Source organism: Streptomyces sp. NPDC007157 (genome assembly GCF_040634235.1).
GTDB lineage: Bacteria > Actinomycetota > Actinomycetes > Streptomycetales > Streptomycetaceae > Streptomyces.
This window is the reverse complement of the sequence record NZ_JBEYFE010000013.1, coordinates 1-55966: the sequence shown is the minus strand read 5'-3', so window position 1 is coordinate 55966 and position 55966 is coordinate 1. Positions and strand designations below refer to the sequence as shown.

The 55966-nt window shown below is 67.8% G+C and carries 57 protein-coding genes, 1 tRNA gene and 1 pseudogene; 7 read left to right on the top strand and 52 right to left on the bottom strand.

Translation table 11 applies throughout. The features are described 5' to 3' along the window. Positions 1-48: 48 nt before the first annotated feature. From rpsK to ABZ642_RS23590, 32 genes are all read right to left on the bottom strand, one after another. Positions 49-453 (bottom strand): 30S ribosomal protein S11, encoded by a 405-nt coding sequence (gene rpsK / locus ABZ642_RS23745; protein ID WP_003956432.1) that lies wholly within the window; start codon positions 451-453, stop codon positions 49-51. 70 nt (positions 454-523) lie between these two features. After that, a complete protein-coding gene (rpsM, locus tag ABZ642_RS23740; protein WP_360487433.1) occupies positions 524-904 on the bottom strand; it encodes a 30S ribosomal protein S13 in 381 nt (126 codons plus the stop codon). 208 nt (positions 905-1112) lie between these two features. Next, the gene (gene rpmJ, locus ABZ642_RS23735; protein ID WP_003998809.1) at positions 1113-1226 is read right to left on the bottom strand and encodes a 50S ribosomal protein L36; all 114 of its coding nucleotides are present in this window, start codon (positions 1224-1226) and stop codon (positions 1113-1115) included. 61 nt (positions 1227-1287) lie between these two features. Continuing rightward, entirely contained in the window at positions 1288-1509 is a 222-nt protein-coding gene (gene infA / locus ABZ642_RS23730; protein ID WP_003948620.1) for a translation initiation factor IF-1, read from the bottom strand. A gap of 204 nt (positions 1510-1713) precedes the next feature. Beyond that, a complete protein-coding gene (locus tag ABZ642_RS23725; RefSeq protein WP_360487430.1) occupies positions 1714-2100 on the bottom strand; it encodes a hypothetical protein in 387 nt (128 codons plus the stop codon). Positions 2101-2238: 138 nt separating this feature from the next. Then, a complete protein-coding gene (gene map / locus ABZ642_RS23720; protein ID WP_360487427.1) occupies positions 2239-3075 on the bottom strand; it encodes a type I methionyl aminopeptidase in 837 nt (278 codons plus the stop codon). A gap of 105 nt (positions 3076-3180) precedes the next feature. After that, a complete protein-coding gene (locus tag ABZ642_RS23715) occupies positions 3181-3846 on the bottom strand; it encodes an adenylate kinase (protein WP_360487424.1) in 666 nt (221 codons plus the stop codon). Further along, positions 3846-5162 (bottom strand): preprotein translocase subunit SecY, encoded by a 1317-nt coding sequence (gene secY / locus ABZ642_RS23710; protein WP_360487421.1) that lies wholly within the window; start codon positions 5160-5162, stop codon positions 3846-3848. Before secY ends, ABZ642_RS23715 begins: the two co-directional genes overlap by 1 nt. A gap of 188 nt (positions 5163-5350) precedes the next feature. Continuing rightward, complete coding sequence (gene rplO, locus ABZ642_RS23705; protein ID WP_007443991.1) at positions 5351-5806, bottom strand: 50S ribosomal protein L15; 456 nt, start codon at positions 5804-5806, stop codon at positions 5351-5353. Between the two features lie 2 nt (positions 5807-5808). After that, positions 5809-5991, bottom strand: a complete 183-nt coding sequence (rpmD, locus tag ABZ642_RS23700) for a 50S ribosomal protein L30 (RefSeq protein ID WP_006376032.1) — start codon at positions 5989-5991, stop codon at positions 5809-5811. Further along, positions 5991-6596 (bottom strand): 30S ribosomal protein S5, encoded by a 606-nt coding sequence (rpsE, locus tag ABZ642_RS23695; protein WP_016645168.1) that lies wholly within the window; start codon positions 6594-6596, stop codon positions 5991-5993. Before rpsE ends, rpmD begins: the two co-directional genes overlap by 1 nt. A 36-nt stretch (positions 6597-6632) precedes the next feature. Continuing rightward, positions 6633-7016: a 50S ribosomal protein L18 gene (rplR, locus tag ABZ642_RS23690; RefSeq protein WP_089099426.1), complete on the bottom strand. Its 384-nt coding sequence runs from the start codon at positions 7014-7016 to the stop codon at positions 6633-6635. A gap of 3 nt (positions 7017-7019) precedes the next feature. After that, the gene (gene rplF / locus ABZ642_RS23685; RefSeq protein WP_360487416.1) at positions 7020-7559 is read right to left on the bottom strand and encodes a 50S ribosomal protein L6; all 540 of its coding nucleotides are present in this window, start codon (positions 7557-7559) and stop codon (positions 7020-7022) included. A 24-nt stretch (positions 7560-7583) separates the two neighbouring features. Continuing rightward, positions 7584-7982: a 30S ribosomal protein S8 gene (rpsH, locus tag ABZ642_RS23680; RefSeq protein WP_089099428.1), complete on the bottom strand. Its 399-nt coding sequence runs from the start codon at positions 7980-7982 to the stop codon at positions 7584-7586. Between the two features lie 213 nt (positions 7983-8195). Then, entirely contained in the window at positions 8196-8381 is a 186-nt protein-coding gene (locus ABZ642_RS23675; protein ID WP_003948630.1) for a type Z 30S ribosomal protein S14, read from the bottom strand. A gap of 5 nt (positions 8382-8386) precedes the next feature. Further along, positions 8387-8944: a 50S ribosomal protein L5 gene (gene rplE / locus ABZ642_RS23670; protein WP_093499638.1), complete on the bottom strand. Its 558-nt coding sequence runs from the start codon at positions 8942-8944 to the stop codon at positions 8387-8389. Next, entirely contained in the window at positions 8944-9267 is a 324-nt protein-coding gene (gene rplX / locus ABZ642_RS23665) for a 50S ribosomal protein L24 (RefSeq protein ID WP_030967306.1), read from the bottom strand. Before rplX ends, rplE begins: the two co-directional genes overlap by 1 nt. A 2-nt stretch (positions 9268-9269) precedes the next feature. Further along, positions 9270-9638 (bottom strand): 50S ribosomal protein L14, encoded by a 369-nt coding sequence (rplN, locus tag ABZ642_RS23660; protein ID WP_003992364.1) that lies wholly within the window; start codon positions 9636-9638, stop codon positions 9270-9272. Between the two features lie 100 nt (positions 9639-9738). Next, positions 9739-10026, bottom strand: coding sequence for a 30S ribosomal protein S17 (gene rpsQ / locus ABZ642_RS23655; RefSeq protein ID WP_189268843.1), 288 nt, complete (start codon positions 10024-10026; stop codon positions 9739-9741). After that, a complete protein-coding gene (gene rpmC, locus ABZ642_RS23650; protein WP_010036720.1) occupies positions 10026-10250 on the bottom strand; it encodes a 50S ribosomal protein L29 in 225 nt (74 codons plus the stop codon). The genes rpsQ and rpmC overlap by 1 nt, the downstream gene beginning before the upstream one ends. After that, positions 10250-10669: a 50S ribosomal protein L16 gene (rplP, locus tag ABZ642_RS23645; protein ID WP_030788270.1), complete on the bottom strand. Its 420-nt coding sequence runs from the start codon at positions 10667-10669 to the stop codon at positions 10250-10252. The genes rpmC and rplP overlap by 1 nt, the downstream gene beginning before the upstream one ends. Positions 10670-10674: 5 nt before the next feature. Beyond that, on the bottom strand, positions 10675-11502 hold the full coding sequence (rpsC, locus tag ABZ642_RS23640; RefSeq protein WP_217549193.1) for a 30S ribosomal protein S3: 828 nt from the start codon (positions 11500-11502) through the stop codon (positions 10675-10677). Continuing rightward, entirely contained in the window at positions 11502-11849 is a 348-nt protein-coding gene (rplV, locus tag ABZ642_RS23635) for a 50S ribosomal protein L22 (RefSeq protein WP_003974262.1), read from the bottom strand. Before rplV ends, rpsC begins: the two co-directional genes overlap by 1 nt. A 44-nt stretch (positions 11850-11893) precedes the next feature. After that, positions 11894-12175 carry a 30S ribosomal protein S19 gene (gene rpsS, locus ABZ642_RS23630; protein WP_360487409.1) on the bottom strand — a complete coding sequence of 94 codons (282 nt, stop codon included), beginning with the start codon at positions 12173-12175 and terminating at the stop codon, positions 11894-11896. A 12-nt stretch (positions 12176-12187) separates the two neighbouring features. Then, positions 12188-13024: a 50S ribosomal protein L2 gene (gene rplB, locus ABZ642_RS23625; protein WP_189268841.1), complete on the bottom strand. Its 837-nt coding sequence runs from the start codon at positions 13022-13024 to the stop codon at positions 12188-12190. Between the two features lie 38 nt (positions 13025-13062). Beyond that, entirely contained in the window at positions 13063-13482 is a 420-nt protein-coding gene (gene rplW / locus ABZ642_RS23620) for a 50S ribosomal protein L23 (protein ID WP_360487405.1), read from the bottom strand. Continuing rightward, a complete protein-coding gene (gene rplD, locus ABZ642_RS23615) occupies positions 13482-14138 on the bottom strand; it encodes a 50S ribosomal protein L4 (RefSeq protein WP_351693717.1) in 657 nt (218 codons plus the stop codon). Before rplD ends, rplW begins: the two co-directional genes overlap by 1 nt. Positions 14139-14146: 8 nt before the next feature. Beyond that, the gene (gene rplC, locus ABZ642_RS23610; RefSeq protein WP_352223084.1) at positions 14147-14791 is read right to left on the bottom strand and encodes a 50S ribosomal protein L3; all 645 of its coding nucleotides are present in this window, start codon (positions 14789-14791) and stop codon (positions 14147-14149) included. 17 nt (positions 14792-14808) lie between these two features. Further along, complete coding sequence (rpsJ, locus tag ABZ642_RS23605) at positions 14809-15117, bottom strand: 30S ribosomal protein S10 (RefSeq protein WP_003948644.1); 309 nt, start codon at positions 15115-15117, stop codon at positions 14809-14811. A 557-nt stretch (positions 15118-15674) separates the two neighbouring features. Then, entirely contained in the window at positions 15675-16265 is a 591-nt protein-coding gene (locus ABZ642_RS23600; RefSeq protein WP_360487401.1) for a hypothetical protein, read from the bottom strand. Positions 16266-16273: 8 nt separating this feature from the next. Beyond that, positions 16274-20857: a DUF6531 domain-containing protein gene (locus ABZ642_RS23595; protein ID WP_360487398.1), complete on the bottom strand. Its 4584-nt coding sequence runs from the start codon at positions 20855-20857 to the stop codon at positions 16274-16276. A gap of 198 nt (positions 20858-21055) precedes the next feature. Continuing rightward, positions 21056-21703 carry a hypothetical protein gene (locus tag ABZ642_RS23590; protein WP_360487395.1) on the bottom strand — a complete coding sequence of 216 codons (648 nt, stop codon included), beginning with the start codon at positions 21701-21703 and terminating at the stop codon, positions 21056-21058. A gap of 78 nt (positions 21704-21781) precedes the next feature. Between ABZ642_RS23590 and ABZ642_RS23585 the strand changes: the two genes are divergently transcribed. After that, positions 21782-22126 carry a hypothetical protein gene (locus tag ABZ642_RS23585; protein WP_360487392.1) on the top strand — a complete coding sequence of 115 codons (345 nt, stop codon included), beginning with the start codon at positions 21782-21784 and terminating at the stop codon, positions 22124-22126. A 33-nt stretch (positions 22127-22159) separates the two neighbouring features. On the opposite strand, the gene ABZ642_RS23580 is transcribed toward ABZ642_RS23585, so the two are convergent. The 3 genes from ABZ642_RS23580 to ABZ642_RS23570 all read right to left on the bottom strand — a co-directional run bounded on the left by ABZ642_RS23580 (position 22160) and on the right by ABZ642_RS23570 (position 24380). Continuing rightward, positions 22160-22627: a hypothetical protein gene (locus ABZ642_RS23580; protein ID WP_360487999.1), complete on the bottom strand. Its 468-nt coding sequence runs from the start codon at positions 22625-22627 to the stop codon at positions 22160-22162. A gap of 656 nt (positions 22628-23283) precedes the next feature. Further along, positions 23284-23508 carry a DUF397 domain-containing protein gene (locus ABZ642_RS23575; protein ID WP_360487389.1) on the bottom strand — a complete coding sequence of 75 codons (225 nt, stop codon included), beginning with the start codon at positions 23506-23508 and terminating at the stop codon, positions 23284-23286. Beyond that, on the bottom strand, positions 23505-24380 hold the full coding sequence (locus tag ABZ642_RS23570; protein ID WP_360487386.1) for a helix-turn-helix transcriptional regulator: 876 nt from the start codon (positions 24378-24380) through the stop codon (positions 23505-23507). The genes ABZ642_RS23575 and ABZ642_RS23570 overlap by 4 nt, the downstream gene beginning before the upstream one ends. A gap of 143 nt (positions 24381-24523) precedes the next feature. Between ABZ642_RS23570 and ABZ642_RS23565 the strand changes: the two genes are divergently transcribed. From ABZ642_RS23565 to ABZ642_RS23555, 3 genes are all read left to right on the top strand, one after another. Continuing rightward, positions 24524-25060 (top strand): hypothetical protein, encoded by a 537-nt coding sequence (locus ABZ642_RS23565; protein ID WP_360487383.1) that lies wholly within the window; start codon positions 24524-24526, stop codon positions 25058-25060. A gap of 147 nt (positions 25061-25207) precedes the next feature. Then, positions 25208-26050, top strand: coding sequence for an FkbM family methyltransferase (locus ABZ642_RS23560; RefSeq protein WP_360487380.1), 843 nt, complete (start codon positions 25208-25210; stop codon positions 26048-26050). Between the two features lie 274 nt (positions 26051-26324). Beyond that, the gene (locus ABZ642_RS23555) at positions 26325-27596 is read left to right on the top strand and encodes a S41 family peptidase (RefSeq protein WP_360487996.1); all 1272 of its coding nucleotides are present in this window, start codon (positions 26325-26327) and stop codon (positions 27594-27596) included. Between the two features lie 93 nt (positions 27597-27689). On the opposite strand, the pseudogene ABZ642_RS23550 reads toward ABZ642_RS23555, so the two are convergent. The 5 genes and pseudogenes from ABZ642_RS23550 to rpsL all read right to left on the bottom strand — a co-directional run bounded on the left by ABZ642_RS23550 (position 27690) and on the right by rpsL (position 35289). Then, positions 27690-30703, bottom strand: a pseudogene (locus tag ABZ642_RS23550) (glycosyl hydrolase 115 family protein). Positions 30704-30928: 225 nt separating this feature from the next. After that, complete coding sequence (tuf, locus tag ABZ642_RS23545; RefSeq protein ID WP_351693772.1) at positions 30929-32122, bottom strand: elongation factor Tu; 1194 nt, start codon at positions 32120-32122, stop codon at positions 30929-30931. 156 nt (positions 32123-32278) lie between these two features. Beyond that, entirely contained in the window at positions 32279-34405 is a 2127-nt protein-coding gene (fusA, locus tag ABZ642_RS23540; protein ID WP_360487377.1) for an elongation factor G, read from the bottom strand. Between the two features lie 39 nt (positions 34406-34444). Next, on the bottom strand, positions 34445-34915 hold the full coding sequence (gene rpsG / locus ABZ642_RS23535) for a 30S ribosomal protein S7 (RefSeq protein ID WP_007384059.1): 471 nt from the start codon (positions 34913-34915) through the stop codon (positions 34445-34447). Positions 34916-34917: 2 nt separating this feature from the next. Then, a complete protein-coding gene (gene rpsL / locus ABZ642_RS23530; RefSeq protein ID WP_003948652.1) occupies positions 34918-35289 on the bottom strand; it encodes a 30S ribosomal protein S12 in 372 nt (123 codons plus the stop codon). A 504-nt stretch (positions 35290-35793) separates the two neighbouring features. On the opposite strand from rpsL, the gene ABZ642_RS23525 reads away from it, so the two are divergent. After that, positions 35794-37056, top strand: coding sequence for a hypothetical protein (locus tag ABZ642_RS23525; RefSeq protein WP_360487373.1), 1263 nt, complete (start codon positions 35794-35796; stop codon positions 37054-37056). Between the two features lie 511 nt (positions 37057-37567). On the opposite strand, the gene ABZ642_RS23520 is transcribed toward ABZ642_RS23525, so the two are convergent. The 10 genes from ABZ642_RS23520 to ABZ642_RS23475 form a co-directional block, all read right to left on the bottom strand. Then, positions 37568-41467, bottom strand: coding sequence for a DNA-directed RNA polymerase subunit beta' (locus ABZ642_RS23520; protein ID WP_360487370.1), 3900 nt, complete (start codon positions 41465-41467; stop codon positions 37568-37570). A 102-nt stretch (positions 41468-41569) separates the two neighbouring features. Continuing rightward, positions 41570-45055, bottom strand: coding sequence for a DNA-directed RNA polymerase subunit beta (rpoB, locus tag ABZ642_RS23515; protein WP_360487367.1), 3486 nt, complete (start codon positions 45053-45055; stop codon positions 41570-41572). Between the two features lie 556 nt (positions 45056-45611). Then, positions 45612-45995 (bottom strand): 50S ribosomal protein L7/L12, encoded by a 384-nt coding sequence (rplL, locus tag ABZ642_RS23510; RefSeq protein WP_093499670.1) that lies wholly within the window; start codon positions 45993-45995, stop codon positions 45612-45614. Positions 45996-46117: 122 nt separating this feature from the next. Next, positions 46118-46648 carry a 50S ribosomal protein L10 gene (rplJ, locus tag ABZ642_RS23505; RefSeq protein WP_360487364.1) on the bottom strand — a complete coding sequence of 177 codons (531 nt, stop codon included), beginning with the start codon at positions 46646-46648 and terminating at the stop codon, positions 46118-46120. A 294-nt stretch (positions 46649-46942) separates the two neighbouring features. Then, positions 46943-47803: a hypothetical protein gene (locus tag ABZ642_RS23500; protein WP_360487361.1), complete on the bottom strand. Its 861-nt coding sequence runs from the start codon at positions 47801-47803 to the stop codon at positions 46943-46945. A gap of 341 nt (positions 47804-48144) precedes the next feature. After that, a complete protein-coding gene (rplA, locus tag ABZ642_RS23495) occupies positions 48145-48870 on the bottom strand; it encodes a 50S ribosomal protein L1 (RefSeq protein ID WP_360487358.1) in 726 nt (241 codons plus the stop codon). An 81-nt stretch (positions 48871-48951) separates the two neighbouring features. Next, entirely contained in the window at positions 48952-49386 is a 435-nt protein-coding gene (gene rplK, locus ABZ642_RS23490; RefSeq protein WP_037858373.1) for a 50S ribosomal protein L11, read from the bottom strand. A 210-nt stretch (positions 49387-49596) separates the two neighbouring features. After that, complete coding sequence (nusG, locus tag ABZ642_RS23485) at positions 49597-50481, bottom strand: transcription termination/antitermination protein NusG (RefSeq protein WP_360487355.1); 885 nt, start codon at positions 50479-50481, stop codon at positions 49597-49599. 80 nt (positions 50482-50561) lie between these two features. Further along, positions 50562-50849 (bottom strand): preprotein translocase subunit SecE, encoded by a 288-nt coding sequence (gene secE / locus ABZ642_RS23480; RefSeq protein ID WP_053661906.1) that lies wholly within the window; start codon positions 50847-50849, stop codon positions 50562-50564. Positions 50850-50957: 108 nt separating this feature from the next. Next, positions 50958-51030 (bottom strand) — tRNA-Trp (locus tag ABZ642_RS23475). Positions 51031-51292: 262 nt separating this feature from the next. Here ABZ642_RS23475 and ABZ642_RS23470 point away from each other — a divergent pair. Both ABZ642_RS23470 and ABZ642_RS23465 read left to right on the top strand, forming a co-directional pair. Next, a complete protein-coding gene (locus ABZ642_RS23470; protein WP_360487352.1) occupies positions 51293-52519 on the top strand; it encodes a pyridoxal phosphate-dependent aminotransferase in 1227 nt (408 codons plus the stop codon). A 132-nt stretch (positions 52520-52651) separates the two neighbouring features. After that, entirely contained in the window at positions 52652-53692 is a 1041-nt protein-coding gene (locus ABZ642_RS23465; protein WP_360487349.1) for an adenosine deaminase, read from the top strand. 74 nt (positions 53693-53766) lie between these two features. Here the strand turns inward: ABZ642_RS23465 and ABZ642_RS23460 are convergent, their stop codons facing one another. Together ABZ642_RS23460 and ABZ642_RS23455 are read right to left on the bottom strand one after the other, a co-directional pair. Next, complete coding sequence (locus ABZ642_RS23460; protein WP_360487346.1) at positions 53767-54435, bottom strand: hypothetical protein; 669 nt, start codon at positions 54433-54435, stop codon at positions 53767-53769. Between the two features lie 204 nt (positions 54436-54639). Further along, the gene (locus ABZ642_RS23455) at positions 54640-55695 is read right to left on the bottom strand and encodes a UDP-N-acetylmuramate dehydrogenase (RefSeq protein WP_360487343.1); all 1056 of its coding nucleotides are present in this window, start codon (positions 55693-55695) and stop codon (positions 54640-54642) included. Between the last annotated feature and the right edge of the window lie 271 nt (positions 55696-55966).

The window sequence follows — 55966 nt, the reverse complement described above, 5'->3', positions numbered from 1 at the left end:
TTTTACGGAGCCGTACCGCCCGGAAACCTCAGGCCCGAAGGCGTCGCGTCAGACGCGGCGGCGCTTCGGCGGACGGCAGCCGTTGTGCGGGGTCGGGGTGACGTCCTGGATGGAGCCGACCTCGAGGCCCGTGGCCTGCAGGGAACGGATCGCGGTCTCACGACCGGAACCCGGGCCCTTCACGAACACGTCGACCTTGCGCATGCCGTGCTCCTGGGCGCGGCGGGCAGCCGACTCGGCGGCCATCTGCGCGGCGAACGGCGTGGACTTCCGGGAGCCCTTGAAGCCGACGTGGCCGGCGGAGGCCCAGGAGATCACGTTGCCGGACGGGTCCGTGATGGAGACGATCGTGTTGTTGAACGTGCTCTTGATGTGCGCGTGGCCGTGAGCGACGTTCTTCTTTTCCTTGCGGCGCACCTTCTTGGCAGCGCCCTGACGACCCTTGGGGGGCATCTAGTAACTCCTACGGGGAGGTGGTCGGTCCTACAGCGAAGACCGCTGATGAAGCGTTGTCCGCTGAGGACTACTTCTTGCCCGGCTTCTTCTTGCCGGCGATGGCGCGACGCGGGCCCTTGCGGGTGCGGGCGTTGGTGCTGGTGCGCTGACCGCGGACGGGCAGACCGCGGCGGTGCCGCAGACCCTGGTAGCAGCCGATCTCGACCTTGCGGCGGATGTCGGCCTGGATCTCGCGACGGAGGTCACCCTCGGTCTTGATGTTGCTGTCGACGTACTCACGAATCGCGACCAGCTGCTCTTCAGTCAGGTCACGGACGCGGGTGTTCGGGTCGATGCCGGTCTCGGCCAGCGTCAGCTGGGAGAGCGTACGGCCGATGCCGAACACGTAGGTGAGGGCGACTTCCACACGCTTTTCGCGCGGGATGTCAACACCGGAAACGCGTGCCACTTCAATGGCTCCTGGTGATCTTCGGAGGTCTTCCGCAGGACCGGATCCCAGCCGCCGGCCTCTTCTGTTTCAAAGAGTTGGTACGACCTGGGTCCCCGGCCTCCGAACCGGGGGTGTCGAGCCGTGTTCGGCTCGGGCCCTGCGTATGAACAAATTCAGCTTGCGTCGCGCGAATCTCTGCGATGGATGCAGAGGGATCGGTCGTGCGTCAGCCCTGGCGCTGCTTGTGGCGCGGGTTCTCGCAAATGACCATGACCCGACCGTGACGGCGGATCACCCTGCACTTGTCGCAGATCTTCTTGACGCTCGGCTTGACCTTCATGGGATTGAGGTTCTCCGGGTCAGTTGCCGGCCGTCCCGCTCACACGGGACCTGGGCAAGATCTACTTGTATCGGTAGACGATCCGGCCACGCGTCAGGTCGTACGGAGACAGCTCCACCACGACCCGGTCGTCAGGGAGGATGCGGATGTAGTGCATACGCATCTTGCCGCTGATGTGTGCCAGCACCTGGTGGCCGTTCTGGAGCTCGACCTTGAACATCGCGTTCGGAAGAGACTCGACGACAGTGCCCTCGATCTCGATGGCACCTTGCTTCTTGGCCACGCTTCGCCCTTCGAATCGACTACCTTGATCGACTCTCGAGAGGCATGCGGACATGCGGGTGCACGAGAGCCGACGAGTCAGTCTACGTCAGCACGCAGAAAAACACGAACGAGCTCGCGCTCCACACCTGCCCATGACAATGCCCCGCCCGCCGGCATGTTATGCGCGACGAACGGGGCGAGCAGTCGACCTCTCGCTTACTGCTTACTTCTCGACGGTCTCGCAGGCGGTGCCGTCATCGTGCGTGCCGTCCAGGAGAGCCTGCACGCAGATGTCGGTGCCGTCCTTCCAGTTCGCGCCGATCTGGACCCGGTAGTAGGTGAAGTGGTCGCCGTTGTTGTAGTACGTCGTCAGCGGCGAGTACTTCACGTACCCTTCCTTCTCGGCGTAGATCTTGAACTTGCCGTGGAAGGTCTCATCGCCCGAGTAGGCCTGGATCCAGTTGACCTTGAGGCCGGAGCCGTCGACCCTGACACAGGCACCCCCGTGACACCCGGCCGCCGACGCAAACGCGGGCGCAGTACCGGTTGTGATGGCCAGAGCGGCCGCGCCGACAAGGACGCCAACCGTTCGCTTCAGAGTGGAGCTCATCGTTTCCCCTTTGTCATATGCATGACAGAGGGGCACCCGAAAATTTTGACCGCCCCCCTGCCGGTCAACGCCGAGCTTATCTTCAAAAGTCGAACAGAAGATCGATCTTCGGGGGGCTTGGTGATCTCTTTACGATCTTCAGCCCAGGGGGTCGGGCGCCGCCGTGACTCCGTGCTCCGCCAGCTTCGCCCTGCCCCCGTCGGGAGACGTCAGCACCAGGGGGCCCTCTTCGGTCAGCGCGACGCTGTGCTCCCAGTGCGAGGACCAGGTCCCGTCGGTCGTGATGACCGTCCAGTCGTCCTCCAGCACCTCGGTCCGCGGCGTCCCCAGCGACACCATCGGCTCGATGGCCAGGCAGAACCCGGGGACCAGCTTCGGTCCCTTCCCCCGCCGTCGGTCGACGTAGTTCAGCAGGTGCGGGTCCATGTGCATCTCGGTGCCGATGCCGTGGCCGCCGTAGTCCTCGATGATCCCGTACTTGCCGCCGCCCGGCTTCGGTTGCCGCCGGATGTACGTCTCGATGGCCTTGGAGACGTCCACCAGCCGGTTGCCCTGCTTCATCGCCGCGATGCCGGCCCACATCGACTCCTCGGTCACCCGGGAGAGCTCGATCAGCTCCGGTGCGTGACCGGAGCCCACGAAGGCCGTGTAGGCCGCGTCACCGTGCCAGCCGTCGACGATCGCACCGCAGTCGATGGAGATGATGTCGCCGTCCTTGAGGACGACGTCGTCCGCGGGGATGCCATGGACGACCACGTCGTTGACGGACGTGCAGATGGTGGCCGGGAAGCCGCCGTACCCGAGGAAGTTCGACTTGGCGCCGTGCTCGGCGAGGACCTTGCGGGCCACCTCGTCCAGGTCCTTGGTGCTGGCACCGGGGACCGCCGCCTCGCGGGTGGCCGCGTGGATGGCGGCTACGACCAGGCCCGCCGCCCGCATCCTGGCGATCTGCTCGGGGGTCTTGATCTGCACCATGGGGGGCCTGCGCTCTCCGTCACTCACGTCAACGTCAACCGGATACCTGTACAACACTACGGCCGCGGCACCCGAGGGGGCACCGCGGCCGGAACCGCCGTGGACCTACTTCTTGTCGCCCTCGTCCCACCCCAGCGCGTCCAGCGCCCGCCGGGTGATCTCGTCCACCGGGCCCAGCGAGGAGATCGTACGGACCAGGCCCTGCGACTTGTAGTAGTCGATGATGGGCTCGGTCTGCGTGTGGTAGACCTCCAGCCGCGTACGGACGGTGTCCTCGGAGTCGTCGTCGCGCTGGTAGAGCTCGCCGCCGCAGATGTCGCAGACACCCTCGACCTTCGGCGGGCTGTACGTCACGTGGAAGACGTGGCCGTTGTCCTTGCGGCAGATGCGGCGGCCCGCGATCCGCTTGACGACCTCGTCCTCCGGGACCTCGAGGTCGAGCACGGCGTCGAGCTTGATGCCCTCGCTCTTCAGCAGCTCGTCGAGCGCCTCGGCCTGCGAGACGTTGCGCGGGAACCCGTCCAGCAGGAAACCGCCGGTCGCGTCCGGCTGCTCCATGCGGTCCTTGGCCATGGCGATGGTGACCTCGTCCGGGACGAGGTTGCCGGCGTCCATGTAGGACTTCGCGAGCTTCCCGAGATCCGTCTGCTGGCTGATGTTGGCCCGGAACAGGTCGCCCGTGGAGATGTGCGGGATCTTCAGCTTCTCGGCGAGGCGAACGGCTTGCGTTCCCTTACCGGCACCCGGCGGCCCGACGAGGACGATTCGCATCAGCGGAGGAACCCTTCGTAATTGCGCTGCTGAAGCTGGCTCTCGATCTGCTTCACCGTCTCGAGACCGACACCCACGATGATCAGGATGCTGGTGCCACCGAACGGGAAGTTCTGGCTTGCCCCAAAGCCAACCAACGCCATCGTCGGTACGAGGGCGATCAGCCCCAGATACAGCGAACCCGGCCAGGTGATCCGGTTGAGCACGTACGACAGGTACTCAGCGGTCGGTCGGCCAGCCCGGATGCCCGGGATGAAGCCACCATACTTCTTCATGTTGTCGGCGACTTCCTCGGGGTTGAAGGAGATCGCCACGTAGAAGAACGCGAAGAAAACAATGAGCAGGAAGTACATGGTGATGTAGACCGGGCTGTCACCCTGCTTGGTCAGGTTCTGCTCGATCCAAGTCTTCCAGCCCGAGTTGCCTCCCGCGAACTGCGCCACGAGGGCCGGGATGTAGAGCAACGACGAGGCGAAGATGACGGGAATCACACCCGCCTGATTGACCTTGAGCGGGATGTACGTCGACGTGCCACCATACGAACGTCGGCCGATCATGCGCTTCGCGTACTGCACCGGGACGCGACGCTGGGCCTGCTCGACGAAGACGACGAGCCCGACCATGACCAGACCGACCGCGATGACCGAGCCAAACTCGATCCAGCCGCCGGCCAGGTTGCCCTGCTTCTTGATGGCCCACAGCGCGGACGGGAAGGTCGCGGCGATGGAGATGAACATCAGGATCGACATGCCGTTGCCGATGCCGCGGTCGGTGATCAGCTCACCGAGCCACATGACGACGGCCGTACCGGCGGTCATGCAGATCACCATCGTGATGGTGGTGAAGATCGCCTGGTCCGGCACGATGCTGGAGGCGACCGTGCAGCCGTTGAAGAGGGCGCCGCTGCGAGCGGTGGCGACCAGGCCGGTGCCCTGCAGGATGGCCAGCGCCACCGTCAGGTACCGGGTGTACTGCGTGATCTTCGTCGTGCCCGCCTGGCCCTCCTTCTTCAGGGCCTCCAGACGCGGGATCACCACGGTCAGCAGCTGAAGAATGATGCTGGCGGTGATGTACGGCATGATGCCGAGTGCGAAGATCGTGATCTGCAGCAGCGCCCCACCGCTGAACATGTTGATCATGCCGAAGAGCCCCTGGTTACCAGAGGCTTCTTTGACGCACTGCTGGACGGCCTGGTAGTTGACGCCGGGGATCGGAATGTGGGTACCGACCCGGTACACCACGATGATGCCGAGCGTGAAGAGCAGCTTCTTGCGCAGGTCGGGCGTCCTGAACGCCCGGGCGAACGCGGTGAGCACGGTGCCTCCTGCGACCCCCGCGCAACAGCGTCAAGGGTGACGGTCTTGAGGTTCGACGAATGGGAAAAAGAACAGTGCTGGCCACCTTACCGGCCGCACTGCCCCCCTAGGAACGACCAACCGGGGATACCCCATTGTGAGGTATCCCCGGTCGGGAATCGCTTACGTCATCGAGACGTCCGAAATACTCAGACGAGCTCGGTGACGGTGCCGCCGGCGGCGGTGATCTTCTCCTTGGCGGAGCCGGAGACGGCGTCGACCGTCACCTGGAGCGCCACGGAGACCTCACCCTGGCCGAGCACCTTGACGAGGCTGTTCTTGCGAACGGCACCCTTGGCGACGAGCCCCTCGACGGTGACCTCGCCACCCTCCGGGTACAGCGCGGCCAGCTTGTCGAGGTTCACGACCTGGAACTCGGTCTTGAACGGGTTCTTGAAGCCCTTCAGCTTCGGAAGACGCATGTGGAGGGGCATCTGGCCACCCTCGAAGCGCTCCGGAACCTGGTAACGGGCCTTCGTGCCCTTGGTACCACGACCGGCCGTCTTACCCTTCGACGCCTCACCACGACCCACACGGGTCTTGGCGGTCTTGGCGCCCGGGGCGGGACGGAGGTTGTGGATCTTGAGCGGGTTGTTCTCCGCCATGATCAGTCGACCTCCTCGACCGTCACGAGGTGGCGGACGGTGTGCACCATTCCGCGGAACTCGGGGCGGTCCTCCTTGACGACCACGGTGTTGATCCCCTTGAGACCAAGAGACCGCAGGGTGTCACGGTGGTTCTGCTTGCTGCCGATGTACGACTTCGTCTGCGTGACCTTGAGGCGAGCCATTACGCACCCGCCCCGGCACGTGCACGAAGGAGAGCCGCGGGGGCGACGTCCTCGAGGGGCAGACCGCGGCGGGCCGCGATCTCCTCGGGACGCTGCAGGCCCTTGAGGGCCGCCACGGTCGCGTGCACGATGTTGATCGCGTTGTCGGAGCCCAGGGACTTCGACAGGATGTCGTGAACGCCGGCGCACTCGAGCACGGCACGCACCGGGCCACCGGCGATAACGCCGGTACCGGGGGAAGCCGGCTTGAGCAGGACGACGCCCGCGGCCTTCTCACCCTGGATCGGGTGCGGGATGGTGCCCTGGATACGGGGGACCTTGAAGAAGTGCTTCTTGGCCTCCTCAACACCCTTGGCGATGGCGGCCGGCACCTCCTTGGCCTTGCCGTAACCGACACCCACGGTGCCGTCACCGTCGCCCACCACGACCAGCGCGGTGAAGCTGAAGCGACGACCACCCTTCACAACCTTGGCGACGCGGTTGATCGCGACAACGCGCTCAACGTACGCGGTCTTCTCGGCGGCAGCAGCGCCGCCGTCACGGCCCTTCCGGTCCCGCCGCTCGCCGCCACCGGCACCGCCACCGCGGCGCTGGGGTCCAGCCATTGGATTACCTCTCTCTTTCCGCTAGCTACAAGCGGCTCAGAACTTGAGCCCGGCTTCGCGGGCGGCGTCCGCCAGGGCGGCGATGCGCCCGGCGTACTGGTTGCCACCACGGTCGAACACCACGGCCTCGACACCGGCGGCCTTCGCACGCTCGGCGACCAGAGCGCCGACCTGCTTGGCCTGCGCGGACTTGTCACCCTCGCCACCGCGGACCGAGGTGTCCAGCGTGGACGCCGACGCCAGGGTGTGACCCTTGATGTCGTCGATCACCTGGGCCACGATGTGGCGGTTCGAGCGGGTAACTACCAGACGGGGACGCTCCGCCGTACCGGAAATGTTCTTACGGATCCGGATGTGGCGGCGCTTGATCGCGGCGCGCTTGTAGGCGTCGCCCTTGAGGATCTTCTGTCCGTATGCCATGGCTTACTTACCCGCCTTTCCGACCTTGCGGCGGATGACTTCGCCCTCGTACTTGACACCCTTGGCCTTGTACGGGTCGGGCTTGCGCAGCTTGCGGATGTTGGCCGCAACCTCGCCGACCTTCTGCTTGTCGATGCCCTCGACCTGGAAGCGGGTCGGGTTCTCCACCTTGAAGGAGATGCCCTCGGGGGCCTCGACCAGGATCGGGTGGCTGTAACCGAGCGCGAACTCGAGGTTCGCACCCTTGGCGGTCACGCGGTAACCGACACCACTGATTTCGAGCTTCTTCACGTAACCCTGGGTCACGCCGGTGATCATGTTCGCCACCAGCGTGCGGGACAGGCCGTGCAAGGCCTTGCTCTGACGCTCGTCGTTGGGGCGGGTCACCGCGAGAGTGCCGTCCTCGCCCTTGGCGATGTCGATCGGAGCCACGATGGTGTGGGTCAGCTCGCCCTTGGGGCCCTTGACCTTCACCGTGCGACCGTCGATGGTGACGTCCACGCCGGCGGGAACCGCGATGGGGAGCTTGCCGATACGCGACATAGCTGTTTCCTCCGTTCCCTTCTGCTACCAGACGTAGGCGAGGACTTCCCCGCCTACGCCCTTCTTGCCGGCCTGCTTGTCGGTGAGGAGCCCGTGGGACGTGGAGATGATCGCCACGCCGAGGCCACCCAGCACCTTGGGCAGGGAGGTGGACTTCGCGTACACCCGGAGACCGGGCTTGGAGATCCGCTTGATGCCCGCGATGGAGCGCTCACGGTTGGGACCGAACTTCAGGTCCAGGACGAGGTTCTTGCCGACCTCGGCGTCCTCGACCTTCCAGCCCGTGATGAAGCCCTCCTGCTGGAGGATCTCCGCGATGTGAGACTTGATCTTGGACGCCGGCATCGTCACGGAGTCGTGGTACGCCGAGTTCGCGTTCCGCAGACGCGTCAGCATGTCTGCGATCGGATCAGTCATGGTCATGAATTGGCCTGTGGCCTCTCTCGCCGGGGTTTCCTGGTGCGCCATCCCTCTCCCCGATCCGAGACGGGGCGGGTGCGGCGCGGTGGACCTACGGCGTAGTAAGTCGTACGGGCGACCGTCAGGCGCCCAACCCTCCAAGCCTAAGCCATGAAGGGGTGGGCACCTGACACGCCCATTGCTTACCGAGAGCCTCCGGAATCCCTAAAAGGGGGATTACCAGGAGCTCTTGGTCACGCCCGGCAGCTCGCCACGGTGAGCCATCTCACGAAGGCACACGCGGCACAGGCCGAACTTGCGGTACACGGAGTGCGGGCGGCCACAGCGCTGGCAGCGGGTGTAGCCACGCACACCGAACTTCGGCTTGCGAGCAGCCTTGGCAATCAGAGCCTTCTTCGCCATCTCGCTCACGCCTCCTTGAAGGGGAAGCCGAGGTGACGAAGGAGCGCGCGGCCCTCAGCGTCGTTGGTCGCCGTGGTCACCACGGTGATGTCCATACCCCGGGTGCGGTCGATCTTGTCCTGGTCGATCTCGTGGAACATGACCTGCTCCGTGAGACCGAAGGTGTAGTTGCCACGGCCGTCGAACTGCTTGGGGGACAGACCACGGAAGTCGCGGATGCGCGGCAGCGCGAGCGACAGGGTGCGGTCCAGGAACTCCCACATGCGGTCGCCACGGAGCGTGACGTGGGCACCGATCGGCTGACCCTCACGCAGCTTGAACTGCGCGATGGACTTGCGGGCCTTGGTGACGGCCGGCTTCTGACCGGTGATGGTGGTCAGGTCGCGGATCGCGCCCTCGATCAGCTTCGAGTCACGGGCGGCGTCGCCGACACCCATGTTGACCACGATCTTGACGAGGCCGGGGATCTGCATGACGTTCTCGTACTTGAACTCGTCACGCAGCTTGCCCGCGATCTCCTCGCGGTACTTCAGCTTCAGACGCGGAGCAGTGGTGGTAGCCATCAGATGTCCTCACCCGTCCGCTTGGCAACGCGGATCTTGTTGCCTTCGTCGTCGAAGCGGTAACCGACACGCGTGACGACCTTGTTGCCATCCTTCTCAACGACCAGCTGGACGTTGGAGACGTGGACGGGCGCCTCGGTCGTGACGATGCCGCCGGCCTGCGAACCGCGAGCGGTCGGACCGGCCTTGGTGTGCTTCTTGACCCGGTTGACACCCTCGACCAGGACGCGGTCCTCGCGGGGGTAGGCCGCGATGACCTTGCCCTGCTTGCCCTTGTCCTTACCGGTGATGACCTGGACCAGGTCGCCCTTCTTGATCTTCATGCTTACAGCACCTCCGGAGCCAGCGAGATGATCTTCATGAACTTCTTCTCGCGCAGCTCACGGCCGACCGGGCCGAAGATACGGGTACCACGAGGGTCGCCGTCGTTCTTCAGAATGACGGCGGCGTTCTCGTCGAACCGGATGTACGAGCCGTCCGGACGGCGACGCTCCTTGACCGTGCGAACGATGACCGCCTTGATGACGTCACCCTTCTTCACGTTGCCGCCGGGGATCGCGTCCTTGACGGTGGCGACGATGACGTCACCGATGCCCGCGTAGCGGCGACCGGAGCCACCGAGCACACGGATGCAAAGGATTTCCTTCGCCCCCGTGTTGTCGGCGACGCGCAGTCGCGACTCCTGCTGGATCACGTCTATCTCCTGTGTGTCTGCCGGTTCCCCGGGGGCCGTTCAGAGGAACGGCCCCCGGAGCCTGGCGGAACTGTCCTGCGAGGGGTGCCCCGCAGGAGACTTACTTGGCCTTCTCGAGGATCTCGACGACGCGCCAGCGCTTCGTCGCGGACAGCGGCCGGGTCTCCATGAGGAGGACACGGTCGCCGACGCCCGCGGCGTTCTGCTCGTCGTGCGCCTTGAGCTTGTTCGTACGGCGGATGACCTTGCCGTACAGCGCGTGCTTGACGCGGTCCTCGACGGCGACGACGACGGTCTTGTCCATCTTGTCGCTGACGACGAGACCCTCACGGGTCTTGCGGAAGCTACCGCGCGCCTCAGTGTTCTCAGTCACGTTGCTCTCGCTCATCAGGCGCTCTCCACCGTCTCGATGCCCAGCTCGCGCTCACGCATCAGGGTGTAGATCCGCGCGATGTCCTTACGGACGGCCTTGAGCCGACCGTGGTTCTCGAGCTGACCCGTCGCCGCCTGGAAGCGGAGGTTGAACAGCTCTTCCTTGGCCTCGCGGAGCTTGTTCAGAAGCTCCTCGTTGCCCAGCTCGCGCAGCTCGGACGCCTTGGTACCGGCCGACATCACGCTTCACCTGCCTCGCGCTTGACGATCCGGCACTTCATCGGCAGCTTGTGGGCTGCGCGAGTCAGGGCCTCACGGGCGATCTTCTCGTTGGGGTAGGACAGCTCGAACATGACCCGGCCCGGGTGCACGTTCGCGATCCACCACTCCGGAGAACCCTTACCGGAACCCATGCGGGTCTCGGCAGGCTTCTTCGTCAGCGGGCGGTCCGGGTAGATGTTGATCCAGACCTTGCCGCCACGCTTGATGTGGCGGGTCATCGCGATACGGGCCGCCTCGATCTGGCGGTTGGTCACGTACGCCGGCGTGAGGGCCTGAATGCCGTACTCGCCGAACGCGACCGTGGTACCGCCCTTGGCCTCACCACGACGCTTCGGGTGGTGCTGCTTGCGGTGCTTGACCCTACGGGGGATCAGCATGTCGGTCAGGCCTCCGTTCCGGTGCTCTCAGCAGCCGGAGCGGCAGCGGCCTCGGCCTGGGGGGCCTCGGCAGCGGGAGCCTGCTGCGGCTTGCGACCGCGCCGCTCGCCACCACGGCCACCACGGGCCGGGCGGTCACCAGCGCCACCGCCACGGGCCGGGCGGTTGCCGGCGCGGGCAGCGGCGTTCTCGGCGCGGACCTCGGCGATGTTCTTGACGTCGCCCTTGTAGATCCAGACCTTCACACCGATGCGGCCGAAGGTCGTCTTGGCCTCGAAGAAGCCGTAGTCCACGTTCGCGCGGAGCGTGTGCAGGGGCACACGGCCCTCGCGGTAGAACTCCGAGCGGGACATCTCGGCGCCGCCGAGGCGGCCACCGCACTGGATCTTGATGCCCTTGGCGCCGGCCTTCATGGCGGACTGCATGCTCTTGCGCATGGCCCGACGGAAGGAGACGCGGGAGGACAGCTGCTCGGCGACGGCCTGGGCCACCAGCTGAGCGTCCGTCTCCGGGTTCTTGACCTCGAGGATGTTCAGCTGGACCTGCTTGCCGGTCAGCTTCTCCAGGTCACCGCGGATGCGGTCGGCCTCGGCGCCGCGGCGGCCGATGACGATGCCCGGACGCGCGGTGTGGATGTCCACGCGGACACGGTCACGGGTGCGCTCGATCTCAACCTTCGAGATACCGGCGCGCTCCATGCCGGACGTCATCATCCGACGGATGGCGACGTCTTCCTTGACGTAGTCCTTGTACAGCTTGTCGGCGTACCACCGGGACTTGAAGTCCGTGGTGATGCCGAGCCGGAACCCATGCGGGTTAACCTTCTGGCCCATTACCGGGTTCCTTCCTTGCTGCTGACGACCACGGTGATGTGGCTGGTCCGCTTGCGGATCCGGTAGGCACGGCCCTGAGCACGCGGACGGAACCGCTTCAGGGTCGGACCCTCGTCGACGTACGCCTCGGAGATGAAGAGGCTGTCGGCGTCGGTGTGGTCGTAGTTGTGCGCGGCGTTGGCGATGGCGCTGTCGAGCACCTTGCCGACCGGCACGGAGGCTGCCTGCGGAGCGAATCGCAGAACAGCCTGAGCCTCCGTGGCATCCATGCCACGGATAAGGTCCACCACGCGGCGGGCCTTCATGGGCGTAACGCGGATGTACCGCGCCTGGGCCCTGGCTTCCATGGTTGTCCCTCTCAGTTACTTACGTGTCTGAATGCGATCCGCTACTAGCGGCGCTTCGACTTCCGGTCGTCCTTGACGTGGCCCCGGAAGGTGCGGGTCGGCGAGAACTCGCCGAGCTTGTGGCCGACCATCGACTCGGTGACGAACACCGGGATGTGGATCTTGCCGTTGTGCACCGCGAGGGTGTGACCCAGCATGGCCGGGACGATCATCGAGCGGCGGGACCAGGTCTTGATGACGTTCTTGGTGCCGGCTTCGTTCTGGGCGTCCACCTTCTTGCTCAGGTGGTCGTCGACGAAGGGCCCCTTCTTCAAGCTACGAGGCATCTCAACCAGTCCTTAACGCTTCTTGTTCGTCTTGCGGCGGCGGACGATGTACTTGTTCGACGCCTTCTTGGGCGAACGAGTACGACCTTCCTTCTTGCCCCACGGGGACACGGGGTGGCGACCACCGGACGTCCGGCCCTCACCACCACCGTGCGGGTGGTCGACCGGGTTCATGACGACACCACGGACGGTCGGGCGGACGCCCAGCCACCGCTTGCGGCCGGCCTTGCCCCAGTTGATGTTCGACTGCTCGGCGTTGCCGACCTCACCGACGGTGGCGCGGCAGCGCGCGTCCACCATGCGGATCTCGCCGGACGGCATACGGAGGGTCGCCATGGCGCCCTCACGGGCGAGCAGCTGCACCGAGGCACCCGCGGAGCGGGCGAACTTGGCGCCACCACCGGGACGGAGCTCGATCGCGTGGATCGTGGTACCGACCGGGATGTTGCGGAGGGCCAGGTTGTTGCCCGGCTTGATGTCGGCCCCGGGACCGTTCTCCACGGTGTCGCCCTGCTGCAGGTTGCGCGGGGCGAGGATGTAGCGCTTCTCGCCGTCCGCGTAGTGCAGCAGCGCGATGCGCGCGGTGCGGTTGGGGTCGTACTCGATGTGCGCGACCTTCGCCGGCACGCCGTCCTTGTCGTGACGACGGAAGTCGATCACTCGGAAGGCGCGCTTGTGTCCGCCACCCTGGTGGCGAACGGTCACACGACCGGCGTTGTTACGGCCGCCCTTGCTGTGCAGCGGGCGGACCAGCGACTTCTCCGGCGTGGACCGCGTGACCTCGACGAAGTCGGCGACGCTGGCGCCACGACGGCCCGGCGTAGTCGGCTTGTACTTGCGGATTCCCATTTCTCAGTCCTCGTCCGATATCGGACGATCCGACCCGCTTACGCGGTCGGACCGCCGAAGATGTCGATACGGTCGCCCTCGGCGAGGGTCACGATCGCGCGCTTGGAGCCCGCGCGCTGACCGAAACCGGTCTTGGTGCGCTTGCGCTTGCCCTGGCGGTTGAGGGTGTTGACCCCGGTGACCTTGACCGAGAAGACCGCCTGGACGGCCTGCTTGATCTGGGTCTTGTTGGCGCCCGGGGCGACGACGAACGTGTACTTGTTCTCGTCCAGGAGCGCGTAGCTCTTCTCCGAGACGACCGGCTTCAGCAGCACGTCACGGTGGTCCGTGAACGACTTGCTGAGCGGCGTCTCGACGGTGTTCTTGCCCTCGGCCTCGTGGCGGCGCGCCTTGGCGACGCGCGCGGCCTTGGCGGCCTTGGCGGCCTTCGAGGCGATGCTCGGGTGACGGGTAGCCATCAGACCTCGGTCCCTTCGGTGTCGTTGGCCTTCGGGCCGGCGACGAAGGACTCGAGAGCGGCCTGGGTGAAGACCACGTCGTCCGAGACGATCACGTCGTACGTGTTCAGCTGGCCCGGCTCCAGGATGTGGACCTGGGGCAGGTTGCGGGCGGACAGCCACGCGGCCTCGTCGGCGCGGTCGACGACCAGGAGCAGGTTCTTGCGCTCCGAGATCTTGCCGAACAGCGTGCGAGCGGCCTTGGTGCTGGGGTTCTCGCCCTCGACCACGCCGGAGACGACGTGGATGCGGTTGTGGCGCGCCCGGTCGGTGAGGGCGTGACGCAGAGCGGCAGCCTTCATCTTCTTCGGGGTGCGCTGCGAGTAGTCACGCGGCTGCGGGCCGTGGACGACGCCACCGCCGGCGAACTGCGGGGCGCGGGTCGAGCCCTGACGGGCGCGGCCGGTGCCCTTCTGGCGGTACGGCTTCTTGCCGCCACCACGGACCTCGCCACGGGTCTTCGTCTTGTGCGTGCCCTGGCGGGCGGCCGCGTTCTGCGCGACGACGACCTGGTGGATCAGCGGGATGCTGACCTTCTCCACGCCGAAGATCTCCGCGGGGAGCTCGACGCTACCGGTCTTCTCGCCGGCAGGCGAAAGGATGTCAACAGTGCTCATCGGTTACCTCAGGCCCCCTTGGCCGCGGTGCGGACCAGGACGAGGCCGCCGTTCGGACCGGGAACCGCGCCCTTGATGAGCAGCAGACCCTTCTCCGCGTCAACGGCGTGGACGGTCAGGTTCTGGGTGGTGACACGCTCGTTGCCCATGCGACCCGCCATGCGGAGGCCCTTGAACACGCGGCCCGGGGTGGCGCAGCCACCGATGGAACCGGGAGAGCGGTGCTTGCGCTGGGTGCCGTGACCGGCGCCGAGGCCCTTGAAGTTGTGACGCTTCATGACACCGGCGAAGCCCTTGCCCTTGCTCTTGCCGGTGACGTCGACCTTCACGCCGGCCTCGAAGACCTCGGCGGTGACTTCCTGACCGAGGGTGTACTCGGTGGCGTCGGCCGTCCGGATCTCGACGAGGTGACGACGGGGGGTGACGTCGGCCTTCGCGAAGTGGCCCTTGAGGGGCTTGTTCACCTTGCGCGGGTCGATCTCGCCGAAGGCGATCTGGACCGACTCGTAGCCGTCGACGTCGTTGGTACGGACCTGGGTGACGACGTTGGGGCCGGCCTTGACGACGGTGACCGGAACAACACGGTTGTTCTCGTCCCACACCTGCGTCATGCCGAGCTTCTCGCCCAGGATGCCCTTGATCTGCTTAGCCATTCTCAGATCACCGGCCCTCAGAGCTTGATCTCGATGTCGACACCGGCCGGGAGGTCGAGTCGCATCAGAGAGTCAACGGTCTTGGGGGTCGGGTCGAGGATGTCGATCAGGCGCTTGTGCGTGCGCATCTCGAAGTGCTCGCGCGAGTCCTTGTACTTGTGCGGCGACTTGATGACGCAGTACACGTTCTTCTCAGTGGGCAGCGGCACCGGGCCCGCGACCGACGCACCAGTGCGGGTCACCGTCTCGACGATCTTCTTCGCCGAAGAGTCGATGACCTCGTGGTCGTAGGCCTTGAGCCGGATGCGGATCTTCTGTCCCGCCATGGCTACTCAGTAGTCCTGTCTCTTCTTACGCTCCGGAACCCGGCGGATTCCCTCTGCTGCCTTCGTTCTCTCCGACCCACGCGGTCGGGCGTGTCGCGCTCCCGCTGACACAGATGCCCCTTGTTCGAACATCCCTGCGGGGAATGCACACGGCCCTTCCGGAACCGCAAGCCGGGGGCGGAAGGCCCACCGGGCGCCTGATCGGTGCCGCACTCCACTTCCCGAAAGATTCCCGTACGTCCGCCCCAGTGCTGCCGTAGTGGCAGTTAGGACGACGAGTACTGTGGGACTCGCTTCCGGTCCTCCCGGCGGGAGGCGCGCAGCATCAACACTCGACCGAGCAACTCCGACAGTCTGCCATACGGGACACGGGGCTGGCCAATCGAGCGGGAGAGAATACCCCCAGGGTGACGTAGGTCAAACACGAGGTCGATCCGGGCACCCGCCGACTCCCGTCACGACCGGCCCTCTTCCTCGACGGCCTGCCCGGTGAGCCCGTCAAGATCAGCCGGCTGACTCGATTCGGCGCCCACGTCGACCATGGTCTCGAAGCTCGCTCAGAAGCCCCAGGGATCAGGGTGCGGTACCGACCCGGGGTCCTCCGACCACACCAGCCGGCACTCCAGCTGGTCCCCGAGCAGCCCGCTCAGCAGGCGCGCGGCCCAGCCGTTCCAGCAGACGGCCGTGGGAAAGGCGGTGGCGCGGAAGGCGGGGACGTCGGTGGGGATGTCGTCCGCCCGGAAGACCGACTCCCTGATCCGGCCGATCACGTCGGGAGGCGAGGACCTCTCGCTGTCCAGGCAGTCGGCCACCCGCTCGACGAGGTACAGCAGGTAGTCGTCGTCCGCGTCCTTGATCGGTACCGGCAGCAGCTTTCCGGCCCCCTCCAGGTCGCTCCACAGCAGATCGGCGATACGGCGGCTCAGGACCGGCAGGCTGGGGCCTCCGTTGGGGAACTCGTTCTTCGGCCACCCCGGATCACCCACCCACTCCGCCGTGAACTGCACGGGGTGCGGTCCTTCGGAGCCGCCGCGCTGCCAGCGCAGGAGGTCCACGACCTCTTCTCCGAAGTGCAGGAGCTGGAAATCGGCCATGCTCGGCAGGAGGCGGTACACGGAGCGGTGCTCTTCGATGCCTTCGGTAGTCATGCCGCCTTCTAGGGGAGCCTTGTCCAGCGTGCGGTCGGCGCCGGGGCGCCGTTCACCATCTGGCCGGGTGAGAGTTCGTGCTTGACCTGTTGACCGACGGTCCGCAGTTCCGAACGGATCAGGTCACCCATCTTCGCCTTGCTGAGCCCGGCAGCGAGTCCCTGCGCCTCCACGTCCGTCAGGTGCTGGTTCAGGCGCAGCAGGAAGGCGTCGGTGTGCGTGAAGTTGTGCGGGCGCGCGTGCCCCAGGGGGATGCCGTTCGCCGCCTCGTCGATGTCGACTCCGTACCTCGACAGGATCGCGCGGCTGTCCGCGGTGCGCCCGACCACCCGGTTCAGCGTGGACGGCACGATGTGAGCCGCGGCCTGCCCGGACTGGAAGACGACGCCCTCTGCCTCCATGTTCCCCCGGAGGATCTTGGAGTGGCAGATCAGGCCCAGATAGTCGACCCACAGCAGGGGATTGGGTACGTAGGCGTGGGCGTTGGGCCCGGCCTCCAGCCCCAGGGGGTCCGGACTGAGGTACGCGGCCGTGGCCGGATCGTAGTGCCGCAGGTTGTTGTAGTGCAGCCCGGACTCGGGATCGAAGTACTGACCGGGGAAGCGAAGGGGCGTGTCCGCGCCGGACGGCTCCCATGTCGCCAGGCCCCACAAGGTGGCGGTCGCTCTCCCGGCGATCTCCCCGTCCTCGCCGACGAGTTCCGTCGGAGTTCCGACGAGATCGCCGACGACGGCGAAGAAGCGTTCGTCGATGAGCTCCTGCGGGGCCTGGGCAAGGACGGTGCGTTCCGTCTGTGCGACAGGGACCAGACCGTCGCGGTCCCAGGTGAGGGTCACTCCCCGGTCGCTGTCGGCGCCGTACGACGTCTGTTCCACGAGGTGCGGTCCGTCCCAGGTGAAACGGATCTCTTCCAGCACTGCGGCCGGGGTGTCCGGTCCGTCGACGGCGGCCAGCCGCTGCTTGGCGACGCGCCGCCCCAGGGAGTCGTACACATAGCGCCACACGGTGCCGTCCGGCGTGGTGACGCTCGTGAGCCGGTCCTCGCCGTCCCATGCGTACCGCCAGATGTCGGGCTTGCGCGACAACCTGGTACGACGCCGTAGGACGACCCGTCCCGCGGCGTCGTACTCGTAGTGGACGGAGCCGGCGCGGGTGACGCGGGTGCCGGACCGTTCCCGGTCGCCGCGGGCCTCGGCGGCGGGCTGCCGGTCGGGCCAGGTGGCCCGGGCCTGATTGCCCGCCGGGTCGTAGGCGTAGGTCTCGGTCCAGTCCGTCGCGAGCACCGCCGTGACGCGGCCCCCCGCGTCCAGGTCGAAGCGACGGTGTCCGGTGTGCAGGTCGGACACCGAGGTCGGGAGGCCGTCCGCCCCGTACGTGTAGCCGCGGTCGATGGTCCGGCGCCGGGTGCCGGGAGCGGTATGGCTCTGCGCGGTGAGGCGATGGTGGGCGTCCCAGCTCTGGTGGAGCGCGAGTCCCGCGGTGCCCATGCTGCGGGCGGTCTCCCGCCCGAGTGCGTCGTACTCCGAGAACAGCGTGCGGCCCGACGCCGTCAGCTCCGTCCGGTTTCCCGCCGCGTCATAGGCGTACGTGGTGACGGCACCGCCCGGGGTCGCGCGCCGGACGGGGCGGCCCAGGGCGTCGTACGCGGTCGTGAGCGCACGTCCGTCCGCGGTCTCGCCGATGATCCGGCCGATCGGATCGTAGACGTACGTCAGGGTCACGTCCGGGCCTACGGCCTCCAGGACGCGCCCGGCGGCGTCGTGGGCGTAGCGGGTCGTTCTGCCGTCCACCGTCTTCCGGCACTGATTGCCGGCGATGTCGTAGGCGAACACGGTCGACTGGCCCAACGCGTTGGTACGACTGATGAGTTGGCCCGCGGAATCATAGGCGTAGTCAAGGGTACGGCCGTCGAAATCCGACTCCCTGACGAGCCGGCCGGCGGCGTCGTAGGTGTAGTCCCAGGTCAGTCCGTACGGTCCGACGACCTGGAGCAGGCGCAGTTCGGTGTCGTGCACGAACGTGTGGCGGGCCCCGTCGGCCGCGATGCGCGCGGAGAGCACGCCCAGTGGCCCATACGCGCACCGAGTGGTCCGGCCGACCGCATCGGTGCGGGTGAGCATGTTGCCCTCACCGTCGTACGTCCAGGACTCGCTTGCCCCGTCCGGGTCGGTTCTGGCCTCCAGACGGCCCTCGACGGTCCAGGTGAAGCGGGTTGCGGCACCCATCGGGTCCCAGATGCCGACCCGCCGCCCGAAGGGGTCGTAGGCGGCCCGGGTCACCGCGCCGAGCGGGTTCGTCACTGCGACTGGCTGGCCCGCGGGGTTGTTGACGAAGGACGTCACCGCGCCCAGCGCGTCCGTCACCGAAGCCAGGGCTCCGCTCGGGTCGCGTGTGAAGCGCGTGACGGCTCCGTCCTGGGCGGTCAGGGCGGTGCAGTTGCCCCGCTCGTCCCAGTCCTGCCGGATGACGGAGCCGTCGTATCCCACCATCTCGACCATCAGGTTCAGGTCGTTGTACCGCCAGGTGGAGGTCGCCCCGTCCGGCAGGCGCACTTCGGCGAGATGGCCCGCCGGGTCCCAGTCGAGACGGATCGTCCGGCCCAGCGCGTCGGTGCGCGACAGCAACCGGTCACGCCGGTCCCACTCCTGGAGGACCGTGTGACCGAGCGGGTCGGTCTCGGCCAGCAACTGGTAGGCATCGTTGAACCGGTATCGGGTGGTATGCCCGAGCGAGTTGACGGCGATGGTCTCCCGTGTCTCGTCCTCGTACGCGAAGGAATAGTCGAGGACGCCGTCGACGCCCCGCGTGGCCACGCAACGGTCCTGGTCGTCGTACGTGTACCGGTACCAGGCTCCGGCGCGGTCCTCCCAGCCGGTGATCCGGCTCCGGTCGTCGTAGTGAAATCGCTGCGGCCGGTCCGAGGAGTCACGTATCTCCGCGAGATTGCCGTCGGCGTCGTAGCCATAACGCAGGAGAACGGGCTGTTCAGAGGCGTTGAGCAGGGCCAGGGCGGTGATCCGTCGACGCAGCGTGGTCACGCCGATCCGATAGCCACCGTGATGGCGGACCTCCGTGGGCATGCCGTCCGCGTCGTAGGAGACGGTCACGCTGTTGTCGTTACGATCACGGACGGCGACCAAGGGCAGTTCATCCTCGGCGCCGCCGGGAACCGGCCGGAAGAACAGGGTCAGCCCGCTTTCGGGCTGGTGCACGGCCAGCTCACCACCCGGGGTGCCGTCCCAGCTCAGCGGCCAGTACGGACCCTCCACAGGAGGCAGATCCATGCCCACCTCCGGCCTCGGATACTGGAGCACCATCCCGTCCGCGGTCGCGAACCGCACCCCGGTGGCATCGAGCAGCAGCCGCTGGTCGAGGGTGGAGGTCCAGCTCGCTCCGAACAGTCGTCCGCTCCGGCCTCCCGTGCGGTAGTGGCGTTCGAGCACCAGCGGAAGTACGCCGTCCAGCTGGACGTCGGTGGCGGACATGACCATCTGGCCGGTGGCCATGTCGATGGGATCGCCGCAGGTGAAGAGCTTCTTCATCTGCCGGCCGAGGGCACGGGTGCTCTTGCCGAGCCCCTTCACCCCCAGCTCCATCCCCTTCAACCCGCCCTTGAGGTTCTTCAGCTCCTTCAGCCCCTTGGCCATCTTGCCGAGGCTGGTGATGCCCTTGCCGCCGGGTATGCAGTCCAGCGCGGCGAAGGCCACGTCCCACAGGGACGCCTGGCCTTTGGAGTATTTGTAGAGCGTGTCCGCGAGCACGACGAGCGCGGCGACGAGGACGATCGCGCCGAGGATGGGCCCGCCGATGATCATCGCGATGATCCCGACGACCGCGACGACGACCTTGCAGACGGTGACGATGGTGTCCCAGTTGTCCTCGAACCAGTGGCCGACGTCCTGCCACCAGTGCCGGTTCGGGATCCCGGCGTCGGAGGCCTCGTCGATCTTCCGTTTCGCCTCGCCCGCCGCGTCGTCCCGCATCTTGCGGGCGTCCTCGGCCATCTTCTTCGCGGCATCGAGGGCGTTCTGCGCGGTGGTGACGTCCGACTGCGCCTTGGTGTGCGCGGACTTGGCGCTCTGCACGTCCCGGGTGGCGGCCCGCACCTTCGCCTCGTCCGGCTTGTCACCGTTGGACTTGCTGCCGGTGGGGTCGTCCTTGTACTTGTCGGCTTCCTTGCCGGCGCGGGTGACCCATGAATCGGCAGACGACAGATGGGACTTGGCGGAGCTGAGGTCGGATTGTGCTTCCTTCGCCTTGGCGAGGGCCTTGTCGGCCAGGGCCTGGGCGCGCTCCAGCTTCGGCCAGTAGTCCGCGAGGGCGTCGCCGCACATCTCGTACGACTTCTTCAGCTTCTTCAGGTTCTTCGGAACGTCCTTGAACTGCTCCTTGAACACCTCCGCCGACTTGCCGGCCCACTGCAGGAGGGTGTCCTCGCCGGCCATGCCCTTGACCAGGCGCAGGGCGTCGGAGACGTCGTCGGCGAAGGAGTGCAGCTGTGCGGCGAGAGTACGCACGCGTTGCGGGTCGCCCGGGGTCGGGTCCTTGTCGAGGTCGAGTGGATGCCAGTCCGCCGGTCGGTATCCCGCCATGTCCCGCAACCCCCGTCGCGTGCGCCCCGTCAACAAACCTGTGCACGCGCGAACTTACAAGGAACGGCCGTTCGAGGAGAAGTCCGACGGCCGGGCTCATGAGAGACGCGGACGACGCGCCCGGTAGCGGGAGCCCGCCGCAGGCGCGGGCCGTACGACCGGTACTCCGGGAAGGGGACGCCTCCTCCAGCGGCCCGCTCAGTCCGCGAAGCGGAACGTCGACGTGATCGCGTCGAAGATGTCGAAGAAGGAGTCGGCCAGGTCCAGGACCTGGCTGCTGCCGGCGACCAGGGCGACCTTGCCCTCCTGGCCGGGGACCGGGATGAACGTCTGCATCAGGACCGCGCGGATCGTGCGGTTGAGGCTGTCCTCGGGGATCGGGATGTCCTCGATGCCGTAGGTGCGCGCGGCGGGGCCGACGCCGGGGATGTCGACGGTCGTCACCTTGCGCCAGGAGTCGCCCTCCCGGTGCGCCTCCTTCGGCGCGAGCTGGGCGGCGATGGCGGCCGGGTCGTTGGAGAGCGGCGCGCCCTCGCGGGTGCGGCCGCCGACCAGCGACACCGTGACCGAGCCCGTGATCGGCGTGTCCCCGCCGAAGCTCTCCGCCATGCAACCGCAGTACATCGCGCCCGACTTCCACGCGTCGGCCGCGGACTTGCGCAGGAAGCCGACGTACGTGTCCCGGTACTGTGCCAGCTCCGGGTGCTGGGCCACCCGTTCGTTCACCATCCGCCGGATCGAGTCGTCCCGCGACTCCGGCCGCACGTCGAACTCCCACCACGACTCGGGCACCTTGATCCGGAATCCGCCGCGCTCGATGGTCAGCGTCTCTATGTAGCGGGCCATGGTGTACGCCGTCCCCGTTCCGGTGATCTGATATACGGTGCGGCCAGACTACGAGATGCGCGGACGGGGGACGGTCACGTGGGCAAAGGCAAGAGCGACCTCGCGATACCGCTGAGCGAGCTTGAGGACTACGGCGGCAAGCTGCGCTCCATCAAGGAACGTCTCAACCACACCAAGAAGATGTTCGAGTCCTACAAGGACGATGTCGGCAGCGGAACGGTCTACGACGCCCTCGACGACTTCGAGTCCAACTGGCACGACGGCCGCGAGGACATCACCAAGCAGATCGACTCGCTCGCCGACATGTCCGACACCGTCGTCCGCGAGTTCAAGAAGTTGGACGACGACCTCGCGAAGAAGGCGAAGGACGCGGTACGGCCGGAGGAGCAGCAGCAGGGTGGCGGCGGGCCGAAGGCGGAGTAGTACGCGCTCAGCCGGGACCGGTCGCCCGGCCGGTCAATCCCCGGGGTCCACGTTCCAGGTCTGCGGCAGTTCGCCGCCGCAGAACACGCAGGCGAAGTCGGCCTCGCGGACGATGTTGTGCTCCGCGCAGCGCGGGCAACGGCGGAACACCACCTCGTGCGTGAAGCGGGCGGGGTGGCCGAGCGGGATGCGGTCGAGTGCGCGGGCGACCGCGGGCCAGGACGTGACGTCGGGGCAGTAGCCCGTCGACTGGTTGCTGACCTCGCCGACCAGCCAGTGCCCCGCCTCGCGTGCGAAGGTGATCTCCCCGGCGCCCAGTACCGCCTCTCCCCCCGCACAGGCCACGTGCTCGCTACGGCGGGGAGCCAGCTGCAGCCGGCCGTCCAGGCCGACGACGTAGGTGAACGGTTCGGCCAGCTCCGTCGGTGACTGCCGTCCGGCCCACGAGTCGAAGTCGGCGGCGGATGCGATACGGGCCCCGGTGCCGGTGGGCCGCGTCACCGCGGCGGCAAGTTCTGCGGGGCCGACATAGCGGTAGCTCCGCTCCGGCCGGCTCGTGAGCGCCTCCTCCAGCGCCTCGTCGTACGACCGGAAGCCGGCCTTGACGTGGTCGGGGGTGGGTGAGTCGGGGCGGAGCGGCGAGGGGAGGCGGGCGACTCGCCACATGCGGTGCACGTGGGCCGGGGTGGTGGTTCCGGTCGGGTCCGCCACCAGGTCGCAGGCGGCGGTGAGGATCTCCGTGAGGCGGGGTGTGCCCTTCGCCGCGTCCGTGCCGGCGTCGAGAGCCACGGCCACCGACATGTCCAGGAACTCGGTCAGTTGGAGGTCCGCCGCCATGCGGCACATGCGTCGTACGGTCGACGGCGACGGGTCGTGGAGACTGTCGGCTCCGGTCACTCCGGCGGACCAGAGGACGAGGATCGGCGGAGACAGCTCGTAGTCCCGGAAGTAGGCCATCTCGTCGGCGGCCGCCCTGGCCTGGTGCTCATCGAAGGCGCAGAGCGCGCAGACGGCGGCGAAGAGACGATCCCACTGCTGCCGTCTCTCCGCCAGGAACGCACCGACCGACACGTCCGCGAGCGACCAGGTGCCGGTGGCGTTCGTCGCGCCCACGGCCACCACTCCCCCGAGCGGCGCCAGGAGTTCGCGGACGTACCTCACTCGCCGCCGGCCACGGCCGCGCAGGAGAGGAACGCGGTCCAGGTGGCGGGCGGGAAGGCGAGGCGGGGGCCGCGGGCGGGCGGGTTCTTGGAGTCGCGGACGTGGATGGTGTCGGGAGTGGTGGCGACCTCGACGCAGGAGTCGCCTTCGCTGCTGCTGCTGTAGCTGCTCTTGAACCACGTCAGACCGGAGGCGTCCTCGGCCGTGGTCTTGCGGATCATGTCTCCCCCAGCAGTTGTTCGATGAAGGCCGTCGACTCACGCGGCGTGAGCGCCTGCGCCCGGATGATGCCATACCGCAGTTCCAGGATACGGAGCTGCTTCGGATCGGATACCGGTCGGCCGTTGGCCACCGCCGGCGAACGTCCCACCGCCGAACCGTCCTCGGACTTCAGCACCTCGATCCCGCCGGCCAGTCCCGCGTGTTCCTCTCGGTCCATCGGCATCACCTGCAGCTCGACGTTCCGCAACTGGCCTGCCTCAAGGAGGTGTTCCAGCTGGTGACGGAGTACCGCCCGCCCGCCGAGCGGACGCCGTAGCGTCCACTCCTCCAGAACGAAGCTGAGTTCGGGCGCCGGGTCCCGCTCGAAGACGGCCTTACGGGCCACACGCGCGGCGATGAACCGCTCCACCTCGTCCCCGCTGTACGCCGGGCGACGCATCAGGAGCAGCCCACGCGCGTATTCGGGGGTCTGCAACAGCCCGTGGATGTTCAGCGGGTCGTAGAGCTGGAGCTCGACCGCCTTCGCCTCCAGCTGCGCCAGGTCACGCACCTTCTTGGGGTACCGGACCCGCCGCACGTCCTCCTTCATCGCCGCGAGCAGCCCGCCCGCTCCCAGCACCTCGTCGGCCCGGTCCAGATACTCCGGCCGGGGAATCCGCTTCCCGCCCTCGATCTTGTAGACCATGTCCTCCCCGTACCCGACCGCCTCCCCGAACTCGGCGGCCCGCATCCCCACCGCCTCGCGCCGCAGCTTCAACTGCCGCCCGACGGTCGCGATGACCGCCACACCCCACTCGTCGTCGGGATCCACCTCCCAACCCGGCTCGTCCGCCTCGCTCTTGAGCCGTCCCACCGCGCCGTCCACCGTCATTCCGCACCCCTCCGTCTTACGACCGTGCCGCGACGACGCGCCGGCCCGCGGGGTGCTCATCCGGATTTGTTAGACCGCCGTCTCGTCGGCGGGTTACCGTACGGACACGCCGTGTCGCCCACGGTCACCTGAGGAGGAATCCTGTGCCATCGCCCTGCGATCCCGAGTTCGCTCCCGCCGGTGACGTGGGCGCGGCGCTCATGATGATCGACTCCCGGCTCAGGTCCATCTACGCGGGCAAGGCCGGGATCGACCCCGAACAGCAGGAGCTGATCGACCAGTTCACCGCGTCGATGGGCCCCAGGGGCATCGACGACCTGGTGGAGGGCGCGTGCACCCTCATCTACATGTTCATGCAGTGGCTGCGGATGGCGTACGAGGACCACGACAGGGACGTGATCGAGTACGTGGTGCCCAGCTTCGTGGCGTCGACGCGCATGATGCGCAAGAGCGTCCGCCCCGAGGTCATTCCCACGATGACCGGCCTGCTGGTGGCGGCCGGCACCGGCCTGAGCCCCAGTCTGTGGCGCAGGCAGTACGGGGACTGGACCAAGGACGAGATGAACGCCCTGGAGGCCACGGCCGTGCTGCTCGCGGAGCACATCAACCGGCTCACCGACGACCAGGACTTCGCCACCCGGCTGATCACCGAGGCCCTGACCCGCTCGAGCGAAGACTGACCCACCTCAGGAGAAAGGAAAGGTGAATTCCAAGTTATTCGGAATGGTTGGCGGATGAAATAGCTGTTCGCATCCGCCTGTGACCAGCGCTTACGGAATATTTTCGGACCCTGTGACAATTCCTGGCCCTGGCTTTACCATCGCCCAATGCGTATTTCCGAGGTCGAAGCAGCCAATGCACGCATGCTGGCCCACGCACCATCGGTCCGGCCCGTGGCCACCGGCGACATCATCCGCGTGCACCGCAAGAAGTTCCCGTACCGCGGCTACGTCGAGATCGACTCCCCGTACTGTCCGCCGTTCGTGATGTTCTGCGTGAACGACGATGCGGTCGCCATGGACACCCTGTGGAACGGGACGTTCGGCTACGAGCCCGGCACCCTCGCCACCTGGGCCCGGCTGGCGGCGCGGAGCGCGACGATCGCGGACGTCGGCGCCCATGTCGGCTACTTCTCGATGATCGCCGCGCACGCCAATCCGAAGGCGAAGGTGCATTCCTTCGAGCCGGTCGACCAGATCCACTCGCGGCTGTCCGTGAACGTCCGCTCGAACGGCGTCCACAACGTCACGCTCCACCAGGCCGGTGTCTCCAGCGAGCCCGGCTGGGCCGACATCAGCGTCCGGTTCTCCGGGAACCTGCTGTCCACCGGTTCGACCCTGGAGGGCGCCGCACCCGACGCCCAGCTCAAGCGCATCCGACTGCTCACCCTCGACGAGGTGTTCGCCGACACCAAGCTGGACCTCGTGAAGATCGACGTGGAGGGCCACGAGATGTCGGTGCTGCGCGGGGCCCGGCAGGTGCTGCGGCGCGACCGGCCCACGCTGGTGATGGAGGCCCTGGTCGACGCCGACCTCGACGACCTCATCGCCCAGTTCGACCCCCTCGGCTACGACGTCCACTGGATCGCCGAGCACGACGGTTCGCTGGTGGACTGGAAGGAACCCCGGCCGCCGCACACCCGGAACCTGCTCTTCGCACCGCGGGCCTGAGCGCCGCGGGCCAGAGCGCCGCGGGCCAGAGCGCCGCAGGCCTGAGCGCCGCGGGCCTGAGGCTGTCCCCACCCCCGACCCTCCCGTCCGCCGGATGGTCGAAGCTCCTCGGCGTCCGGCACCGTGAGGAGCGCAAACGCCAGTCGCGTGTGGGTGGAAGGACGCCATCGTGCGAAACGCCGTCGGGACCGCAGCTCTTCTCCTCGCCCTCGCCGTACCGGCCGTGGGGGCGGCACCGAACAGCAGTACCGCCACCGCCACGGGTCTGTGGCGCATGGACGGGTACGGGACCGTCCTCGCCATCGACGGCCGAGGGGCGCAGGAGTACCAGACGACCGCCGTCGGCTGCCTGAAGGGGTACTACGCCGAGGCGGCCGCGAAACCGGGGACGTACGACGTCGAGGGCGCCGTGCTCACCGTGCGGCCCGCCCCCGACGGGGAGCACGCCCGGTTCGACGCCGACGTCGCGGTGGGGCACCGGCAGCTGCGCCGGATCGGCTCCCTGCCGGCCGCCTGCACCCGCCCGCCCGCGACCGACCCCCGCACCGTCTTCGACGTCTTCTGGCAGTCGTTCGAGGAGAACTACCCCTTCTTCGCCGCCAAGGGCATCGACTGGCATGCCGTGCGCGCCCACTACCGGCCGCTGGTCCACAAGGACACCACCCGCGCCCAGCTCTTCGACATCTTCAGCCGCATGATCACCCCGCTGCACGACGCGCACGTCCTGGTCCTGGACGGCGACCGCCACTACGGGGTGCCCCGGCCCGGCACCGTCATCCCCACCGGGGAACTCAACGACAAGGTCAAGAAGTTCGTCGTCGACCGCGACCTCAGGACAGCGACCGACCGGCAGGACTTCGCGGGCGGCCTCCTCACCTACGCCGACCTGAAACAGCGGGACCTGGGCTACCTCCGGATCGCGAGCTTCGACGGATACGACCGGGACAACGCGTCGTACACCGCCCAACTCGCCGAACTCGACCGGGCGCTCGACACCGTCCTCACCCCCGCCCGCACGCGCTCGCTCCACGGCCTGGTCATCGACCTCCGTATCAACGGCGGCGGCTCCGACGCCCTCGGCATCCACATCGCCGAACGCCTCACGGACAGGTCGTACACCGCCTACGCCAAGCGTGCCCGCAACGACCCGGCCGACCCGGCCCGCCACACCCGCCCCGAGCCGATCCTCGTGCACCCCTCCCCCAAGCCCCGCTACACCGGCCCGATCGCCCTCCTCACCGGCGGCTCCACCGTCAGCGCCGGCGAGACCTTCACCCAGGCCCTGATCGACCGGCCGGGCCGCACGGTCCGCATCGGCCGGCCGACCCAGGGCGTCTTCTCGGACGTCATGACCCGCAACCTCCCCAACGGCATGACCGTCTGGCTGCCGAACGAGGAGTACCTGACCCGGAACGGCCGGACCTTCGACGGGACCGGTATTCCACCGCGGATCAGTGAACCCGTCTTCACTGACGAAGAGTTCGCGAAGGGCCGGGACTCGGCATTCGACCGGGCGGTGAAGCTGTTGAGCCGCCCGAGGTCATGACGCGCCGCTCGACCGCCGTCACTTCGGCAGCTACACCGTGGTGATCAGGGACCGGACGGGAAAGGCCGCCTTCGGCTGAGTCCCGCGGAGCGGCTACAGCCGCCGGCTCTCCAGCGGGCCCAGATAGGTCGCGGGCAGCCCGCCCGTGTCGATCAGCAATCGCTGCACCACCACCGTGGGGTCCACCGCCCAGAACTTCAGGCGGTGGACCCCGGGGGCCACCGGGTGGCGGGTCGCCGTCCGGTTCACGTTGTCGGAGGTGTTCCGCGCCCACACCGCGTTCAGCAGGCCGTCGTCCGCGCCGGACGTGATGTCCACCGGTACCGGTTCCGCGTCGTCGAACGACACCGTGTAACGCAGGCCGACCGTGCCCGGCAGCGCCGGGTTGCGCGGCGACAGGTACGCCCACACCGTCACCTCACCCGCCGACAGCAGGGTCACCTCGTACTCCAGCCGGGGCCACGCCTCTCCCCAGCCGCCCGTCACCGGCCACGCCGTCATGCCCGCGCCGGTCCGGCCGATCCCCTCCAGCCGGCGCCAGCCGCCGACCGCACGGTCGTGGTGCTCCGCGTCGATCGCCACATAGCCGCCCGCCTCGACGAAGCCGCGCAGCCCCCGTGCCGACGGCTTCTCCGCGACGCACGCCACCGTCACCGACTCCCCCGCCCCGCTCACCGTCAGCGATCCCGAGGACCGGCCGGCCGGTGCCCGTGACCAGTCCACCCGCACATCCACCCGGACCTGCCGCGTCACCCGGCCCCGCGGACGATCCACCACCAGCCACGGCACCGACGCCTGAACCCGGTAGTCGAAGGGGGTACGGCCCCGGTTGAACACCTCGACGTACTGCTGCGGCCGGGTCTGGTACGGGCTGAACGACGGCAGACCCGGCGCGTCCCCGCCCCCGTCGCCGTCCCCGCCCCCGTCGCCGTCCACCGACACCCCGAGCCCCGCCGCCTCCGGCACCTCGATGCGCCGCACCGCCGGGAACAGGACGTCCGGCAGGGCCACGTTGTCCTTCTCCGGCTGCTGCCAGGGCGCGTTGGGGCCGTACCGGTCCACGTCCCCGTAGTCGATGTGCGGCTGGGTCTGGAAGCCCCGCCATTTGCCGCCCGCCACAGTGGAGTTGAAGCGCTCGGCCAGGGCGAAGTCGCGCAACAGGCCCTGTTCCGCCTCCGCCGCGCGGTCGTTGGCCGCCGCTCTGCCCTCGCGCGCGTAACGCAGGTTCGTGAACTCGGCCTGCCGCAGCGCGTAGAGGTTGGCGGTCGCCGTCACCTCGTATCCGACCAGTTCGAACCATGCGTCCCGTACCGCCGCCGGCAGCCGGCGCTCGATCCGTGTCGCCCTTCTCCCCAGCTCCCGCCACTCCTCCGTCACCCGCTCCAACTCACGGTGCTCGAAGGAGAAGGGCGTCTGCTGATCGTCGTACACCACCTGGCCGTCGTCCGCGAGCGTGATCCGGCGGTTCAGCAGCTCCGGCTTGCGGCGTGCCTGCAACCGGCCGTAGGCGGCGAGTACTTCGGCGACCTCCCGGGCCGCCGCCTCGCCGAAGTTCTGGCGTGCGTATCCCCGTTCCCAGTCACCGAGTCGGTCGATGTCCCAGCGTTCCGGATTCCAGGCGTGGTCGAGGAAGAACTGGGTCGGCAGTTCGTTGCCCTTCAGGTCGCCCACGTTGGCCACCCACAGGCCGTGGTTGCCGTAGGCGTGGGCCTGGTGGAGCTGGTCCCAGACGTTGGCCAGGTTGGCCGTGTCGACCCACTTGTAGTTGCGACCGGCGCCGACGTAGTCGAAGTGGTAGTACAGGCCGTATCCGCCGCTCCGGGGCTCCGCGGGGGACGGGTGCTTGCGGATGTTGCCCCAGTTGTCGTCCGTCAGGACCACGGTGACGTCGTCGGGCGCCCGCAGCCCCCGGTCCCAGTAGCGCTGGACCTCCTTGTAGAGCGTCCACACCTGGGGGGTCTCGGCGGCCGGCCGGCCCGTCACCTCCTCGATGATCTGCCGCTGCGCCGCGATGATCTCCCGCATCAGCTCGATGCCGTCGCCGTCGGGGAGGCCGGTGTCGCCGTTGCCGCGCATGCCGAGGGTGACCACGCCCTCGAAGCCCTGGTCCACCATCCGCTGGATGCCGGCCCGCCAGTACGCCCTGATCGCCGTCGGGTTGCGCAGGTACGACCACTCGCCCGTGCCCCCGTAGGGGTCGGTCCCGTCGGCCGCGTGGCGATTCCACTCCTCGATCCCCCGCATCATCGGGGCCTCGTGAGACGTGCCCATGACAACGCCGTAGGCGGAGGCCCTGCGGTGGTTCTCCGGGTCGTCCTCCGCGAACGCCCGCCCCCACACCGCCGGCCAGAGGTAGTTGCCCTTCAGCCGGAGCAGCACCTCAAGACACGGGCGTAGAAGTCCGCGTTGAAGCCGCCGGGATAGCCCGGGGCCTTGCCGGGCCCGAAGCGGTCCGGGGCCCAGGTCCCGAGCGCCGGGTTCTCGTCGTTGACGAAGAAGCCGCGGTACTTCACCGCCGGCGTGCCCTGGGTGTGGCGGCCCGGCAGTACCCACACCCGGTCGCGGTGGACCGGCGGCACGTCGTCCCACCAGTACCAGGGCGATACCCCGATGCCGTAGCAGACGTCGTACGCCCCGAAGATCGTGCCGCGCGGGTCGCTGCCCGCGATGACGAACGCCCGCTCCACGCCGGGCAGGGGCCGGTCCACGACCGTCTGGAGCGAGGTCTCCCACCTGCCCCGCACGCCCGTCACGTCCAGCCTGCCGGACGCCACCAGGCCGTCGATCAGCGGGCTGCGGCCGATCGTGCCGACGAGCACCACGTGCCGGGCGATCGTCGAGCCCGGCCGGACGCCGGTCACCCGCTCGATGTCGGCACGGAGGTCGCCCGCCACCCGTACGACTCCGGGGTGATCCTCGGCGCTCACCACGACCGGGACGCCGACCAGCGAGAACGCGCCGCCCGTGAAGGAGATGTACGCCCCGGGGTCCGTCACCCTCGGTTCGCCGACGCCGTCGCCGTCGCCGCCCGCCAGGGCGGGACCCGACGACAGCACCGGTACGGCGGCGGCACCCGCGCCCAGCACAGCCCTGCGGCTGACAGACATGGCTCACCCCTCCACACGAATTTGGTCAGCGGCATGACAAATGGTGGGGTGAGTGGCTCCCGGGAGCCAGGGGTCGTACCCGCCGAATAGTTTCGGAGTGACCGGAGCGCCCTGGAGCGGCTCGGAGGCGACCCGGAGCCACGGGGCAATGGCGAAGGGGCCCGTACGACCGAAGTCGTACGAGCCCCTTCACATACCTACCGGGTCAGCCCTTGCGGGCCGAGATCACTTGTTGATCTTGGTGACCTGGCCGGCGCCCACCGTGCGACCACCCTCACGGATGGCGAACTTCAGGCCTTCCTCCATGGCGATGGGCTGGATCAGCTCCACCTTCATGTCGGTGTTGTCGCCCGGCATGACCATCTCGGTGCCCTCGGGGAGGGTCACGACGCCGGTCACGTCCGTGGTACGGAAGTAGAACTGCGGGCGGTAGTTGTTGAAGAACGGCGTGTGACGGCCACCCTCGTCCTTGGACAGGATGTACGCGGTCGCCTCGAACTCGGTGTGCGGCGTGACCGAACCCGGCTTGATGATGACCTGGCCGCGCTCGACGTCCTCGCGCTTGATGCCACGGAGGAGCAGACCGACGTTCTCACCGGCCTGGCCCTCGTCGAGCAGCTTGCGGAACATCTCGATGCCGGTGACCGTGGTGGTGGTCTTCTCGGTCTTGATGCCGATGATGTCGACGGTCTCGTTGACCTTGAGGACACCACGCTCGATACGACCGGTGACGACGGTGCCACGACCGGTGATCGTGAAGACGTCCTCGATCGGCATCAGGAACGGCTTGTCGACGTCACGCTCGGGCTCCGGGATGGACTCGTCGACGGCCTTCATCAGGTCGAGGACGGACTGGGTCCACTCGGCGTCGCCCTCGAGGGCCTTGAGCGCGGAGACCTTGACGACCGGCAGGTCGTCGCCCGGGAACTCGTACTCGGAGAGGAGCTCACGGACCTCGAGCTCGACGAGCTCCAGGATCTCCTCGTCGTCCACCATGTCGGCCTTGTTCAGCGCGACGACGATGTACGGCACGCCGACCTGGCGGGCCAGGAGCACGTGCTCCTTGGTCTGCGGCATCGGACCGTCGGTGGCGGCGACGACGAGGATCGCGCCGTCCATCTGCGCGGCACCGGTGATCATGTTCTTGATGTAGTCCGCGTGACCCGGGCAGTCGACGTGGGCGTAGTGACGGGTCTCCGTCTGGTACTCGACGTGCGCGATGGAGATGGTGATACCGCGCTGACGCTCCTCGGGCGCCTTGTCGATGTTGTCGAACGCGGTGGCCTCGTTCAGGTCCGGGTACGCGTCGTGCAGCACCTTGGTAATGGCGGCCGTGAGGGTCGTCTTACCGTGGTCGATGTGACCGATGGTGCCGATGTTGACGTGCGGCTTAGTCCGCTCGAACTTCGCCTTCGCCACTGGGGTCCTCCTGGGAGTGGTTCTGTACGCCTTGATTCGATCGGCGCCAGGTGATCTTTGCTGTTGGTTCCCGGGCCCCGGGCCATTCCGCCACGAATGCGGAGGAACGGCCCGTGAGGCTCCGGGGTCAAGCCTAAAGCGTCGTAGCGCGGTGCGTTACTCGCCCTTGGCCTTCGCGATGATCTCCTCGGCGACGTTCCGCGGAACCTCGGCGTAGGAGTCGAACTGCATGGAGTAGCTGGCCCGGCCGGACGTCTTGCTGCGCAGGTCGCCGACGTAACCGAACATCTCCGAGAGGGGCACGAGGCCCTTCACGACGCGGGCACCGGCCCGCTCCTCCATGGCCTGGATCTGACCACGGCGGGAGTTGATGTCGCCGATGACCTCACCCATGTAGTCCTCGGGCGTGGTGACCTCGACGGCCATCATCGGCTCAAGGAGCACGGGGGACGCCTTGCGCGCGGCCTCCTTGAAGGCCTGCGAACCGGCGATCTTGAACGCGAGCTCGGAGGAGTCGACCTCGTGGTAGGCACCGTCGAGCAGGATCACGCGGACACCGGTCATCTCGTAACCGGCGAGGATGCCGAACTGCATGGCCTCCTGCGCACCGGCGTCCACCGAAGGGATGTACTCCTTCGGGATACGGCCACCGGTCACCTTGTTCACGAACTCGTACGAGGCGTCGCCGCTCTCGATGGGCTCGATCGCGATCTGCACCTTGGCGAACTGACCGGTACCACCGGTCTGCTTCTTGTGGGTGTAGTCCACGCGCTCGACGGCCTTGCGGATCGTCTCGCGGTAGGCGACCTGCGGCTTGCCGACGTTGGCCTCGACCTTGAACTCACGGCGCATACGGTCGACCAGCACCTCGAGGTGCAGCTCGCCCATACCACCGATGATGGTCTGGCCGGTCTCCTCGTCCGAGTGGACCTGGAAGGACGGGTCCTCCTCGGCCAGGCGCTGGATCGCGATGCCCAGCTTCTCCTGGTCGCCCTTCGACTTGGGCTCGATGGCGACCTGGATGACCGGCGCCGGGAAGTCCATGGACTCCAGGATCACCGGCTGCTTGTCGTCGCACAGCGTCTCACCGGTCGTGGTCTGCTTCAGACCCATGACGGCGATGATGTCGCCGGCGCCCACCGACTCGATCTCCTCACGCTTGTTCGCGTGCATGCGGTAGATCTTGCCGATGCGCTCCTTGCGGCCCTTGACGGAGTTCAGCACGGCCGTGCCGGACTCCAGGCGGCCCGAGTACACCCGGACGAAGGTGAGCTTGCCGAGGTGCGGGTCGCTCATGATCTTGAACGCGAGGGCGGACAGCGGCTCGTCGTCGGACGGCTTGCGCTTGACCACGACCTCCGGGTCCTTCACGTCGTGGCCCTCGATGGCCTCGACGTCCAGGGGGGAGGGCAGGTAGCGCACGACCGCGTCGAGCAGGGGCTGGACGCCCTTGTTCTTGAACGCGGTGCCACAGAACACCGGGGTGACCGTGACGTCCTTGGACTTGCCGGACGCGATGGTGATGCGGCGGATCGCGGCGTACAGCTGCTCCACGGAAGGCTCCTGGCCCTCCAGGTACAGCTCCATGATCTCGTCGTCGTTCTCGGCGACGGTCTCGACGAGCTTGCCGCGGTACTCCTCGGCAGCCTCGGTGTGGGTGGCCGGGATGTCGACGACGTCGTACATCTCGCCCTTCTCCGCCTCGGCGGACCACACGAGTGCCTTCATCGTGACCAGGTCGACGACGCCCTTGAAGTCGGCCTCGGCGCCGATCGGGAGCTGCATGACGATCGGCGTCGCACCGAGTCGGTCGCTGATCATGTCGACACAGCGGTGGAACTCGGCACCGGTCCGGTCGAGCTTGTTGACGAAGCAGATACGCGGCACGCCGTAGCGGTCCGCCTGACGCCAGACAGTCTCGGACTGGGGCTCGACACCCGCGACGCCGTCGAACACCGTCACGGCACCGTCGAGCACGCGGAGCGAACGCTCCACCTCGACGGTGAAGTCGACGTGGCCCGGGGTGTCGATGATGTTGATCGTGTGGTCGACGTCTTCCAGCGGCCAGTGACAGGTGGTGGCAGCAGAGGTGATCGTGATGCCACGCTCCTGCTCCTGCTCCATCCAGTCCATGGTGGCGGCGCCGTCGTGAACCTCGCCGATCTTGTACGACACACCGGTGTAGAACAGGATCCGCTCGGTAGTGGTCGTCTTGCCCGCGTCGATGTGGGCCATGATCCCGATGTTGCGGACCTTGGCCAGGTCAAGTGAAGTGGTAGCCATAAGGCTTCAGTCTTCTCTCGGTCTCGATGTGGGTAGCGACTACCAGCGGTAGTGCGCGAAGGCCTTGTTGGACTCGGCCATCTTGTGGGTGTCCTCGCGCTTCTTGACGGCCGCACCGAGGCCGTTCGAAGCGTCGAGAAGCTCGTTGAGCAGACGCTCGGTCATGGTCTTCTCGCGACGGGCGCGGGAGTAGCCGACCAGCCAGCGCAGCGCCAGGGTGTTGGCGCGGCCGGGCTTGACCTCGACCGGCACCTGGTAGGTGGCGCCACCGACACGGCGGGACTTGACCTCAAGCGTGGGCTTGATGTTCTCCAGCGCGCGCTTGAGCGTGATGACCGGGTCGTTGCTGGTCTTCTCGCGCAGGCCCTCCATGGCGCCGTACACGATGCGCTCGGCGGTGGAGCGCTTGCCGTTCAGCAGCACCTTGTTGATGAGCGAGGTGACAAGAGGAGAACCGTAGACCGGGTCGATGATGACCGGGCGCTTCGGGGCAGGGCCCTTACGAGGCATTCTTACTTCTCCTTCTTGGCGCCGTAGCGGCTGCGGGCCTGCTTGCGGTTCTTGACACCCTGGGTGTCAAGCGAGCCGCGGATGATCTTGTAGCGAACACCGGGCAGGTCCTTCACACGGCCGCCGCGCACGAGCACGATGGAGTGCTCCTGCAGGTTGTGTCCCTCACCCGGGATGTAAGCAGTGACCTCGATACCGCTGGTCAGACGCACACGCGCGACCTTACGCAGGGCCGAGTTCGGCTTCTTCGGGGTGGTCGTGAACACACGCGTGCAGACGCCACGACGCTGAGGGGAACCCTCGAGTGCGGGCGTCTTGTTCTTCTCGACCTTGTCCTGCCGGCCCTTCCGGACCAGCTGCTGGATCGTAGGCACTACTTCTCCGGTTTCTGTGTGCCGAATGGTGAAGCTAACCTGGAACGTCGCCGACCCACGCGGTCGGGTGTGTCGGATTCCGCGAACTCCTGCCGAACGGCAGAAGGGGGCGCGGATCGCGGTGGCCACTTCGTCACTCCGGTGCGGTTTGAAGGCACGCACGAGGGTCAGGGCACACCCCAGGCACAAGGTCTGAGCGTACCCAGCGCAATCACTTCGGTCAAAACAAAAGAAGCGGGACCGGTTGAGGAGGGCCTGAGCTGCGGTTTTGAGGGAGGCTTCCGATATACCACGAAGACGAACGACACGCGAACGGAAGAGGACACGGGCTGCCGAGGATCGGTTCGACGGCTGTGCCACGCTGATCAGACCCTCTGATCGCCGGGTCACCCCAGCGCCCCTTCGGACGCTCGGGGAGCGCGCGACCAGCCACAACGGTCGCCGCGGACGCCAGACGGCCGCACGAGGCACTTCCATCGGCGTTCTTCAGGGGGCATCACGGTCATGAGCACGGCTCAGAACGACCCCGCGACGACCGCCGAGCCGGTGCCCCGGCCCCTCCCCCGCACCGTGCGCCTCCCTCCGGCCGCCCGCCCCTACCTCCCGCCCCTCGCCCTCTACGGCGCCGCCAAGCTCACCGGCCTCCTGGTCTTCGCCTGGCTCCTCGCGTACGCCGGTGACTACCGCCACAAGGACCCCCGCTTCGGCGGCGGCGCCCACTGGTGGGACGTCCTGTCCACCTGGGACGGCTGGTGGTACCTCCAGGTCGCGCGGAAGGGCTACCACCCCGGCCCCCTCCGCCCCCTCCCTCCGGGCGGCCAGTTCTCTGCCGAACAGAACTCGGTCGCGTTCTTCCCCCTCTACCCCGGCCTGATCCGAGCGGTCTCGGAGACCACCGGCATCGGCCTCTACGGCTCCGCGATCCTCGTCTCGGTCCTCTCCTCCTTCGTGGCCGCGGCCGGCGTCTACGCGGTGATCTCGATGCTCGCGGGGACCCGGGCCGGCACCATCGCCGCCGGCCTGTGGGCCGTGGTGCCCGCCGCCGGCGTCGAGTGGGCGGTCTACACGGAGTCCCTGTTCGTGGCGATCGCCGCCTGGACCTGCCACGCCGTGCTGAAGCGCCGCTGGGTGACGGCGGGCCTGCTGGCCTTCCTGTCCGGCCTGAGCCGCCCGACGGCGGCGGTGCTGATCGGAGCGGTCGGCCTGGCGGCCCTGGTGACGCTGCTGCGCCGGGACAGCCGCCGCGAGCAGGGCGTCGCCGCCCCGCTGTACGCGGCGGTCGCCGCACCCCTCGGCCTCCTCGCCTACATCGCCTGGGTCGGCTGGTCGATGGGCGGCCTCGGCGCCTACTTCGCGCTCCAGCGCGAGGCCTGGGCCCACTACTTCGACTTCGGCGCGTACACGCTGGACGTGCTGCGGAACGTGGCGGTGGGGCACGGCGACTATCCCTTCGCCTACTCCGTGCCGGACCTGATCGCCGTGCAGATGGTGGTGGCGCTGCCGTTCCTGGTCGCGCTCATGCTGCGGAAACGGCCGCCGCTGGTGCTGACCGCGTACACCCTCGCCTCGATCGTGACGATCCTCGGCACCCAGCAGATGTTCGGGAACACCCCGCGCTATCTGCTCCCGGTCTTCCCGCTGCTGCTGGCCCCGGCCGCGGCGATGGCACGGCTGAAGTGGCCGAGCCTGGTGGTGTTCTTCACCACGGCCGCGGTGGCGTCGGGGTGGTACGCGCACTACGTGATCTTCGAGCTGGGAATTCCGTAGCGGCGCCGTTCAGGTGCCGCCGAGGTTTATCGGTGGCCTCGCCCATGCGCCGGATGTCGCGAACGGTCGGCGCACCTCCGTTGAATTGGGCGCCATTCCCGCCGTTCCCGCTCTCCCGGAGAGTGCCGCGAACAACGAGCCGCCCCGTACCGACAGAACCTCTCTGACCTGCGCGAATTCGCCATGCAGGATGCGCACGAGGTCGAGCCTTCGATCAAGGTCCTGAACGTCCACAGTGTCTACTCGATCGAGGGCTGTTCGACGGCGAATTACTCAGCGTATTGCCCGTAAATCGTCCAGCGAACCGGCGCCGGCGAGGTACCCCGACGCCGACCCTTTCCGCTCCCCCGTCACACCCGCTGTCCCGCAACAGAATTTCATTGACGGACGAATTCACCACTCGTTGGTGAGACGTAATCAATATCGGCCGCCCCGATATGCCGTGCGCGAGTCCGGACACGCCGAAGGGCGGCCACCCCACGCCGGGGTGACCGCCCTTCGGAACCAACTACTACTGGTTGTACGGACCGTAGTCGTAGTCCTCCAGCGGAACGGCCTGGCCGGAGCCCGTGCCGAACGGCGAGTAGTCGATGTCGTCGTAGCCGACGGCCGAGTACATCGCGGCCTTCGCCTCCTCGGTCGGCTCCACCCGGATGTTGCGGTAGCGGGACAGACCCGTACCGGCCGGGATGAGCTTACCGATGATGACGTTCTCCTTGAGGCCGATGAGCGAGTCGGACTTGGCGTTGATCGCCGCGTCGGTGAGGACTCGCGTCGTCTCCTGGAAGGACGCCGCAGACAGCCAGGACTCCGTGGCCAGCGAGGCCTTGGTGATACCCATGAGCTGCGGACGACCGGAGGCCGGGTGACCGCCCTCCTGGACCACACGACGGTTCTCGTGCTCGAACTTCGAGCGCTCGACCAGCTCGCCGGGCAGCAGCTCGGCGTCGCCGGACTCGATGATCGTCACGCGGCGCAGCATCTGCCGGATGATGATCTCGATGTGCTTGTCGTGGATCGACACACCCTGCGAGTTGTAGACCTTCTGGACCTCGCCGACCAGGTGGACCTGGACGGCACGCTGACCCAGGATGCGCAGCACGTCGTGCGGGTTGGTGGCACCCACGGTGAGCTTCTGGCCCACCTCGACGTGCTCGCCCTCGCTGACCAGGAGCCGGGCGCGCTTCGAGATCGGGAACGCCGTCTCGTCGCTGCCGTCGTCCGGGGTGATGACGATCTTCTTGGTCTTCTCGGTCTCCTCGATCCGCACGCGGCCCTGGGCCTCGGAGATCGGGGCGACACCCTTCGGGGTACGGGCCTCGAAGAGCTCGACGACACGCGGCAGACCCTGGGTGATGTCGTCACCGGCCACACCACCGGTGTGGAAGGTACGCATCGTCAGCTGGGTACCGGGCTCACCGATGGACTGGGCGGCGATGATGCCGACCGCCTCACCGATGTCGACCAGCTTGCCGGTGGCCAGCGAACGGCCGTAGCACATGGCGCAGGTGCCGACGGCGGACTCACAGGTCAGGACCGAGCGGGTCTTGACCTCGGAGACGCCACGCGCGACCAGTTCCTCGATGAGGACGTCACCGAGGTCGGTGTTGGCCGGGGCCAGCACCACGCCGTCGACGACGATGTCCTCGGCCAGCGCACGTGCGTACACGCTGGTCTCGACGTTCTCCGCCTTGCGCAGCACACCGTCCGCGCCGACCTCCGCGATGTGCAGCTTGAGGCCGCGCTCGGTGCCGCAGTCCTCCTCGCGGATGATGACGTCCTGGGAGACGTCGACCAGACGACGGGTGAGGTAACCCGAGTCGGCGGTACGCAGAGCGGTGTCCGCCAGACCCTTTCGAGCACCGTGGGTCGAGATGAAGTACTCCAGCACCGACAGGCCCTCACGGAAGGAGGCCTTGATCGGACGCGGGATCGTCTCGTTCTTGGCGTTCGACACCAGACCACGCATACCGGCGATCTGACGCATCTGCATCATGTTTCCTCGGGCACCCGAGTCAACCATCATGAAGATGGGGTTCGTCTTGGGGAAGTTCTCGTTCATCGCCTCGGCGACCTCGTTGGTCGCCTTGGTCCAGATCGCGATGAGCTCCTGCGTGCGCTCTTCCTTGGTGATCAGACCGCGCTCGTACTGCTTCTGGACCTTCTCGTCCTGCGCCTCGTAGCCCGCGACGATCGCCTTCTTCGCCTCGGGGACGACGACGTCGGAGATGGCCACGGTGACACCGGAACGGGTGCCCCAGTAGAAGCCGGCCGCCTTCAGGTTGTCGAGCGTCGCCGCCACGATGACCTTGGGGTAGCGCTCCGCCAGGTCGTTGACGATCTCGCCGAGCTGCTTCTTGCCCACCGAGTAGTCGACGAACGGGTAGTCCTCGGGCAGCAGCTCGTTGAAGAGCGCGCGGCCCAGGGTGGTGCGCAGCCGGAAGGTGTCACCGGTCTGGTACTCCGGCTCGCCCTCCTCCACGGCCGGCGGGGTCCAGCCGCGCGGCGGGATGGTGCCCACCGGGAAGCGGATGTCGATCGCCGACTGGAGCGCGAGCTCGCCGGCGTCGAACGCCATGATCGCCTCGGCGGTGGACCCGAAGGCCCGGCCCTCGCCCTTGACGTCACGCAGTTCGCCGTCGGTGGTGAGGAAGAACAGACCGAGGACCATGTCCTGGGTCGGCATCGTCACCGGACGGCCGTCGGCGGGCTTGAGGATGTTGTTCGAGGACAGCATCAGGATGCGGGCCTCGGCCTGCGCCTCCGCGGACAGCGGCAGGTGCACGGCCATCTGGTCACCGTCGAAGTCCGCGTTGAACGCGGTGCAGACGAGCGGGTGGATCTGGATGGCCTTGCCCTCGACCAGCTGCGGCTCGAAGGCCTGGATGCCGAGGCGGTGCAGGGTGGGCGCACGGTTCAGCAGCACCGGGTGCTCGGCGATGACCTCTTCGAGGACGTCGTACACGACGGTGCGGCCGCGCTCCACCATGCGCTTGGCGGACTTGATGTTCTGCGCGTGGTTCAGGTCGACCAGGCGCTTCATCACGAACGGCTTGAAGAGCTCCAGCGCCATCGCCTTCGGCAGACCGCACTGGTGCAGCTTCAGCTGCGGACCGACGACGATCACGGAACGCGCGGAGTAGTCCACACGCTTGCCGAGCAGGTTCTGACGGAATCGACCCTGCTTGCCCTTCAGCATGTCGCTGAGGGACTTCAGCGGGCGGTTACCGGGACCGGTGACCGGGCGACCACGACGACCGTTGTCGAAGAGGGCGTCCACGGCCTCCTGGAGCATGCGCTTCTCGTTGTTCACGATGATCTCGGGCGCACCGAGGTCGAGAAGGCGCTTCAGGCGGTTGTTGCGGTTGATCACACGGCGGTACAGGTCGTTCAGGTCGGAGGTCGCGAAGCGGCCACCGTCCAGCTGCACCATCGGGCGAAGGTCCGGCGGGATGACCGGCACGCAGTCGAGCACCATGCCCTTGGGGCTGTTGCTGGTCTGCAGGAACGCGGAGACGACCTTCAGGCGCTTGAGCGCACGGGTCTTCTTCTGGCCCTTGCCGGTGCGGATGATCTCGCGGAGCTTCTCGGCCTCCTCGTCGAGGTCGAAGGACTCCAGGCGCTTCTGCAGCGCCGCGGCACCCATCGAACCGTCGAAGTAGGTACCGAAGCGGTCCCGCAGCTCGCGGTAGAGCAGCTCGTCGCCCTCCAGGTCCTGGACCTTGAGGTTCTTGAAGCGGGTCCAGACCTCGTCGAGGCGGTCGATCTCGCGCTGCGAACGGTCGCGCAGCTGCTTCATCTCACGCTCGGCACCCTCGCGCACCTTGCGGCGCACGTCGGCCTTGGCACCCTCGGCCTCCAGCTCGGCCAGGTCGCTTTCCAGCTTCTTGGCGCGGGCCTCCAGGTCGGCGTCCCGGCGGTTCTCGACCTGCTGACGCTCCACCGAGACGTGCGCCTCCAGGGAGGGCAGGTCGCGGGTACGGCGCTCCTCGTCGACGAACGTGATCATGTACGCCGCGAAGTAGATGACCTTCTCCAGGTCCTTCGGGGCGAGGTCGAGCAGGTAGCCCAGGCGCGACGGGACACCCTTGAAGTACCAGATGTGGGTGACGGGCGCGGCCAGTTCGATGTGGCCCATCCGCTCACGGCGCACCTTGGCGCGGGTCACCTCGACGCCGCAGCGCTCACAGATGATGCCCTTGAAGCGGACGCGCTTGTACTTGCCGCAGTAGCACTCCCAGTCCCGGGTGGGGCCGAAGATCTTCTCGCAGAAGAGCCCGTCCTTTTCCGGCTTGAGGGTGCGGTAGTTGATCGTCTCGGGCTTCTTGACCTCGCCGTGGCTCCACTGACGGATGTCGTCAGCGGTGGCCAGGCCGATCCGGAGCTCGTCGAAGAAGTTGACGTCGAGCACTATGCGTCAATCCCTCTCAGGGTTGTGAGTCTTTGGTCTGATACGGGGGCCTGGGGGTCGGCGGGGGCCTCACACGGTGGCGAGGCCCCTACCGGACTCCCGTCAGACCTCTTCGACGCTGCTCGGCTCGCGCCGGGACAGGTCGATGCCGAGCTCCTCCGCAGCGCGGAAGACGTCCTCGTCGGTGTCACGCATCTCGATGGACATACCGTCGCTGGACAGCACCTCCACGTTCAGGCAGAGCGACTGCATCTCCTTGATGAGCACCTTGAAGGACTCGGGGATGCCGGGCTCGGGGATGTTCTCGCCCTTGACGATGGCCTCGTAGACCTTCACGCGGCCGGTGACGTCGTCGGACTTGATGGTCAGCAGCTCCTGGAGGGCGTATGCGGCGCCGTAAGCCTCCAGCGCCCACACCTCCATCTCGCCGAACCGCTGGCCACCGAACTGGGCCTTACCACCCAGCGGCTGCTGGGTGATCATCGAGTAGGGGCCGGTCGACCGGGCGTGCAGCTTGTCGTCGACCAGGTGGTGCAGCTTCAGGATGTACATGTAGCCGATGGAGATCGGGTCCGGGAACGGCTCACCGCTGCGGCCGTCGAACAGCCGCGCCTTGCCGGACGGCTGCACCAGGCGGTCGCCGTCGCGGTTCGGGATGGTGTGCTGCAGCAGACCCGCCAGCTCGTCCTCACGGGCACCGTCGAAGACCGGGGTGGCGACGTTGGTGCGCGGGGCGACCTGGTCGGCGCCGATGACCTGGAGGCGCTGGGCCCAGTCGTCAGCGAGGCCGGAGACGTCCCAGCCGCGGCTGGCGAGCCAGCCGAGGTGGATCTCCAGGACCTGTCCCGGGTTCATTCGGGACGGGACACCCAGCGGGTTGAGGATGATGTCGACCGGGGTGCCGTCCTCCAGGAACGGCATGTCCTCGATCGGCAGGATCTTGGAGATGACACCCTTGTTGCCGTGTCGGCCGGCCAGCTTGTCACCGTCGGTGATCTTGCGCTTCTGCGCAACATACACACGGACCAACTGGTTGACGCCGGGCGGCAGCTCGTCGCCCTCCTCGCGGTCGAAGACGCGGACGCCGATGACCTTGCCGATCTCGCCGTGCGGGACCTTCAGCGAGGTGTCACGGACCTCACGGGCCTTCTCACCGAAGATCGCGCGCAGCAGGCGCTCCTCCGGCGTCAGCTCGGTCTCACCCTTGGGCGTGACCTTGCCGACGAGGATGTCACCGGCGACGACCTCGGCACCGATCCGGATGATGCCGCGCTCGTCGAGGTCGGCGAGGACCTCCTCGGAGACGTTCGGGATGTCCCGGGTGATCTCCTCGGGGCCGAGCTTGGTGTCACGGGCGTCGACCTCGTGCTCCTCGATGTGGATCGAGGAGAGGACGTCGTCCTGCACGAGGCGCTGCGACAGGATGATCGCGTCCTCGTAGTTGTGACCCTCCCACGGCATGAACGCCACGAGCAGGTTCTTGCCGAGCGCCATCTCGCCGTTCTGGGTGGCGGGACCGTCGGCGAGCACCTGGCCCGTGATGATCCGGTCGCCCTCGTTGACGATGACCTTCTGGTTGACCGAGGTGCCCTGGTTGGAGCGGGAGAACTTGGCCAGCCGGTAGGTGATGTAGGTGCCGTCGTCGTTGGCGGTGGTGACGTAGTCCGCGGAGACCTCCTGGACCACACCGTCCTTCTCGGCCTTGACCACGTCACCGGCGTCGACGGCGGAGCGGTACTCCATGCCGGTGCCGACGAGCGGGGACTCGCTCTTGATGAGGGGCACGGCCTGACGCATCATGTTCGCGCCCATGAGGGCACGGTTGGCGTCGTCGTGCTCCAGGAACGGGATCATGGCGGTCGCGACCGACACCATCTGGCGCGGCGAGACGTCCATGTAGTCCACGTCTTCACCGGCGACGTAGTCGACCTCGCCGCCACGGCGGCGGACCAGGACGCGGTTCTCGGAGAAGCGCATGTCGTCGTTGAGGCCGGCGTTGGCCTGCGCGATGACGAATCGGTCCTCTTCGTCGGCGGTCAGGTAGTCCACCTCGTCGGTGACCTGGCCGTCGACGACCTTGCGGTACGGGGTCTCGACGAAACCGAACGCGTTGACGCGACCGTAGGAGGCGAGCGAGCCGATCAGACCGATGTTCGGGCCTTCGGGGGTCTCGATCGGGCACATACGGCCGTAGTGCGACGGGTGCACGTCACGGACCTCGAAGCCGGCCCGCTCACGGGAGAGACCACCCGGGCCAAGAGCCGACAGACGGCGCTTGTGGGTGAGACCCGACAGCGGGTTGTTCTGGTCCATGAACTGGGACAGCTGGCTGGTGCCGAAGAACTCCTTGATGGAGGCGACGACCGGCCGGATGTTGATCAGGGTCTGCGGCGTGATCGCCTCGACGTCCTGGGTGGTCATGCGCTCACGCACGACGCGCTCCATACGGGCCAGACCCGTACGGACCTGGTTCTGGATGAGCTCGCCGACGCTGCGCAGACGACGGTTGCCGAAGTGGTCGATGTCGTCGGTCTCGACGACGATCGAGCCACCGCTGTCGCCGACCGTCTCGGTCTCGCCGGCGTGCAGCTTCACCAGGTACTTGATCGTCGAGATGATGTCCTCGACGGTCAGGATGCCGGCGTCCAGCGGGGCGTCCGCGCCCAGCTTCTTGTTGACCTTGTAGCGGCCGACCTTGGCGAGGTCGTAACGCTTCGGGTTGAAGTACAGGTTCTCCAGGAGCGTCTGCGCGGCCTCGCGCGTGGGGGGCTCGCCCGGACGCAGCTTGCGGTAGATGTCGAGCAGCGCGTCGTCCTGGCCCTGGGTGTGGTCCTTCTCCAGGGTGGCGCGCATGGACTCGTACTCGCCGAACTCCTCGAGGATCTGCTCGGTGGTCCAGCCGAGCGCCTTGAGCAGCACGGTGACCGACTGCTTGCGCTTGCGGTCGATACGGACACCGACCATGTCGCGCTTGTCGATCTCCATCTCCAGCCAGGCACCCCGGGACGGGATGATCTTGGCGGAGAAGATGTCCTTGTCGGACGTCTTGTCGATCGAGGAGTCGAAGTAGACACCGGGCGAACGGACCAGCTGCGACACCACGACACGCTCGGTGCCGTTGATGACGAAGGTGCCCTTGTTCGTCATGAGCGGGAAGTCGCCCATGAAGACCGTCTGGGACTTGATCTCACCGGTCTCGTTGTTGGTGAACTCCGCCGTGACGAAGAGCGGGGCGGCGTACGTGAAGTCGCGCTCCTTGCACTCGTCGATGCTGTTCTTCGGCGGCTCGAAACGGTGGTCGCGGAACGTCAGCGACATCGACCCGGAGAAGTCCTCGATCGGGGAGATCTCCTCGAAGATCTCCTCCAGACCGGACTTGGTGGGGACGTCCTGACCGGACTCCAGAGCCTCCTCGACCCGACTCTGCCAGGCGGTGTTGCCGAGCAGCCAGTCGAAGCTCTCGGTCTGCAGCGCGAGCAGGTTGGGAACCTCGAGAGGCTCCTTGATCTTTGCAAAAGAGATGCGCAGCGGGGCGGTGCTGGCGCCGTTGTTCGTATTCGCGTTCGAGGCAGTGCGCGAGGCGGCCAAGAGGGGGTCCTTCCGAGGGCTCGGACTCACTACGCGCTCCCCGGTCCCTTCCCGGACACAGAGACGGAAACCCCAAGTCAGAGGAGGTTCGGTCGTCGGCATTCGGGTGAGGGCAGACCCCTGGTGACGGGCAGGGGACAGCTAACAGGCAGCGCAAAGGGTCAGTGTAGCCACTTGGCACACTGATGTCCAGTCTCCATTTTCTGAGACCCTCGCCATCGTCAACGCCTGCGTCACATGCCTGCCTTCAACGCACGTTGATACTGCCCTCTTCGTCGCCGATCCATGCCTCGGATTCGGACCGTTCTGGCGACGCGTCCTGAGAATTGCGCGCTGCGTGCGGTTCGTCAAGGCCCCCCTGCGCAAACCCGGTGCGCCAGGGACACGACGAAGATCACCATACCCCCCGCCGGAGCGGGTGCAAGGCAACCGTGGTCGGCCTCCCAGGAACGCCGAAGAGCGACCACCCGGATGGATGATCGCTCTTCGCGGTCCGCGCGTTACAGCCCCGGAGGACGTGTTTCAGCGCACAGAGGTCTGGTCGACCTCAGAGGCCTTACTTGACCTCGACGGAGGCGCCGGCGCCCTTGAGGGACTCGGCGGCCTTCTCGGCGGCGTCCTTGGCGACCTTCTCGAGGACGGGCTTCGGGGCGCCGTCCACGAGGTCCTTGGCCTCCTTCAGGCCGAGCGAGGTCAGCTCACGCACGACCTTGATGACCTGGATCTTCTTGTCGCCGGCACCGGTGAGGATGACGTCGAACTCGTCCTTCTCCTCCTCGACCGGGGCGGCGGCGGCCGGACCGGCCGGGCCCGCGACGGCAACCGCGGCGGCGGCGGTGACGTCGAACTTCTCCTCGAACGCCTTCACGAACTCGGAGAGCTGGATGAGGGTCATGCCCTCGAACTCGGCGAGCAGTTCGTCCTGGGTGAGAGCCACGATGGCTTTCCTTCCACTAATTCGGCTGGTGCCGGATGTACATGTCTGGCGGGCGTACGTTCGGCCCGCTAACGACCTCTGCCTCGGGCGGGGAGCCTCAGGCGGCGGTCATTTCGGGAGCCGAATTACTCGGCACCGCCCTGCTCGTCCTGCTTGGCACGGAGCGCGTCCACGGTGCGGACGAGCTTCGAGGGAAGCGCCTGGAAGAGCTGAGCAGCCTGCGTCTGCTTGCCCTTCATGGCGCCCGCCAGCTTGGCGAGCAGAACCTCGCGGGACTCGAGGTCCGCAAGCTTCTTGATCTCGTCGGCGGACAGCGCCTTGCCGTCAAGGACACCGCCCTTGATGACGAGGTTCGGGTTGTCCTTGGCAAAGTCACGAAGACCCTTCGCCGACACCACCGGGTCACCGGTGACGAAGGCGACCGCCGTCGGACCGTTGAACAGGTCGTCGAGCGTCGAGATCCCGGCCTCGTTGGCCGCAATCTTGGTCAGCGTGTTCTTCACCACGGCGTACTGGGCGTTCTCACCGAGCGAACGACGCAGCGTCTTGAGCTGCGCCACGGTGAGACCCCGGTACTCGGTCAGCACGGCGGCGTTCGAGCTGCGGAACTGCTCCGTCAGCTCGGCTACCGCGGCAGCCTTGTCGGGCCTTGCCATAGAGCGTCGGCCTCCTTCCGGGTGATGAGGACCGCTCAGAAGGGGCTGGGAAAACGAAACGCCCCGGCGCAGGCGCACGGGGCGTAGCTCGACCGATCACACACACCTGAGCGCGTGTCCCGGGAGCACTTCCACAGTCACCTGCGCGGGTCGTCCGCGGTTCAGCGGATCCTTCGGCCGCCGCGCCCTCTTACGAGCACACGGCAACGACCAGCGGTCTTTGGCTTCGTTAGGAGAGTACGGGACCGGTGCACTGTCGAGCAAATCCGGCCCTGCGACGCCGCCGTGCGGGGCTCAGGAGGCGGTGCCGCCCGGCTTCTTCAGCAGCGTCCTGAGGTCCTCGGTGTCGCCGGCCGGGGGCCGCTCGGCGGTGACCCGCACGCCGTAGTCGCTGTAGTAGGCGGTCTGGGTCATCGCGCCGTTCGCCGTGGCGGCCTTCTCGACCTTCTTGACCAGCAGGTCCTTGTCGTCGATCCAGATGTCCACGGTCTCGGTGCCGACGCCGGCCTGGGCGAGCTGGTCGCGCAGCTCGCTCCGGCCGCTCAGGTCGGAGACGCTCACCGTGCCCGAGTAGTGGGTGGTGTGCACGCCGAAGACCTGCTCCTCGCCCGTCCTGCGTACGTCCCCGGAGGCGAGCAGCAGGCGCACCGACCGGTTGGGCGTGGTGGTGCGCATCAGGTCGGCCATCATCGCGCCCGCGCCGCCGCCCAGGGTGGCCAGGTAGTCGTACGGGTACTTGATCCAGTGCTTGCCGCCCAGCCGGCGGGCGAATGCGGGGCCGACCTTGGCGTAGTAGGCGTCCTGGAGGTAGCGGGTCTCCAGGGACGTGGAGTCGAGGTCGCGCATCAGGTCGGCGGTGCTGCCGCCGGTGTACGTGATGGTGAGCGTGCCGGTGAGGTCGTCCGTCCAGTCGAGGGCGCCCTCGGCCTTCGTGGACATCAGGGAGCCCAGGGCCGTGGTGGAGCGGACCCGCACCGACCGGGCCAGGTGCGTGGACCGCTCGGCGGAGCGCAGGGCGGCGAGGGCGCGGGCCTGAGGGGCGGTGCCGCTGCCCTCGGGGGCCGGGCCGGACGCGGAGGTGCAGGCGGCCGCCCCGGTCAGCGTGGTTGCCACCGCGATCGCCACGGCCGCCCGGCGCACCCTCGACCTCGTCATCTCGGCCCACCCCCATACGAGTCCCGCACCCCTGACGCTAACTCAGGCCGCTGACGGCCGGGGCGGAAGCCCACCGAAGGCCGGGCCGGCGCAGCCAGGAAAACGAGACCGGGCCCCACACCGAAAGACGAGGCCGGGCCCCACACCGGGAAACGGGACGGGGCCCCAGACCGGAAAACGGGCCGGAGCCCCACATCGGAAAACGGGACGGGGCCCCAGACCGGAAAACGGGCCGGAGCCCCACATCGGAAAACGGGACGGGCCCCGCAACCCTCTCGGGTTGCGGGGCCCGTCCTGATGCTGACGCGTCCCTGACGCGGCTACCGGACCGAGCGCGGGGCTCAGACGGCGGCCGGGTCCTCCTCGGTGAGGAGGTTGCGGGTGCGGTTCGAGTCGACCGGGATGCCGGGGCCCATCGTGGTGCTGATGGCGGCCTTCTTGATGTAGCGGCCCTTGGCGGCGGACGGCTTGAGACGGAGGATCTCCTCCAGCGCGGCGCCGTAGTTCTCCACCAGCTTGTCGTCGTCGAAGGACGTCTTGCCGATGATGAAGTGCAGGTTCGAGTGCTTGTCGACGCGGAACTCGATCTTGCCGCCCTTGATCTCGGTCACGGCCTTGGCGGTGTCCGGGGTCACGGTGCCGGTCTTCGGGTTCGGCATCAGACCACGCGGGCCGAGGACGCGGCCGAGGCGGCCGACCTTGCCCATGAGGTCCGGGGTGGCGACGACGGCGTCGAAGTCCAGACGGCCCTTCGCCACCTCGTCGATCAGTTCGTCGGCGCCGACGATGTCGGCGCCCGCGGCACGCGCGGCCTCGGCACGGTCACCGGTCGCGAAGACCAGGACCCGGGCGGTCTTACCGGTGCCGTGCGGGAGGTTCACGGTGCCACGGACCATCTGGTCGGCCTTGCGCGGGTCGACACCCAGGCGGAAGGCGACCTCGACGGTGCCGTCGAACTTGGTCGTGGAGGTCTCCTTGGCGAGACGGACGGCCTCGAGCGGGGCGTACAGCTTGTCCCGGTCGATCTTCTCGTCCGCAGCGCGAAGGGCCTTGCTGCGCTTGCTCACAACTTGCTCCTGTGGGTTCTGAAGGAGTCGTGGTGTACGGGCCGAGCAGGCCCTACCACGGTGGTTCTACGAAGGTGGGGTTCAGCCCTCGACCGTGATGCCCATGGAACGGGCGGTGCCGGCGATGATCTTCGACGCGGCGTCCAGGTCGTTGGCGTTCAGGTCGGGAAGCTTGGTCTGGGCGATCTCGCGGACCTGCGCCTCGGTGATCTTGGCGACCTTGGTCTTGTGGGGCTCGCCGGAGCCCTTCTCGACACCAGCGGCCTTGAGGATCATCTTCGCGGCCGGCGGGGTCTTGGTCACGAAGGTGAAGGAGCGGTCTTCGTAGACCGTGATCTCGACCGGGATGACCCAACCGCGCTGCGACTCGGTCGCGGCGTTGTAGGCCTTGCAGAACTCCATGATGTTGACGCCGTGCTGACCGAGCGCGGGGCCGACCGGCGGGGCCGGGTTCGCCGCACCGGCGTTGATCTGGAGCTTGATAAGCCCCGTGACCTTCTTCTTCTTGGGAGGCATAGCTCTCCGGGTCCTTTCCATTCGGGTCCTGCCCACACCCGGGGACCACCCGGACACAGGCATACCGCACAACGATAACGGGTATGGATGCGCGGCCAAAAACGAGGAGGTCAGGGGGCTCACTCCGGAGCCGACCCTGACCTGTCCTACTTAGGGGCGCGGGGCCGCGTTGATGCGGCCCCACCGGCCCTCAGTCGACGAACGACCGACTCAGTTCTTCTGAATCTGATCGAACGAAAGCTCGACGGGCGTCTCACGCCCGAAGATCTCCACCAGACCCTTGACCTTCTTGGAGTCGGGGTTGATCTCGTTGATCGTGGCCTGCAGCGTGGCGAACGGACCATCGGTCACCGTCACCGAGTCGCCCACCTCGAAGTCCAGCACCTGGACCTCGACCTTACGCTGCGGCGCCGGCTTGCCCTCGGCCTCCGCCGCCTCGCGCGCCGCCTTCTCCTCGGCCTCCGGCGCGAGCATCTTGACGATCTCGTCCAGGGTCAGCGGGTAGGGGTCGTAGGCGTTGCCGACGAAGCCGGTGACACCCGGGGTGTTGCGGACGACGCCCCAGGACTCGTTCGTGAGGTCCATGCGGACGAGCACGTAACCGGGCAGCTTGTTCTGCTTGATGGTCTTGCGGTCGCCGTTCTTGATCTGGACGACCTCTTCCTGCGGCACCTCGGCCTGGAAGATGTAGTCCTCGACGTTCAGCGAGACGGCGCGCTGCTCCAGGTTGGTCTTCACGCGGTTCTCGTAGCCGGCGTAGGTGTGGATGACGTACCACTCGCCCGGCAGCAGACGCAGTTCCTCGCGGAGCGCCTGGACGGGGTCGACCGGCTCGGCGGGCTCTTCCTCGGCGGCCTCTTCGGCCTCGTCGGCGTCTGCCTCGGCGGACTCGTCGGTCTCCTCCGCGTCGACGTCCTCGTCTTCGTCCTCGACGTGGACCGCGGTCTCCTCGGCCGGCTCCCCCAGTTCGGCCTCTGCAGCCTCGAACTCGTCCTGCTCGTCCGCGCCCTCGACGATGTCGAGCTCGTCGTCGACCGTCTCAGCCGCCTGCCCGCGGGGCTCGGTGGCGTCGTCGTTCAGGTTCGGGTCAGACACGATGGCTGCTTCTTCCTGGATACATAGGGGTGGAACATGCGAAAACGGGCGCCGGTACCACGGCGCCCTTCGCTCTGTGCTCAGCCGAAGACGTACTTGGCAGCGTGGTTGAGTCCATAGTCAATCACGGTCACCAGAGCGATCATGATGGCGACGAAGAAGATCACCACGGTGGTGTACGACGTCAGCTGGTTACGAGTCGGCCAGACGACCTTGCGGAGCTCCGCGACGATCTGGCGATAGAAGGTGGCGAGGCGCTTCAGCGGGCCCTTCTTGGCACGCTTACCGCCCTTGCGGGCCTTCTTCTTGGACTCCGACACCTCGTCCTGGGCATCAGGCGTATCGATGGAGCCCACGGCGTCCGTCATTCATCCTCACCTGATCCCGGGTCGTGGCCGTGCCGCGCCCGGTTCCTGAGCCGCACGGCGGTGCAATGCTTGTACGTACATGCGCACACATCCTGGCGGTGTGTGTAGCAGGGCCGGAGGGACTTGAACCCCCAACCGCCGGTTTTGGAGACCGGTGCTCTACCAATTGAGCTACGACCCTTTGCTGTGTCCCCCAACGTACCGCATCCGGCCGAGTGCTCGGAGTGCACCCGCTCGGTCGCGCCTGCTGAAGGCCAACGAGGAGAGAGTGTACGTGGTCCGCGGCGCCGCGTCGAACAGAAAGTGGCAGTCCGGGGCGACCGTACGGAAGATCGTCCTGGCGGGGGGCGGGATCCGCACGCTTGTTCACGGTCCGGCCCGTGGTTGTTCAGTCTGTGAAACCGGCGTGCCAGGCAGGTTTCCGGTCTGAAACGATGGGCCCCATGAGCGCTGCAACCCCTCCCACCGAGCGCCGGGTCTCCGCCCGAGTCGGCGCGATCTCCGAGTCCGCCACCCTCGCCGTGGACGCCAAGGCCAAGGCCCTGAAGGCCGCCGGGCGCCCGGTGATCGGCTTCGGCGCCGGTGAGCCCGACTTCCCGACCCCGGACTACATCGTCGACGCCGCGATCGAGGCCTGCAAGAACCCGAAGTACCACCGGTACACGCCGGCCGGCGGTCTGCCCGAGCTGAAGGCCGCGATCGCCGCGAAGACGCTGCGCGACTCCGGCTACGAGGTGGACGCGAGCCAGGTCCTCGTCACCAACGGCGGCAAGCAGGCGATCTACGAGGCCTTCGCCGCGATTCTGGACCCGGGCGACGAGGTCATCGTCCCCGCCCCGTACTGGACGACGTACCCGGAGTCGATCCGTCTCGCCGGCGGTGTCCCGGTGGACGTGGTCGCCGACGAGACCACCGGCTACCGCGTCACCGTGGAGCAGCTGGAGGCGGCGCGCACGGAGAGGACGAAGGTCCTGCTCTTCGTCTCCCCGTCCAACCCGACCGGCGCGGTCTACAGCGAGGCCGAGACCGAGGCGATCGGCCGCTGGGCCGTCGAGCACGGCCTGTGGGTGCTGACCGACGAGATCTACGAGCACCTCGTCTACGGCGACGCGAAGTTCACCTCGCTGCCGGCGATCCTGCCCGAGCTGCGTGACAAGTGCGTCGTCGTCAACGGTGTCGCCAAGACGTACGCGATGACGGGCTGGCGGGTGGGCTGGGTCATCGGCCCCAAGGACGTCGTCAAGGCGGCCACTAACCTCCAGTCGCACGCCACCTCGAACGTCTCCAACGTGGCGCAGGTCGCCGCACTGGCCGCCGTCTCCGGCGACCTGGCGGCCGTGGCGAAGATGCGCGAGGCCTTCGACCGGCGCCGCAGGACCATCGTGCGGATGCTCAACGAGATCGACGGCGTGGTCTGCCCGGAGCCCGAGGGCGCCTTCTACGTGTACCCGTCGGTCAAGGCGCTGCTCGGCAAGGAGATCCGCGGCAAGCGCCCGGCCTCCTCGGTGGAGCTGGCCGAGCTGATCCTGGAGGAGGCCGAGGTCGCGGTCGTACCCGGCGAGGCCTTCGGCACGCCCGGTTACCTGCGGCTGTCGTACGCGCTCGGTGACGAGGACCTCGCCGAGGGCGTGAGCCGGATGCAGAAGCTGCTGGCCGAGGCGCAGGACTGACCATCTTTCCGCGCTCCACGCGCGCGTGCGGGCCGTTTCCCCACCGGGAGGCGGCCCGTTCGCGTGTGCGAGCAAGGCCACTAAAGGGGAATCGGCTACCGGTACGGCGGTCGCGTACGGCAGGATCCTGGAATGGAGCACGTACGTGATGTCTCTGAGCTGCCGAAGGCTCATCTGCATCTGCACTTCACCGGTTCGATGCGGCCGGCGACCGTCCTGGAACTGGCCGACAAATACGGTGTCCGCCTTCCGGAGGCGCTGACCGACGCCCTGACCAGCGGCGAGCCACCAAGACTGCGGGCCACCGACGAACGCGGCTGGTTCCGCTTCCAGCGGCTGTACGACGCCGCGCGCTCCTGTCTGAGAGAGCCCGAGGACATCCGGCGACTGGTCCGCGAGGCCGCCGAGGAGGACATCAAGGACGGCTCGGGCTGGCTGGAGATCCAGGTGGACCCGACGTCGTACGCCCCGCGCCTGGGCGGGCTGATCCCGGCGCTGGAGATCATCCTGGACGCGGTGGAGACGACGTCCCGGGAGACGGGCCTCGGCATGCGCGTCCTGGTGGCCGCGAACCGTATGAAGCACCCGCTGGACGCGCGCACGCTCGCGCGGCTGGCCGTGCGGTACGCGGACCGGGGCGTGGTCGGCTTCGGGCTCTCCAACGACGAGCGCCGGGGCATGGCGCGGGACTTCGACCGGGCGTTCCACATCGCCCGTGAGGGCGGGCTGCTGGCGGCCCCGCACGGCGGCGAGCTGACCGGTCCGGCGTCGGTGCGGGACTGTCTGGACGATCTGCACGCCTCGCGGATCGGGCACGGCGTGCGGGCGGCGGAGGACCCGAGGCTGCTCAGGCGCCTGTCGGAGCGGGGCATCACCTGCGAGGTGTGCCCGGCCTCCAACGTGGCCCTGGGCGTCTACGAGAAGCACGAGGACGTCCCGCTACGCACGCTCTTCGAGGCGGGCGTCCCGATGGCGCTGGGCGCCGACGACCCGCTCCTGTTCGGCTCCCGCCTGGCCGCCCAGTACGACATCGCGCGCGTGCACCACGGTTTCACGGACGCCGAACTGGCGGAGCTGGCCCGGCAGTCGGTACAGGGTTCGGCGGCGCCGCAGGACGTGAAGGCGAAGCTCCTGACAGGCGTCGACGAGTGGCTCGCCGCGCCGGTGTCCTGAACGGGGCCTTCGCCAGGGCCGTCGCGCGGGCCTTCGTCAGGGCCCTCTTCAGGGACCTTCGTCCGGGGCCTTCGTCAGGGCCTTCGGAAGTGGGTGTACGGCGGGTACGCCTTGAAGCAGACCAGCACCTCGACGGGGTGTCCGCCGCCGGGCGGCTGTCGCAGCCCCCACAGCCCCGACAGCAGTGCCGAGTGTCCTTCGGCCACCCGCTTCTGCCGGGGTCCCCAGCCGGCCGTGTAGGCCAGGGACATGGCGGTCTCGGCGAAGACGTCCCGGCCGCCGAAGAGGAAGAAGGTGTTCGCGTGGGTGGTGTGCCGTAGCTCGTCCCGGCGGTCGTGGTACCGCCACCGCGCCCGCCAGGCGGCGGCGTCCCGCGCGGTGCGCGCCTCGTCGGTGCGGACGGTGAGCGGGACCCCGCCCTGCCGCAGCCGCCGGCGCAGCCCGGGCCACTGCGAGGCGCGCAGGCCGAGCGGGCCGTGGGCCAGGACGAGATCGACGAGCGGCCCCTGCCCCTCGTCGGGCGGTACCCCGTCCCGCAGCGGCACATGGACGATCGTGTGCGGTGAGTGCGCGGCGAACGAGAACAGCCCGGCGAGCCGGTTGAGCCCGTCGTGGTCGCCCATGAGGGTGCCGACGGGCGCGGGTTGGCGCAGGGAGGTGTGGCGCAGGGGCTGTCGGGGCTGGACGACCCGGTACTCGCGCGGGCCGGTGCGGGGCCGGAACTCGCGCAGTCTCAGCCGCATGGGGCGTGCCTCATGCCATGAGGATCGCGGGCGGCCCAGTCCCTCGGCAACGGAGATTCCGTCGAGCAGGGTGCGCACGAGCCGGGCGGCGAACGCGGGAACGGTGAAGCAGGGAGTGGGAGCGGCGTACTGAAGCGGTCCACGAGAAGCGGAGGCCGCGCCGGATACGGTCCCCCCGCACCGCTCAGTACGCCGGTACGGCCGCTACAGGCTCACGCCCACGGTCACCGGCTCGTTGACGAGCGTCACACCGAACGCCCTGTGGACACCGGCGACGACTTCCCGCGCCAGCTCCAGCAGGTCCTCGGTCGTGGCCTCGCCCCGGTTGGTCAGCGCCAGCGTGTGCTTGGTGGAGATCCGGGCCGGCCCGCTGCCGTACCCCTTGCCGAACCCGGCCTTGTCGATCAGCCAGGCCGCCGAGGTCTTGGTACGCCCCTCCCCCGCCGGGTAGGCGGGCGGCTGGGCCTCGTCCCCGAGCCGCTCGCGCACGCGCGCGTGGAAGTCGGCGAGCTGCTCGTCCGTGAGGATCGGGTTGGTGAAGAAGGATCCGGCCGACCAGGTGTCGTGGTCCTCGGGGTCGAGCACCATCCCCTTCCCGGCGCGCAGTTCGAGCACGGCCTCACGCGTGCGGGCCAGCGGCGCCCGGTCCCCCTGAGCCACTCCGAGCGCCCGCGCGGCCTCTGCGTACCGCACGGGTGCCGACAGCCCGCCGGCGTCCTCCATCCCGAAGCGGACACGCAGGACGACATAACGCTCGGGGTCGGCCTTGAACCGGCTGTGCCGGTACGAGAAGGCGCACTCCTCGTTGGCCAGCGTCACCGTCTCGCCGGACCGCCGGTCGTAGGCGACGACCTCGGTGATGGTCGAGGAGACCTCCTGGCCGTAGGCCCCGACGTTCTGGATGGGCGTGGCGCCCGCGGACCCCGGGATCCCGGCGAGGCACTCGATGCCCGCGAGACCCGCCTCGACGGTGCGGGCGACCGCGTCGGTCCACACCTCGCCGGCCGCCAGCTCCAGCGTCGTACCGCGCGCTTCGAAGCCGGTGGTGGCGATGCGCAGGGCGGTGCCGTCGAAGCCCTTGTCGCCGATGACCAGGTTAGAACCGCCGCCGATGACCAGCAGCGGGGTCCCGCTGTCGTCGGCCTCGCGGACGGCGGCGATCACCTCGGCGTCGGTGGTCGCGGTGACCAGCCGGGTGGCGGGGCCGCCGAGCCGGAAGGTGGTGAGGGGGGCGAGGGGGGCGTCGTGGAGTTCCTGCACGCGCCCAAGACTACGAGACGCCACCGACACTCCCTCCGTGCTCTCCCCGTCACGAGCCGCACGCGCGCGTGGGGCCCCCGGCCCCCCCGCGCCCGCGCCCCGGCCGCCGGCCCCCCCGACGAGGGCGGCACGACGGCCGGGGGGGGCGGGGGGGGGGGTGTGGGGGTGGGGCCCGGGGTTGCGGGCGGGGGGCTGGGGGACGCGGGTGCGCCACACACTGCGCGGGTGGTAGCGGCGTTGGCCGGGGGTGAAGTCGACGGGCTGGTCGCAC

Coding starts and splice junctions, on each gene's coding strand:
- rpsK (WP_003956432.1), bottom strand. CDS start 453: ATGCCCCCCAAGGGTCGTCAGGGCGCTGCCAAGAAGGTGCGCCGCAAG.
- rpmJ (WP_003998809.1), bottom strand. CDS start 1,226: ATGAAGGTCAAGCCGAGCGTCAAGAAGATCTGCGACAAGTGCAGGGTG.
- ABZ642_RS23725 (WP_360487430.1), bottom strand. CDS start 2,100: ATGAGCTCCACTCTGAAGCGAACGGTTGGCGTCCTTGTCGGCGCGGCC.
- map (WP_360487427.1), bottom strand. CDS start 3,075: ATGGTGCAGATCAAGACCCCCGAGCAGATCGCCAGGATGCGGGCGGCG.
- ABZ642_RS23715 (WP_360487424.1), bottom strand. CDS start 3,846: ATGCGAATCGTCCTCGTCGGGCCGCCGGGTGCCGGTAAGGGAACGCAA.
- rplO (WP_007443991.1), bottom strand. CDS start 5,806: ATGGCGGAGAACAACCCGCTCAAGATCCACAACCTCCGTCCCGCCCCG.
- rpmD (WP_006376032.1), bottom strand. CDS start 5,991: ATGGCTCGCCTCAAGGTCACGCAGACGAAGTCGTACATCGGCAGCAAG.
- rpsE (WP_016645168.1), bottom strand. CDS start 6,596: ATGGCTGGACCCCAGCGCCGCGGTGGCGGTGCCGGTGGCGGCGAGCGG.
- rplR (WP_089099426.1), bottom strand. CDS start 7,016: ATGGCATACGGACAGAAGATCCTCAAGGGCGACGCCTACAAGCGCGCC.
- rplF (WP_360487416.1), bottom strand. CDS start 7,559: ATGTCGCGTATCGGCAAGCTCCCCATCGCGGTTCCCGCCGGCGTGGAC.
- rpsH (WP_089099428.1), bottom strand. CDS start 7,982: ATGACCATGACTGATCCGATCGCAGACATGCTGACGCGTCTGCGGAAC.
- ABZ642_RS23675 (WP_003948630.1), bottom strand. CDS start 8,381: ATGGCGAAGAAGGCTCTGATTGCCAAGGCTGCTCGCAAGCCGAAGTTC.
- rplE (WP_093499638.1), bottom strand. CDS start 8,944: ATGGCTACCACCACTGCTCCGCGTCTGAAGCTGAAGTACCGCGAGGAG.
- rplX (WP_030967306.1), bottom strand. CDS start 9,267: ATGAAGATCAAGAAGGGCGACCTGGTCCAGGTCATCACCGGTAAGGAC.
- rpsQ (WP_189268843.1), bottom strand. CDS start 10,026: ATGAGCGAGAGCAACGTGACTGAGAACACTGAGGCGCGCGGTAGCTTC.
- rpmC (WP_010036720.1), bottom strand. CDS start 10,250: ATGTCGGCCGGTACCAAGGCGTCCGAGCTGCGCGAGCTGGGCAACGAG.
- rplP (WP_030788270.1), bottom strand. CDS start 10,669: ATGCTGATCCCCCGTAGGGTCAAGCACCGCAAGCAGCACCACCCGAAG.
- rpsC (WP_217549193.1), bottom strand. CDS start 11,502: ATGGGCCAGAAGGTTAACCCGCATGGGTTCCGGCTCGGCATCACCACG.
- rplV (WP_003974262.1), bottom strand. CDS start 11,849: ATGGAAGCCAGGGCCCAGGCGCGGTACATCCGCGTTACGCCCATGAAG.
- rpsS (WP_360487409.1), bottom strand. CDS start 12,175: ATGCCTCGTAGCTTGAAGAAGGGGCCCTTCGTCGACGACCACCTGAGC.
- rplB (WP_189268841.1), bottom strand. CDS start 13,024: ATGGGAATCCGCAAGTACAAGCCGACTACGCCGGGCCGTCGTGGCGCC.
- rplW (WP_360487405.1), bottom strand. CDS start 13,482: ATGGCTACCCGTCACCCGAGCATCGCCTCGAAGGCCGCCAAGGCCGCC.
- rplD (WP_351693717.1), bottom strand. CDS start 14,138: ATGAGCACTGTTGACATCCTTTCGCCTGCCGGCGAGAAGACCGGTAGC.
- rplC (WP_352223084.1), bottom strand. CDS start 14,791: ATGGCTAAGCAGATCAAGGGCATCCTGGGCGAGAAGCTCGGCATGACG.
- rpsJ (WP_003948644.1), bottom strand. CDS start 15,117: ATGGCGGGACAGAAGATCCGCATCCGGCTCAAGGCCTACGACCACGAG.
- ABZ642_RS23600 (WP_360487401.1), bottom strand. CDS start 16,265: ATGACTACCGAAGGCATCGAAGAGCACCGCTCCGTGTACCGCCTCCTG.
- ABZ642_RS23595 (WP_360487398.1), bottom strand. CDS start 20,857: ATGGCGGGATACCGACCGGCGGACTGGCATCCACTCGACCTCGACAAG.
- ABZ642_RS23590 (WP_360487395.1), bottom strand. CDS start 21,703: ATGGCCCGCTACATAGAGACGCTGACCATCGAGCGCGGCGGATTCCGG.
- ABZ642_RS23575 (WP_360487389.1), bottom strand. CDS start 23,508: ATGATCCGCAAGACCACGGCCGAGGACGCCTCCGGTCTGACGTGGTTC.
- ABZ642_RS23570 (WP_360487386.1), bottom strand. CDS start 24,380: ATGACGGTGGACGGCGCGGTGGGACGGCTCAAGAGCGAGGCGGACGAG.
- ABZ642_RS23560 (WP_360487380.1), top strand. CDS start 25,208: ATGCGTATTTCCGAGGTCGAAGCAGCCAATGCACGCATGCTGGCCCAC.
- ABZ642_RS23555 (WP_360487996.1), top strand. CDS start 26,325: ATGGACGGGTACGGGACCGTCCTCGCCATCGACGGCCGAGGGGCGCAG.
- fusA (WP_360487377.1), bottom strand. CDS start 34,405: ATGGCTACCACTTCACTTGACCTGGCCAAGGTCCGCAACATCGGGATC.
- rpsG (WP_007384059.1), bottom strand. CDS start 34,915: ATGCCTCGTAAGGGCCCTGCCCCGAAGCGCCCGGTCATCATCGACCCG.
- ABZ642_RS23525 (WP_360487373.1), top strand. CDS start 35,794: ATGAGCACGGCTCAGAACGACCCCGCGACGACCGCCGAGCCGGTGCCC.
- rplJ (WP_360487364.1), bottom strand. CDS start 46,648: ATGGCAAGGCCCGACAAGGCTGCCGCGGTAGCCGAGCTGACGGAGCAG.
- ABZ642_RS23500 (WP_360487361.1), bottom strand. CDS start 47,803: ATGACGAGGTCGAGGGTGCGCCGGGCGGCCGTGGCGATCGCGGTGGCA.
- rplK (WP_037858373.1), bottom strand. CDS start 49,386: ATGCCTCCCAAGAAGAAGAAGGTCACGGGGCTTATCAAGCTCCAGATC.
- secE (WP_053661906.1), bottom strand. CDS start 50,849: ATGACGGACGCCGTGGGCTCCATCGATACGCCTGATGCCCAGGACGAG.
- ABZ642_RS23470 (WP_360487352.1), top strand. CDS start 51,293: ATGAGCGCTGCAACCCCTCCCACCGAGCGCCGGGTCTCCGCCCGAGTC.
- ABZ642_RS23465 (WP_360487349.1), top strand. CDS start 52,652: ATGGAGCACGTACGTGATGTCTCTGAGCTGCCGAAGGCTCATCTGCAT.
- ABZ642_RS23460 (WP_360487346.1), bottom strand. CDS start 54,435: ATGCGGCTGAGACTGCGCGAGTTCCGGCCCCGCACCGGCCCGCGCGAG.